Here is a 57,671-nt window from a genome sequence, read left to right on the forward strand (position 1 = left end):
ATCCGGTGCGCGATACGTTCGCGCTGGTTTCGGTCAGCGACATGAGCGGCATCAAGCTCAGCACCCCCAGCGGCCCTGTCTGGACCGACTGGCAAGGCCAGGCGGTGGTGCCCCAGGTATCCGCCTATGGCCGCAGCCCGGTGGAAGTCCAGACCCGCTCGCTGCCACGCAATGCCGATATCAACAATGGCCTGGCAATGATTTCGGTCGGGCGCGGCGCGGTGGAGCGTGTCGATTTCGGCCTGACATTGACCCGTCGGGTTTTGCTCACGGTACGCACTGAAGACGGCATGCCACTGCCCCGTGGCGCCTCCATCAGCACCGACAGCGGCGAGTTCGTGACGCTGGTCCAGGACGGCGGCCAAGTGTTTTTGCCCAACGTTCTGGAGCAACCGAAATTGTGGGTCAGTGGGCCCGGGATGGCGCGTTGCACCCTGCACTACGAGTTGCCGGCAAAGGGCGACCCAGAGGTGTACTTCGAAACCGCCCCCGCCCGTTGCACCCCATCATGAGGAAGACTGCCATGTTATTGATGCCTGCCCTACAACGGCTGACTGTGGTGTTGCTGACAATCGGGTTCGTTGGCAACAGCTACGCAGAGGACGAGTGCCAACTGAGCCTGAGCGAATCGCTGCTGGACTTCGGACAAATGAGCCGTATTGCACAGAGCGACAGCGCACCCGAGCGACTACTGGGTGAACGGCGCCTGAGCCTGAACTTCATTTGCCCGCAGACGGCCGACATGAGCCTGTTCTACCAGGCCTTGGCAGCGAGCCCACAGCGGCTGAAATTCACCGAGCACGGCAGCTACGCAATCCAGGTCAGCGACGGCGTGCTTGATGGTCAGGCCGTGGAATTGGGATTGGTGCCAGCGCTCGGCCAACCGCCGTCCACCAGCGGCGCCGTGCTGAACTGGCGCGCCGGCCATGGCATCGCGCCGGTGCAGGGAGGCTCAGTGCTTATGGGCAAAAGCCTTTCACTGCAACTGACCCTCAGCGCCTGGGCCGATATCGCCGCCACCCAGGTTCGGGATGCAACCACCTGGGAAGTGTCCGGGACACTCTACGGGCGCCAAAGCGGTCGCTACCGGGAACTGACCCTGCGCGCCCACTTCGTACCAGCAGCCTGTACACCGCAACTGTCCAACGGCGGCTTGGTGGATTACGGCACCTTGTCGGCCAAGGACCTGAGTACCGTCGACGAAACCCCGCTGCCCACCCGAACCCTGCAGTTCTCCGTCAGTTGCGATGGCCCCACGCGCTTCGCCTTGCTCATGCACGACAACCGCAACGGCTCGGCCACCGGCGGTACCGATGAAACCGCCTACGGTCTGGACCTGGACAACAGCCGGAACAAGATCGGCCGTTACTACCTGAACATCGACCCGGCGGACTTCACCGCCGATAGCTTCGGCACGCTTTTTCGCACCGACTCCACCAGTCACGGCGTGGCCTGGAGCAGCTCCAGCGCCCGGCAAATCCCCATCGCCAACAACAGCCTCATGGGCTTTACCGAGAGTGCCGGCAACACCCACGGGCCGATGGCGATCCAGAACCTGGGCGGCACCGTGCGCATCAAGGCCTACCTCGCCCCCACACAGTCCCTGGACCTGCGCAGCGTCGTGGAAATCAACGGCGCTGGCACCATAGAAATCATTTACCTGTAGGAAGGACTCCACACCATGAACACTCCGTGCATCACCCTGAGCATTCTGTTACTGGCCGGCGCCCAACATGCCCAAGCCGCGTCCACCGTCGACCTGAGCGTCAAGGGCCTGATCACACCCACCGCCTGCACGCCCCTGCTGTCCAGCGGTGGGCTGATCGATTACGGCAAGATTTCCCAACAGGACCTGAACCAGGATAAGGGCACGCGATTGCCGGTCAAACACCTGCAAGTCAGCGTTGCTTGCAATGCTCCCAGCCGCTTCGCCCTGCGCATGCGCGACAATCGCGACGGCTCGGCCATGGTCAACAGTGAGATTTACTACGGGCTCGGATTGGACACCAGCGGCAACCGCATTGGCCTTTACTCCATGACGTTTGATCCCAGGCAAACCGTGGTCGACAGCACCGCGTTGATCTACGGCACCGAGTCCACCACCGGCGGCCTGGCCTGGCGTACCGCCAACCTCAACCCCATCGACATCGGTGCCAACAGTTACCTGGGGTTTACCGACACCGAAGGCAGCACTGTCGGGCCGTCGGCGATCCAGGAGTTGATCAGTACGGTCAAGGTCGAAGCCGTGATCAATGCCAAACAGAACCTGGACCTGAGTACCGACACCCTGCTCGATGGCTCGGCGACGATGGAAGTGGTCTACCTCTAGAGCTTCTCGCTGGTGGCCTGCACGTACAGCGCACGGCCGGCGCCCAGCCCGGCGATGATCGCACCCAGGCCGATCACCGCAAAGATCCAGCCGGTGGCCGCCCAGCCGCCGGTCCGGTCATGCAGCAGGCCAACGGCGAGCGGACCGAGGGAAGCCAACGTGTAGCCAATGCCCTGGGCCATGCTCGACAGGTTGGCGGCGACATGGGAGTCGCGCGAGCGCAACACGATCAATGTCAATGCCAGGCTGAACGTACCGCCCTGCCCCAGGCCCAGCAGAATCGCCCAGCCCCACAAACCCTCCAACGGTGCATATAGGCAGCCAAACAGGCCGCCGAGGGTCAGCAACATCACCACCACAATGGCCAGGCGCTGGTCCTTACCGCGCGTGGCCAACCATGGCGCTGCCAGAGAACTGACCAGTTGCACGATCACCGAACCGGAAAGTACCAACCCTGCCTGGGTGGCCGTCAGGCCACGGCCGATCAGAATCGACGGCAGCCAACCGAACACGATGTAGGCCAGGGACGATTGCAGGCCCATGTACAAGGTCACCTGCCAGGCCAGTGGATCACGCAGCAAACCGCGCACGCGGTAGGCCACCTGATGCGCACCGTGCTTCTGGCCCACTTGAGGCAACCAGAACAGCGCTGCGACCAGCGCCGGCAGAATCCAGAAGCCCAGGCCGATATTCCAGCTGTCGCCAAAGTAGTGACTCAAAGGCACCGTCGAGCCAGCTGCCAACGCTGCGCCCAGACACAGGGCCATGGTGTAGACGCCGGTCATGGTGCCAGCCTGTTTGGAGAAATCGCGCTTGACGATACCCGGCAACAACACACCGATGATGCCAATGCTGGCGCCAGCCAGCAGGCTGCCAGCGAACAGTCCGGCCTCACCGAACGAGCTGCGCAGGATGATGCCAGCGGCCAACGTCAGCAAAATCCCCAGCACCACCCGCTCGGCACCAAAGCGCCGGGCCAGGATCGGTGCCATCGGCGCAAACAGGCCCAGGCACAGCACTGGCAAGGTGGTCAGCAAGCCGGCTTTGGCCGCCGAGAGGCCGAGACTGCTGGACACTTCGCTGAGCAACGGCGCCATGCTCGACAGCGCCGGGCGCAGGTTCAAGGCCACCAGAATCAGGCCCAGCAACAACAACCACGGGCGATTCACCACCGGATGGCTGTGCTGGACCTCGTCGTCATTGGCCTCGGCGTCGATCAGCAGTTCTTCAAGGGCGTTTTCTGAACGGGGCTGTTCTTTACGGAGCATGGTGTTCTCGGGTTCAAGGTTCATTGATCAGTTGCCGTGAAAGAGATTTGGCGCGCTCAGGGTCCTGTTGTTCCACGGCATCGAGCAGCTCAGCGTGCAGGTCGAAAACGGCCTGACGGCGAGGTTTGATGTTCAGCGTCTGGCGCAACTGCGCGCCGACAATGCTGGAGAAGTAGTGGTACAGCTCGCTCAAGGCCGGGTTGTGGGCGGCGTCCACCAAGCGCCTGTGGAACACTAGGTCGCAACTGATGTAGTGCTCCAGATCGCCGTGATAGTGCTCACCGCTGGTTTTTAACGCCTCGCGCAAGCCCTGTAAATCCTCATCGGTACGGCGCAGGGCTGCCAAGCCAATAGCCTCCGTTTCAAGAATCTGCCGCGTCTCCTGGGCCTGGGCTAGGGTGCAGTGAGACAAGGCCTTCATCGCCCCCAACGGGTCGGTCATCGAACGCAGGTAACTGCCGTCGCCCTGGCGGATTTCGATCAACCCGGAAAACGCCAACACCCGCATGGCCTCACGCACGGTATTGCGGCTGATGCCCAGCTCGGCGGACAGCTCTGGCTCGGTGGGCAGGCGTTCGCCGATGGCCCACTTACCCTCGGTGATGCGATGGCGCAATTGCTCCAGCGCCTGGTCGACGAGGGAGCGTTTGATCAGTGGGGCGATGACTGTCATGTGATTCGCACTTTCGTCCAATCATAGGATGAATTTTCCTACATGGTAGTCAGACTTGCCTACAAGAGCAACGCACTAGGGGGTTTAAGCAACAAAAAGGAGCAGGATTTTCGACCGTTAAAACTACCCTTAAAGGCAGCTCTTTCAAGGTCTTTGAAAAAACAGTCATTAGAGGCGCACATTGACCCTGTGGCGAGGGGGCTTGCCCCCGTTGGGCTGCGAAGCGGCCCCAATAGGATCGCTGAGTTTCTTCAGATAGACCGAGATGGCAGGTTTTAGGGCTGCTCCGCAGCCCAACGGGGGCAAGCCCCCTCGCCACAGGTCAGTGTTCTCTTTCCAAGTACGGCTGCGCTCTCAAAGACCATGAAAGGGCTGACCCTTAAAGGGTAATTTCAGCCTTAGGTGTCTTATGGAAAAGTACACAGGCGGTGATAAAGGCGGATGTCAGGCGGCGGGCATAACGCGTTCTCACGCTACGAGCTCGGTGAACTACTTCCACCCAAAGCGTTGATGCTGCTGATGCACCTGCTGGATCGATACCCGCACTTGCTCGCCGATGCAAAAGCCTTGGGTGAAGGTGCCGATCTGAGGGGAGCGTTCAAATACACAGAGCACAAGCAACCTGAAACCCTTACGGTTTCATAGGCCACAAAAAACAAACCCGGCACCAGGCCTAATGCCAGTCAGTTAAGGAATGGAGATCCAACAACCGAAGCAGATCCAGTGTGGGAGTTGTCGAGCCCCAGCGAGGCTGCGATGGCGTCGGCACCGTCAACATTGAGTTGCCTGACCCTCCGCTATCGCAGCCTCGCTGGGGCTCGACAACTCCCACCTTTGATCTTCTCTGTCTTGAGGTCTTGTGTTCGCTTAATTGATCGGCATTAGGCACAAGGCCGGGTTTATTTTTAAGCTTCAAGCATCAATCAATGCAAAATCTGACTCAAGAACAACTTGGTCCGATCATTCTGCGGGTTGTCGAAGAAGTCATTCGGCGCCGCCTGCTCCACAATCTCACCCTTGTCCATGAAGATCACGCGGTTGGCCACGGTCCGGGCAAAGCCCATTTCGTGGGTCACGCACAGCATGGTCATGCCGTCTTCGGCCAAGCCGATCATGGTGTCCAGAACTTCCTTCACCATCTCCGGATCGAGGGCCGAGGTCGGCTCATCGAACAGCATGATTTTCGGCTTCATGCACAGCGCCCGGGCAATCGCCACCCGCTGTTGCTGGCCGCCGGAGAGTTGGCCCGGAAACTTGTGGGCCTGCTCCGGAATGCGCACGCGTTCCAGGTAGTGCATGGCAATTTCTTCAGCCTTGCGCTTGGGCATCTTGCGTACCCACATCGGTGCCAATGTGCAGTTTTGCAGGATAGTCAGGTGCGGGAACAGGTTGAAATGCTGGAACACCATGCCGACTTCACGGCGCACACTTTCGATCTGCTTGAGGTCGTTGGTCAGTTCCACACCATCAACCACGATGCGACCCTGCTGGTGTTCTTCCAGGCGGTTGAGGCAGCGGATGGTGGTGGACTTGCCCGAACCCGACGGACCGCACAGCACGATTCGCTCGCCCTGCTTGACGTTGAGGTTGATGTCTTTCAACACGTGGAACTGGCCGTACCACTTGTTGACGCCCTGCATCTGAATAATGCCTTGCGGGCTCACAGGCTGTTTGATTGCTTCGCTCATCAAAAAATTTCCTAAATTGGGTACGGACTTAGCGCTTGTGACCTGTGTCGAGCTTACGTTCCAGATGCATGGAATAGCGCGACATACCAAAACAGAAAATCCAGAACACCAGGGCGGCGAACACATAGCCTTCGGTGGCCATGCCCAGCCATTTCGGGTCGGCGGCAGCTTGCTTGACGCTGTTGAGCAAGTCGAACAGGCCGATGATGATCACCAGACTCGTGTCCTTGAACAGCGCAATAAACGTGTTGACGATGCCCGGAATCACCATCTTCAGCGCCTGGGGCAACACCACCAGGCCCATGCTGCGCCAGTAACCCAGGCCCATCGCCGCAGCCGCTTCGTACTGCCCCTTGGGAATCGCCTGCAAACCACCGCGTACCACTTCGGCCACGTAGGCCGACTGGAACAGGATCACGCCGATCAATGCCCGCAGCAGCTTGTCGAAGTTCATGCCTTCGGGCAGGAACAGCGGCAGCATCACCGAGGACATGAACAGCACGGTGATCAACGGCACGCCGCGCCAGAACTCGATGAAGGTCACGCAGACCACTCGAATCGCCGGCATGTTCGAACGACGCCCCAAGGCCAGTACGATCCCCAGCGGCAAGGCGCCGGCGATACCGACGGTGGCGATCACCAGGGTCAGCATCAAACCGCCCCACTGGCTGGTCGCAACATTGGTCAGGCCGAAGATCCCACCGTGCAGCAGAAAGTAGGCAATGATCGGGTACAGCACCAAAAAGCTCAGGCCGTAGACCGCCTTGCGTTGAAAACGCGAGATGAACAACGGCGCCACACCGACGATGGCCAGCCACACGGTCATGTCCACGCGCCAGCGCAGGTCGCCGGGGTAGTAGCCGTACATGAACTGCCCGAAGCGCTGTTGGATAAACACCCAGCAGGCGCCTTCCTTGGTGCAATCGGCCTTGGTGGTGCCGACCCAGTTCGCATCGAGGATTGCCCAATGCAGGATCGGCGGCACGATCAGGTAGATCAGGTAGAACGCCAGCAAGGTCAGCAGGGTATTGAGCCAACTGGAAAACATGTTGGCGCGCATCCACGCCACCGGCCCGAAGACTTTGCCCGGTGGTGGCATGTCAGGTTTGAACGTATGCGTACTCATGCTTGTTTCCTCACCGCTCGATCAGCGCAATGCGCTTGTTGTACCAGTTCATCAGCAGCGAAATGCTGATGCTGATCGCCAGGTACACGCTCATGGTGATGGCAATGACTTCGATGGCCTGGCCGGTCTGGTTGAGCACCGTGCCGGCAAACAGCGAAACCATTTCCGGGTAACCGATACCGGCAGCCAGGGACGAGTTTTTCGCCAGGTTCAGGTATTGGCTGGTCAGTGGCGGAATGATCACCCGCAGAGCCTGCGGGATGATGACCTTGCGCAGCGTCGGCCCCGGGCGCAGGCCCAGGGAGCGAGCGGCTTCGGTCTGGCCGTGGCTGACGGACTTGATGCCCGAGCGTACGATCTCGGCGATAAATGCTGCGGTGTACACGGTCAAGGCCAGGGTCAACGCCAGCAGTTCGGGAATCAGTACCCAGCCGCCGACAAAGTTGAAACCTTTGAGTTCCGGCATTTCCCAGTGCACCGGCACGCCAAACACCAGCGTTGTCAGTGCAGGAATCACCAGCAGCAACGCCAGGCCCGCCCAGAATTTGTGGAACGGTACGCCGGTGGCTTCGAAACGCTTGTTGGCCCAGCGAGTCATCAGCACGATGGCACCGACTGCGACCGCAACACTAATCCAGAAAGGCCAGAAACCGTCAGCGGCAATCGCTGCCGGCATGTTCAGGCCACGGCTGCTGACAAAGAACGTATCCCCCAGGTTATGGGCCGCGCGCGGCCCCGGCATGGTCAGGAACACCGCGAAGTACCAGAACAGGATTTGCAGCAGCGGTGGAATGTTGCGGAACACTTCCACGTAGACCGTCGCCAGCTTGCTGATGATCCAGTTCGGTGACAGCCGCGCCACGCCGACGATGAAGCCGAGGATGGTCGCCAGGACCACGCCGATCACAGTCACCAGCAAGGTGTTGAGCAGGCCGATCACAAAGACCCGGGCATAACTGTCCGATTCGGTGTAGTCGATCAGATGCTGAGCGATGCCGAAACCGGCACTGCGCTCAAGGAAGTCGAAACCCGAGGTAATGCCCCGGTGTTGAAGGTTGGTTTGCGTGTTGTTGAACAGGTACCAGCCCAACGAGACCACCGCCACAATGGTGATGATCTGGAATAGCCACGCACGCACTTTTGGATCGCTGAAGCTGAGCTTCTGCTTTGGTGCGCCGATTTGAGTTTGCATGGAGTGCCCCAGAAAGAATGGTACAGAACATCACCCGGCGGTTGGCCCACCGGGTGATAGAACCATCAGCGATCAGCGCACAGGGGGTGCGTATTGAATGCCGCCGTTGTTCCACAGGGCGTTCAGGCCACGGTCGATTTCCAGCGGAGTGCTTTTGCCGAGGTTTTTCTCGAACACTTCACCGTAGTTACCGACTTGCTTGACGATCTGTACGACCCAGTCTTTGCGTACTTTCAGGTCCTTGCCGTATTCACCGTCAGCGCCCAGCAGACGAGCAACGTCCGGATTCTTGGTGGACTTGGCTTCGGCTTCAACGTTTTTCGAGGTCACGCCTGCTTCTTCAGCGTTAAGCATCGCGAACAGGGTCCACTTGACGATGCTGAACCACTCTTCGTCGCCACGGCGAACCACTGGGCCCAAGGGCTCCTTGGAAATGGTTTCCGGCAGTACGACGTAGTCTTTTGGCGAGGCCAGCTTGCTGCGCTGTGCGTAGAGCTGGGACTTGTCAGAGGTCAGCACGTCGCAACGACCGGATTCCAGCGACTTGGCGCTTTCGTCGGAAGTATCGAAGGTGATCGGGGTGTATTTCAGGTTGTTGGCGCGGAAGAAGTCGGAGACGTTCAACTCGGTGGTGGTACCGGCCTGGATGCAGATGGTTGCACCGTCCAGTTCCTTGGCACTTTTCACGCCCAGCTTGTTATTGACCAGAAAGCCAACGCCGTCGTAATAGGTCACGCCGGTGAACACCAGGCCCATGCCCGCATCGCGAGAGCTGGTCCAGGTGGAGTTACGCGACAACACGTCAACTTCGCCAGACTGAAGCGCGGTGAAACGCTCCTTGGCATTCAACTGGCTGAATTTGACCTTGGTGGCGTCGCCAAAAACGGCAGCTGCTACGGCACGGCACACATCAGCGTCGATCCCGAGGATCTTGCCGCTGGCATCCGGCACCGAGAAGCCCGGCAAACCGTCGCTCACGCCACACTGCACGAAGCCTTTCTTCTGCACGGCATCCAGGGTAGCGCCGGCTTGGGCGAAACCACTGACACCCAATACGGCGGCCGCGCAAACGATGGCCAGGGTGGATTTCAATACCTTCATTCAAACCTCCAGTTGCTCTTGTTGTGTCGGAGCTTGAGCCCTGCCGCACCCTTATGAGGCGAGATTGACCTGTGTTGGCTTTTTTTGAGGTCAAACGGCATGAGACTGTCGCTGTAAGTCCAGTTGCTATCCCTCAAGCGGCAGTCACTGATAGTGTTACCGCCTGAGGTAAGCGTTGACATCGGGGTTCTTATAGCAAGCCCCGTACCAGACTGCTGAGCGAGTCGTTTCAGCCGTAGGTCAACCAAAAAAGATTCAACCTTGCGACATCTTCTTAACAGATCATCCCGTCGCGCACCGTGCCGACGCACCCAATCAGCGCGCACGCACATTAATGGAGCAGATATGACCGACCCCTTGATTCTTCAGCCCGCCAAGCCCGCAGACGCCTGCGTTATCTGGTTGCATGGCCTGGGCGCCGATCGCTACGACTTCCTGCCGGTAGCCGAAGCCCTACAGGAAAAACTGCTGTCCACCCGCTTCGTTTTGCCCCAGGCACCGACCCGTGCGGTGACCATTAATGGCGGCTACGAGATGCCCAGCTGGTACGACATCAAGGCCATGAGCCCGGCCCGATCCATCAGCATCGAGGAACTCGAAGAGTCGGCCAAAACGGTCACTGACCTGATCGAGGAGCAAAAAAGCAGCGGAATAGACCCTTCACGGATTTTTCTCGCCGGATTCTCCCAAGGTGGCGCCGTGGTGTTTCACACCGCCTTCCTGAAATGGCAGGGACCATTGGGTGGCGTACTTGCCCTCTCCACCTACGCGCCTACTTTCGGCGATGAGTTGGAATTGTCCGCCAGCCAGCAACGCATTCCAGTGCTGTGCCTGCACGGTGTGGAGGATGAGGTGGTACTGCCTTCCATGGGTCGAAGCGCCTTTGAGCATTTAAAGACGCGCGGTGTCACCGTCACATGGCAGGAATACCCAATGGGCCACGAAGTGTTACCCCAGGAGATACGCGATATTGGCGACTGGCTGAGCAAGCGCCTGGGCTGAAAAACGGACATTGTGTAGCCGCATGACCAACGCACTACGCCGCGCCCGATTCTTGCATTACACTGGCCGGCGTACATTCCTTAACCAATTGATGAGATGACCGTGCTCAAAGCACTCAAGAAGATGTTCGGTAAAAGCGAGGCTGAGCCGCTCGCCCCTGTTCCCAGCGCTCCTGTCCACGCCCATGGCAGCCGCAATGACGGTAAACAGCCTGGCCGGACCGCACCTGTTGCCTCGCCAAAAAAGCCGCCGGAGCCTCAACCTGCACCGGTAGAAGTTGCTGAAGAACAGCCTGCAGAACCTGCGCGCCAGGAAAAACCTCGCCGCGAACGCGCACCGAAACCGGTGGTCATTCCCTGGAAACTGGAAGACTTCGCTGTCGAACCCCAGGAAGGCAAGACCCGCTTTCACGATTTCAAACTCGCCCCGGAATTGATGCACGCCATCCAGGACCTGGGTTTTCCGTACTGCACACCGATCCAGGCACAAGTGCTGGGCTTCACCCTGGCGGGCAAAGACGCCATTGGTCGCGCCCAAACCGGCACCGGCAAGACGGCCGCGTTCCTGATTTCGATCATCACCCAACTGCTGCAAACCCCGCCGCCCAAAGAGCGCTACATGGGTGAGCCACGTGCGCTGATCATCGCCCCGACCCGCGAGCTGGTAGTGCAGATTGCCAAGGACGCCGCCGACCTGACCAAGTACACCGGCCTCAACGTGATGACGTTCGTCGGTGGCATGGACTTCGACAAACAGCTCAAGCACCTGGAAGCGCGGCACTGCGACATCCTGGTCGCCACACCGGGCCGTTTGCTGGACTTCAACCAACGCGGCGACGTGCACCTGGATATGGTCGAAGTGATGGTGCTGGACGAAGCCGACCGCATGCTCGACATGGGCTTCATCCCGCAAGTGCGTCAGATCATTCGCCAGACTCCGCCGAAAAACGAACGTCAGACCCTGCTGTTCTCTGCGACCTTCACCGAAGACGTGATGAACCTCGCCAAGCAATGGACGACCGACCCATCCATCGTCGAGATCGAAGCACTGAACGTTGCAAGCGAAAACGTCGAACAACACATCTACGCCGTGGCCGGTGCCGACAAGTACAAACTGCTCTACAACCTGGTCAACGATAACGGTTGGGAGCGGGTCATGGTATTCGCCAACCGCAAGGACGAAGTGCGCCGCATCGAAGAGCGCCTGGTGCGCGATGGCGTCAACGCCGCGCAACTGTCCGGCGACGTACCGCAGCACAAACGGATCAAGACCCTGGAAGGTTTCCGCGAAGGCAAGATTCGCGTGCTGGTGGCCACCGATGTGGCCGGCCGTGGGATTCATATCGACGGCATCAGCCACGTGATCAACTTCACCCTGCCGGAAGTGCCGGACGACTACGTACACCGCATTGGCCGTACCGGCCGTGCCGGTGCTGCCGGGGTGTCCATCAGCTTTGCCGGCGAAGATGATTCGTACCAGTTGCCGTCGATCGAGACATTGCTGGGTCGCAAGATCAGTTGTGAAACCCCGCCGACGCATTTGTTGCGCCCAGTGGAGCGCAAACGCCCTTAAGTGGGAATGCAATAAGCTGTGGGAGCGGGCTTGTGTGGGAGCGGGCTTGCTCGCGAAGGCGGTGTGTCAGTTATACATGCATCAACTGACACTCTGCATTCGCGAGCAAGCCCGCTCCCACATTTGGTTTCAGTGTTCTCAAGTCTGCATTCCAGGAGGAAAGTATGAACCAGGCCGACTACATCATCATCGGTGGCGGAATCGCCGGGGCGTCTGCCGGCTACTGGCTATCCCGACACGCCCGGGTGATCGTGCTGGAGCGCGAGTCGCTGCCGGGTTATCACTCCACCGGCCGCTCCGCCGCCCTGTACATCGCCGCCTACGGCACCCCGCAAGTCCGCGCCCTGACCCTGGGCAGCCGCGCCTTCTTCGATCACCCGCCCACAGGCTTCGCCGAACACCCGTTGCTCACACCCCGCGCCGAACTGTTGGTGGATCTGATCGGCGACCCTGAAGAACTGCAGCGCCAATACTCGAGTGCCAAGGCCCTAGTGCCTGAAACCCGCCTGCTCGACGTCGATGAAGCGATGGCGATGATGCCGATCCTGCGCCGGGAAAAAGTCCATGGCGGGATCTACGATCCGACAGTTTGCGATATCGACACCGACGCGCTGTACCAAGGTTACTTGCGCGGCATTCGGCGTAATGGCGGTGAGATCCACACCGACAACGAGGTCCAGAAACTGACCCGAGATGGCGAAGGCCAGTGGCAAATACGCACTTCGCAACAACGCTTCAGCGCCCCGGTGATCATCAACGCTGCTGGCGCCTGGGCCGACTCTATCGGTGAGTTGGCCGGCGCCCGCAAAATTGGCCTGCAACCCAAACGCCGCAGCGCCTTCATCTTCGCTCCACCCGCTGACGTGAACATCCATTCCTGGCCGGAATTGGCGGCTCTCGACGGTTCGTTCTACATGAAGCCAGACGCTGGCATGTTCCTCGGCTCGCCGGCCAATGCCGACCCGGTGGAACCCCATGATGTACAGCCAGAAGAGCTGGATATTGCCACGGGCATCTATCACATCGAGGAAGCCACCACCCTGACCATCCGCCGCCCCACGCGGACTTGGGCGGGGCTGCGCAGTTTTGTCAGCGATGGGGATCTGGTGTGCGGGTTTGATCCGCAGGTGGATGGCTTTTTCTGGATCGCGGCCCAGGGCGGTTACGGGATTCAGACATCGCCGGCCATGGGCCAGGCCAGTGCGGCATTGGTGCGGGGGGAAAAGTTGCCAGAAGCATTGGTGGCGTTTGGACTGACCGAGGCGATGTTGTCGCCCAAACGCCTCGTCTGAGCCAACACATAACCCATGTGGAGCGGCGGTGCGACGATTCGACTTGCTCGCGAAAGCAGTTGTAGCCGCTGCCGAGGTACGAGGCTGCGATGCGTGTCCGTAGGACCGCCCCAGGGGCCGCTACGCAGCCCATCGCAGCCTCGTACCTCGGCAGCGGCTACAACTCCATTCGCAGGCAAGCCTGCTGCCATTTTTTGAGACGTGTGCCGAAGGGATTATTTCCAGCGATCAGCCGCCGCATGATCACTGTCCCGCCCTTCCACCCAGCGTGGCCCGTCGGTAGTGTTTTCCTTCTTCCAGAACGGCGCCCGGGTTTTCAAGTAATCCATCACAAATGCACAAGCGTCAAACGCCGCCTGACGATGGGCACTGGCTGCCGCAACGAACACGATGGGCTCGCCGGGCTCCAGGGCACCGATGCGGTGCAGCACTTCGAGCTTGAGCAACGGCCAGCGTTGCTCGGCTTCGACGGCGATCTTGGCCAGAGCCTTTTCGGTCATGCCCGGGTAATGCTCAAGAAACATCCCCGCCACATCGAGACCATCATTGAAGTCGCGCACGTAGCCGACAAAACTCACCACCGCGCCCACGCCCACATTGGCCGCATGCATGGCGTTGACTTCGGCACCGGGATCAAAGGCTTGAACCTGCACACGAATAGCCATGTTCAGCCTCCTGTCACTGGTGGAAAAAAGGCCACTTCGTCACCGTCCGTGAGCGGCTCGTCGAGGGCGCAAAGTTCCTCATTGCGGGCGCACATCAAGCCCGTTTCGTTGAGGACTTCAAAGCCGGGATCCGCCGCCAATGTCTGGCGCACAGCCTCGACCGTGGCGAAGTCGCCTTCGACCTCCAGCGAGTCCAGGTCCACGGCTTCACGGTAACGGGCAAAAAACAGCACCGTGATACTCATTGTTCATCCGCCTTGAAATGTCCGCTCTTGCCGCCCAGTTTTTCCAACAGCCGAATGTTTTCGATGGTCATGCCACGGTCCACAGCCTTGCACATGTCATAGATCGTCAGCGCGGCAACACTGGCCGCCGTCAACGCTTCCATCTCTACACCGGTCTGCCCGGAGAGCTTGCAGCGGGCGACGATATGCACGGCATCCACACCGTCCGCACTGAGCTCAACCTTGACGCCCGTTAGCATCAGCGGGTGGCACAGGGGGATCAGGTCGCTGGTCTTTTTCGCCGCCTGGATCCCGGCAATTCGGGCCACAGCAAATACGTCGCCCTTGGGATGGGCACCGTCGACAATCATTTTCAGGGTTTCGGGCAGCATGCGCACCCGCGCTTCGGCCACCGCTTCACGGAACGTCACGGCTTTTTCAGTGACGTCGACCATGTGGGCGCGACCTTGGGAATCGAGATGAGTCAGCACAGGGATACTCCTGATCAGGAGCCGCAATTGTAAACCCGTGGGTCAATTTTGCGCAGGGCTGTTTATCCAACAAAGAAAGGGGCGCACTGACCTGTAGCCGCTGCCGAGGCACAAGGCTGCGATGCGGGCCGCAGAACCGCCGCAAAGGGCCGCTACGCGATCCATCGCAGCCTCGTGCCTCGGCAGCGGCTACAGGGTTCAGCAAAGATCAGAAGCGGAAGGTGAATCCGGCATTGATCCCATTGTCGTTGCCACGGTTGGACAGCAAACCGCTGTAGTTCAAGGACACCAGGGTGTCCTTGGTCAGGGCCATTTCCGCGCTGGCCTTGATGATCGCGCCGTCGCGGGCTACTGGCACGCTATTGACCGCAAAGGCGTTGTCGCTGCCGGTGAATTTCAGCGAGGCCTCACGATCGGTATCGCCGAACTGGTGTGCCCAGCCCAACTCGCCGCGCAAGGTCACCGCCGACGTGCTGCTGACCGGCAGTTGGGTGTGAGCCCTCAGACCCAGGGTGGAGAGCGTCGCGTCCTGGCTTTGCTTGCTGGCATGCAAGGCTGCGGCGCCGCCTTTCTCCTTGAACGAGTCGCTCTGGTAGTTCAGGTAAGTCAGGTTGGCAAAGGGTTCGAACGCGGCCCATTGGGTGTAACCGATCTCGGCAAACACTTGATCGGTACGTGCGCTGTAGTCCGCTCGTTCATGGTCCGACTGGTTGGCGTAAACCACGCGCCGCGAGGTGTCCAGACGGTGCCAGGTAGTAGCGCCGCCCAAGCGCAGGGCAATTGCGTCAAAGCGTTTGCCGCCGTAGATCGACAGGTGATAGTTGTCGCTGTCCGCCGAGGCAGAGGACTCGCCATTGAGGTGGCTCTGGGTGTAACCGGTGGCTGCGCCCACGCGCCAGCCGTCGCCTACATCCGTGTCCAGGCCCAACAGCACACCGCTGGTGGACGAGGTGTAGCCGCTGGCATTGTTGTCACCACTGACGTTACTGCGCCCGCCCAGCAGTTGCACCCAACCACCGTTGTCGCGGGTATCGATCTGTGCGCTGGAATCCAGCGCCTGAGCTTGTTGCAGACGGCCGTTGACCGCTTCACGAATGTAGCGGCTGTCGGCCATTTGCGCCGCCGCCACGTCCGAGTGCAGTTGCCCCGACAGCTGCTTGAACGCGTCCCGCGCCTGGGCTGCCGAGTCAGACGCCAAAAGGCTTTCGTAAACCGGGTTGCCGGCGCCCAATGTATCGGCCACCGCCGCCACGGCACGTTCGTTACGGGTTTGCGCGACACTGGCGAACGTCGTCTGGTTGCGCGCCACCGCCAGGGTCAGCTGGTTCGGCTGGTAGTTCAGTTGGGTGCCAATGAACAGGTAGTTGGGCGAGATGGCCGCAAACTGGCCATTGATGCCCTGGCTGGCGCTGAGGATGTTGAACTGCTGCCCCAGCAGGCTGCGGGCCTCGGTGGCGGACAACAGATTGGGGCTGTTCTCCAGAGACACCGTCACGACACCGCCGTTAAGGGTAGCGACGCCCGTGCTCTGGATCTTGTCGCTTTGCCCGTTAGGACCGACTTCAACGGCATAGACTGAACCTGGATTGAAGGTGACATTGCCGGTGTTCAGCGTGCCGATCGAATGACCCGGCGCGACGCTACCTCCGCTGTTGACGGTCAAGGTGCCGACCGTACCGTTACCGGCCAGTATGCCGCCCTGAGTGGTCACTACGCCGTTATCCACGTTACGCGTGCCCACAGAGCTGCCATCCACCGTCACGGCAGAGGTCAGAGAGCCGTCCACCGACAGCTTACCGCCGCGCACCCAGGTGCTGCCCGAGTAAGTGTTCTTGCCTTCGAGGACCAATTCGCCGTCACCCGACTTGGCCAGGCTGCCGACATAGGTGCCGCCGGTGAGCAAATCCTTGCCTCGTGTCAGGGTCGCCTGCTCCCGTGCCGCACCAATCTCGTACTGGAACTGATCATCTGCCGAAGCATTGGCCGGCAAGCCATTAAGCCAACCTTTTTGCTGTTTGGTGGCGGTCCAGGTCGCCTGCTCAGTGGTGTCTTCTACACGACGGGCACGAATGGCTTCGTCGGAAATAGGGTTGGCCCAGATGTCCCGGGTGCCGGTGGGCAATGCCACAGCCACCGAGCCAAGGAATTGCCCCGGGCCCTGCATGGCTTTTTGCAGGTTGGGCAAGCCCCAGCCGCTGACCACACCCGGCACTTGCGGCGTGCCAGGCGCAGCATCGTGTACCGGTTGCAGGTTGTCATAGGTTCGGCCACCGGTCAGGTTGCCAACAGGCGTGTCCGGGCCGTCCGGTGCCTGCAGGTTGGAGGTGGTCAGCAATACATCGCGGGCCTGGGTGGCAGTCATGTAGGGGAAGCGCTGGATCACCAGGGCCAGTGCCCCGGAAACGCTTGGCGCAGCGGCTGACGTGCCGTTGGCGTTGGGGATGATCTCACCTTCGGGCCCGGTAGACGGGATACCCGAAACACCCATCACGCACCACCACTTCGACGTGCCGCAGCGGTTGTACACCTGGGCGCTGGTCTCGTCATAACCGGTGATCGACAGCCATTTGGATTCGATATCAGGCTTGAAGAACGGCAGGTTGGCGTTGGTATCTGGGTTGGCGCCGTGGCTGTCGTTACCCGCCGAGATGATCTGGATAAAGGTGTTTTGCCGCCCGGCGTCGGCCATGGCGTCCATCCAGGTCTTTTGCCCGGCGTGCGCCTTGTCCCAGAACGGGCGGTAAGCGGCCGTCATGTCGCGCAAATTATCCGCTGCGCTATCGCCGACGTTGCCGAAGTGGTTCTCCACGTCGTTGCGCGAGTTCTGCCCCCAGCTCTGGTTGACAATCGAGACGTTCTTCGCGGCCAGGGCGTTGTAGCTGGCCATGAACGCGTTGTAGTCGAGGTCGTTGGAGCCCTGGAAGCGGTTGTCATCGGTGCCGCCGGTGTTGGCGACAAATACGTTGGCGTCGAAGGCAATGCCGTGCATACCGGTGCCGTTGCGGCTGGCGCCCAACACGCCGGACATTTCCGTGCCATGCCCATCGTTGATGACCGGGTCGTATTCACCGGAAATGCTGAAGTGCTCGCCCTTCTGAAACTCGCCATCCGGAGTGTCGTGGAGGTAGCGAGGGTGGGTAGCGTAGTACTCGCCGGTGGAAGTCACCGCCTGCACACGGTCCTGGCCCTGGGCATTCTTGCCCTGGAACTCGAAGTGTTCGGTCAGGATGCCTGAGTCCAACACGCCGACGTTCACCCCCTTGCCGGTCATGCCCAGGGCATAGGCGTAATACGCGTTGGTACGATCCAGACCGGAGTTGACCTGGGCTTCCGGGGTCTTCCAGGTTTGCGCGTTGGCACTCCAGTCACGGGTGGCGGCGGCCCAGGAAAGGCCAGCGTTCAATTGCCCGTTCAGGTTGCTGCTCACACCCGGCTCCACGTAGGTGTAGGGCTTGACGGCCGGCAGGTTGGCGATGATCGCTTTGGAAAAATCGAGAATATTGGTGGTGTAGCGACCGCTGTTGCTGAATAGCCGGCTGCGGTAGTAATCCAGGCGCGATGCATAGTCCAACGGCCGCTTGGTGTCGCCGAGCATGGCGCCGATGGTCAGGTTTTCTGGCTGCAATTCGTAGTTTTGCTTGAGGGCCGAATCGAACTTGCCCGACTGGGCGGCGAAGTCCTTGGCGGCCAGATCCACGATATCTGAATAGGCAAACCGCAGGTTCTTGTAGACATCGGTGTCGGGGGCAAAGGATGAAACGGCTTTCCTGAAGGCCGACTCCAGCACCTGAGAGGTGTAAGGATTGCTGTCGTCTGCCCAGGCCATTGGCCCTTGGCCCAGCCATAAGGCCAACCCGAGTGCGATGGGGGTCAGGGGTATCGATGTGAGACGGGTAGCGCGTTTGCGTTTTTGAGACAGAGTGAAACCATTACCTGCTGCGTCCATTTTCCTTTCCCTTTGGATATGTGCGTCATCAATGAGCGATGTATCGGGCTTTTTGTAATAGGCAGGATCACGTTGAAGGCCAACGATGGGACTTCAAAACGTCGTCGAATCAGTGAGGTAGTTTTCCGACGGGGTCACGTTTGGTTTTTATTTTGGGTGCGGCTTTTTAAAGCGACAAAAAATGTAACAAAATAAATACAAAGACCACAAGCACCCGTGACCCGTAAAACACCGACAAATCTCGCGCAAAACAAAAACCCCGGACTTCGCGAGAAATCCGGGGTGTTTTGTGGCATTTAGCCACTAACTGCCGCGAGGATGGTTACAGATGCGACTCGGCGTATTCGGCCAGAATCGAACGTGGGACACCTTGCAGGGCGATGTGCACGCCGTTGGGGAAGTCCTTGAAGCGTTCCGTCAGGTAGGTCAGCCCGGAGCTGGTCGCGGACAGGTAAGGGGTGTCGATCTGTGCCAGGTTGCCCAGGCACACCACTTTGGAACCGGCGCCGGCACGGGTGATGATGGTTTTCATCTGGTGCGGTGTGAGGTTCTGGCATTCATCGATCAAAATCAGGCTTTGCTGGAAGCTGCGACCTCGAATGTAGTTGAGGGATTTGAACTGCAACGGCACTTTGCTGAGGATGTAATCGACGCTGCCATGGGTGTTTTCGTCATCCATGTGCAAGGCTTCGAGGTTGTCGGTGATCGCCCCCAGCCACGGCTCCATTTTTTCCGCTTCGGTGCCGGGCAGGAAGCCGATTTCCTGGTCCAGGCCCTGCACGCTGCGGGTGGCGATGATGCGGCGATAACGCTTGGTGACCATGGTCTGCTCGATGGCGGCAGCCAGGGCCAGGATGGTTTTCCCGGAACCGGCGGCGCCGGTCAGGTTGACCAGGTGAATGTCCGGATCCAGCAGCGCATACAGCGCCAGGCTCTGGTAAATATCACGCGGTTTCAGGCCCCAGGCTTCCTGGTGCAACAGGGGCTCTTGATGCAAGTCGAGGATCAGCAACTTGTCGACCTGGATCTCTTTGATCCAGCCGACGAAGCCCTGTTCATCGATGATGAACTCGTTGATGTGCACCGCCGGCAGGTTGTCGGTCAGTTGTACCTGGTGCCAGGTGCGGCCATGGTCCTGACGGGTTTCCACCTTGCTGACGCGATCCCAGAACGAGCCGGTCATGGTGTGATAACCACGAGACAGCATCGATACGTCGTCAACCAGTTGGTCGGTACTGTAGTCCTCGGCAGCGATCCCACACGCTCGGGCCTTGAGGCGCATATTGATGTCTTTGGTCACCAGCACCAGGCGCAGGTCCTTGTCGCGCGCGTGCAGGTCGATCAATTGGTTGATGATTTTGTTGTCGTTGAGGTTTTCCGGCAGCAGGCTGTTGGGTTCGCTGCGCTTGTTCATCAGGATCGACAGCAAACCCTTGGGTCCGCTTTTGCCACGCTGGATCGGCACGCCCTGCTCAACGTCCTCGGGAGAGGCTTCGCCCAGGGTCTTGTCGATCAGGCGGATGGCCTGACGGCACTCGGCGGCGACACTGTGGTGCCCGCTTTTGAGTTTATCGAGCTCCTCGAGCACGATCATCGGGATGGCGACGTGGTGTTCTTCGAAATTAAGCAGCGCGTTTGGATCGTGGATCAATACGTTGGTATCAAGCACATAAAGGATTGGCTGGTTGGAAGAAGGGTTACGTCCATGATCATCCATACTCGGTCACCTTTGTGGGAGCCAGTCGACGCAATACCGCGACAGTGCTGCGCCTCGATTTGACCATCGAACGCACCTGAGGGGCGTCAAGTGCGGTGCACACAAGAGGTGTCTTGGAAGACGCCACCTGTGTTGCAGGTTTCGGCGGTCTGTCTTCGTAATACCGCAAAACCCATGACAGGAAAAAGCACTTTGACGTTTTTTTGAAGTTTATTTTTCAGGATGACGAATAGCACTAGGCGAGCGCCCCAAGCACCGTTAAAGTCGGAAGTCCGCCTGTATCGAAATATCTCCCAATTTTTACCCCAAAAAACCTCAGCCCCAACAGGGCCGGGCGTTTTGTCATTTTCAGCGAAACGCTTCCCGGCAATCCTGCCAGCCAAGTCCACTTTCAGCCGTCGCCTGCAACAGCCAGGGTAATGCCACCCGTGCCTTGTCCTGGGTGTCATGAAAAACGATCACCCCACGACGCCACAACAGCATCAATGTCAGCACCCGTTGGGCGGATTCGTCGGCCTTGAGCTTCCCCGCCTCGTCCTCCGAATCGATGTCCCACAACGCCACTTGCAACCCCTGAGACTGGAAGAATCCCTGACTGTCAGCGCGGCGCTGGCCGTAAGGCGGGCGGAACAACGGCACGTAGTTCTCCGGCAACAGGTTCTGCACCAGGCTGGCGCTACGGGTGATGGAGTTCTGCCAATCCACCCAATGGCTGTGGGAGCGGTATTGCCAACCCTGGATGCCCACGCACTGCCCTTGATAAAGCCGCTGCACATCCGCTGGCGACGTCTTTTCCAGGCGTGTCTGCAGGCTGTTGCCAAGGGCAAAAAACGTGGCGTGCATTTTCTGTTTGCGCAGGTAATCGGCCAGCCAATCCGTATTGCCAGCGACCGGCGCCGGACCGCCATCGAAAGTCAGCAGGAACAGCCGGTCGTTGAGCTCATCACCATTACGTTCATGGTCGCCGAAGCGGGCAATCTCGCTGCTGATCTGCGGGAACAGCGCGGCCTTGCGCAATTGTTCATCCAGGTAGCGTTCATGGAATGCCCGGCTGGGTGCGGCCCAGCCTATATAGAAAGAGTTGTCGCTGATCACGAACTTGCCGGCCTGTTCGCGCAGGTCGTCCATGTTTTCCACCAGGTAGCAGAATGAGGCGTCCTGCTCGCAGCTTTGCTGGGCGAATGTGTAGTTCTCCAGCAGCCGCTGCCACAGCTGGCGACGCAGGTCGTCGATGGACGCCAGGTTGATATTTTTCAGGCCCAGGCGCTGTTTGAGGGCGGGTTCATCCAGGGTTTCGCTGGCCAGCAAGGCATGAGCGAACATCAGGATTTCTGCACGGGACGCGACGTCGAACAGGGCTGGGCTGCTGAGTTTTTCGGGCCAGGTGCTGCGGTCCAGGCTGGCCACGTCTACCGGTGCTGCCTGGGCGGTCAGGCAGAGCAGCCAGGCGGACAATATGAGTGCGATTCGCACGAAGGGTCTCCCTATCCAGAGTCGTCGGGCACTATAGCTGATCAGGCGGTTGGGTTGGGTTGGGTTGGTGTGCATATCCGTTGCTGCGGTTATGGCGGCTATTGGTTCCGCCCTTACGGCGGGTCACTTTCGAAAAGCGCGAAAGTAACCAAAGCGCTCTTGCCCCACCACTCGGTGCCTCGCCTAGGCTCGGCATGCCCTCACTCCGGCATTACTCCGTGGGCCGCCGCGACGGGCCATCCATGGCCCAACGCGGCTAAACCGGCGTCCTGCCGGTTTACCCACTCCGTAATGCCTGCGTTCAGCCATCGTGGTTTAACGGGGCGCCTAAGATCAAAGTCAAAAGCAGATCAAGAACACAGCGGCCTACCGGCCGGCTTGAGTGGTGTGAAGCGAAGGCAAAATCAAAAGCGGGCACGGTCTGCTGTGGGAGCTGGCTTGCCTGCGATGCAGGCAACTCGGTCTTTCAGGAACACCGAGGTGATGCCATCGCAGGCAAGCCAGCTCCCACAGAAAAGCAGATCTGCTTTCGCTCTGGCCCTTGCCTTTGCTTCCACCACTCAGGTCGGCTTTCAGGCCGCCGTGCTTTTGATTTTGATCTTAGGCGCCCCGTTAAACCACGCTGGCCGCACGCAGGTATTGCGTAGTGGGCACCCCGGCATGGATGCCGGGGTAGCCGCGCACGGCCATGGATGGCCGATCGCGGCGGGCCCACGGAGCAATGCCGGAGTGCGGGCACACCGAGCCTAGGCGAGGTGCCGAGTGGTGGGGCAAGAGCGTTTTGCTTACTTTTGCGCTGTTCAAAAGTGAGTCGCTGTAAAAGCGAAACCATAAGCCGCCATCACCAAAATAACGGATATGCACACCAACCCCAGCAAATCTCCACAGCCATCTATCACCATCATAGGTGGAGTCAAACCGCCCTACCCCCTAGAATCCCCCCACGATTACAGGAGACGACTTCATGCTGATGGTGATTTCCCCAGCCAAAACCCTCGATTTCGACACCCCGCCGGTGACCCCGCACTTTACCCAGCCGCAATACCTCGACCACTCCCAGGAGTTGATCGAACAGCTGCGCGAACTAAGCCCGGCGCAGATCAGCGAGCTGATGCATGTCTCCGACAAGATCGGCGGCCTCAACGCCGCCCGTTTCGGCAGCTGGACCCCAGCCTTCACCCAGGCCAATGCCAAGCAGGCACTGCTGGCCTTCAAGGGCGACGTCTACACCGGGATGAATGCCCAGACCTTCAAGGACGCCGACTTCACCTACGCCCAGGAACACCTGCGCATGCTCTCCGGCCTTTATGGCCTGCTGCGCCCGCTGGACCTGATGATGCCGTACCGTCTGGAGATGGGCACCAAGTTGGCCAACGCCCGTGGCAAGGACCTGTACGCCTTCTGGGGCACCCGTATCAGCGAGTGGCTCAATGAAGCGCTGGCCGAACAAGGCGATGACGTACTGCTCAACCTGGCATCCAACGAGTACTTCTCGGCGGTCAAACGCCCGGCCCTGAACGCGCGGATCATCAACACCGAGTTCAAGGACCTGAAAAACGGCCAGTACAAGATCATCAGCTTCTACGCCAAAAAGGCCCGAGGCATGATGAGCCGCTTTGTAATTGAAGAACGCATCAACAACCCCGCCCAGCTCAAGGAGTTTGACGTGCAGGGTTACCGCTTCAATGCGGAGCAGTCCAAGCCGGACAACCTGGTGTTTTTGCGCGATCACGCACCAGAATAAGGCCACAAGAGCGCCGAGAACCCAATGGTGGGAGCGGGCTTGCTCGCGAATACGGAGTGTCAGTCACCAAAGATAGCGACTGATCCAACCTATTCGCGAGCAAGCCCGCTCCCACATTTCGCTCCCCACTCCCCCAAAATCGTCATTTATTTGACGCCAAAAATTATTCCTCAAAATTCATAACGATTCTTTCACTCGACATTCGTCAGTTTTTTTCGTAGTGGCACCACTTTTTTCAAACAGTAGTGGCATAAAACTATACCCCTCACTCAGCACCCCATAACTACGCGCCAAAATAACAAGTGCCATCAATATAGTACTAGTGCCATCTTTGCTTATATTTCAAAAAATTTCGAGAAACAGGATGAGCGGCTAGGAACTATGCCCCAAAGTGCCGCTCATACCACCGGTAACGATTATCTCTGTTCTTGTACGAGATGACTTACACAGCGACCCAAGAGCAGCAACAAAGTTGTCATATCAACTTTGACTCAACGGTCGAATAATCAGTTATCTAGTTGAGGGTAGGCGATAACGATGCATTGCTATCTCCTATAAGGCCAAGGCTGAGCTCCCCTATATGGGTCAGTGATAAAACATAAGTGTTTGATATTCATAGAATTATAGTGAATACAACGCCCTTATGGCACTGGCGCCAGGCGCTTCCCCCCGGAAGACTGGCTGCATTTCAGGGCAAGCCCCAATAACAAGGACAAGTTGCGCACAACTTGAGTGCATTAGTTAGTCACTCGATTTTTAGTATGCCTGTACATGGCAGATCGGCGTCTATTCGCCGCACTTGCTAGTGCATGAGTGACGCCTAAAACATGAACTCCGGCCATCTAATGGCACGATTAAACACAGAGGTAAATGCGATGCGCATCAGCATATTTGGTTTGGGTTACGTTGGCGCAGTCTGTGCCGGTTGCCTGTCTGCACGGGGCCACGAAGTGGTTGGCGTAGACATCTCCAAGGAAAAGATCGACCTGATCAACGCGGGTAAATCACCTATCGTTGAACCGGGTCTGGGCGAGTTGTTGAGCCAGGGCATTCAAACCGGCCGACTGCGCGGCACCACTAATTTCGCCGAAGCCATCCGCGACACCGACCTGTCGATGATTTGCGTCGGTACGCCGAGCAAGAAAAACGGTGACCTCGAACTGAACTACATCGAGTCGGTGTGCCGCGAGATCGGTTTTGTCCTGCGTGACAAGACCACCCGCCACACCATCGTGGTGCGCAGTACCGTGTTACCCGGCACCGTGGCTAACGTGGTGATCCCGATTCTCGAAGACTGCTCGGGCAAGAAAGCCGGCGTAGACTTCGGTGTCGCGGTGAACCCGGAATTCCTGCGGGAAAGCACTGCCATCGCCGACTACGACCTGCCACCGATGACCGTCATCGGCGAATTCGACACCGCCTCAGGTGATGTCCTGCAGTCGCTGTACGAAGAGCTCGACGCGCCGATCATCCGCAAGGACATCGCCGTCGCCGAGATGATCAAGTACACCTGCAACGTCTGGCATGCGACCAAAGTGACCTTCGCCAACGAGATCGGCAACATCGCCAAAGCGGTGGGCGTCGATGGCCGCGAAGTGATGGAAGTGGTCTGCCAGGACAAGACCCTCAACCTGTCTCAGTACTACATGCGCCCGGGTTTCGCCTTCGGCGGCTCCTGCCTGCCCAAGGATGTGCGTGCCCTGACCTACCGCGCCAGTTCGCTGGACGTGGAAGCCCCGCTGCTCAACTCGCTGATGCGCAGCAACGAGTCCCAGGTGCAGAACGCCTTCGACATCATCTCCGGCCACGACAAACGCAAAGTTGCCCTGCTGGGCCTGAGCTTCAAGGCCGGCACCGACGACCTGCGTGAGAGCCCGTTGGTGGAGTTGGCGGAAATGCTGATCGGCAAGGGCTTCGACCTGAGCATCTACGACAGCAACGTCGAGTACGCCCGCGTCCACGGCGCCAACAAGGATTACATCGAATCGAAGATTCCGCACGTGTCGTCCCTGCTCAACTCGGACTTCGATGCGGTGATCAACAACTCCGATGTGATCATCCTCGGCAACCGCGACGAGAAGTTCCGCGCACTGGCCCAGGTTGCCCCTCACGGCAAACAAGTGGTGGACCTGGTGGGCTTCATGTCCAAGGCCACCAGCGTGAGTGGCCGTACCGAAGGTATTTGCTGGTAAGAGCAGCGCCGAGTTTCAAGCCGCAAGCGACACGTTCAAAGCGCTTGCGGCTTGCAGCTTGAAGCCTCCTTCACCTTCGGAAGACGCTTATGTCCAAGTTAAAACACGTACTACTTCAATCCGCTGGCTGGCTGTTCTTCCTGAGCCTGCTGATGTGTCTCGCCCTGGCATTGCCGGCGACCATCTTCGACTCCCAGTCCAAGGATTTCATATTCCTGATTGGCGCCGTGGGCATCTGGCGTTACTCAATGGGTGCCACGCATTTTATTCGCGGCATGCTGTTTCTCTATGTGGTCTACCCGCATCTGCGGCGCAAAGTGCGCAAGCTGGGCAAGGCCGCAGATCCGTCCCACGTATTCCTGATGGTCACCAGCTTCCGTATCGACGCGCTGACCACTGCCCAGGTCTACAGCTCGGTGATTCGTGAGGCCATCGAATGTGGCTTCCCCACCACCGTAGTCTGCTCCCTGGTGGAAATGTCCGATGAGCTGCTGGTCAAGAGCCTGTGGACCAAGATGAACCCGCCCGCCCACGTCAAGCTGGACTTCGTGCGCATCGCCGGTACCGGCAAACGTGACGGCCTGGCCTTCGGTTTCCGCGCCATCTCCCGCCACCTGCCGGACGACCGCGCCGTGGTGGCGGTGATCGACGGCGACACCGTGCTCGCCGAAGGCGTTGTGCGTAAAACCGTGCCGTGGTTCCAACTGTTCGGCAATGTCGGCGGCCTGACCACCAACGAATTCTGCGAAGTGCGCGGCGGCTACATCATGAGCGAGTGGCACAAACTGCGCTTCGCCCAACGCCACATCAACATGTGCTCCATGGCTCTGTCCAAACGCGTACTGACCATGACCGGGCGCATGTCGGTGTTCCGCGCCAGCGTGGTGACGGACCCAGGCTTTATCGCCGACGTAGAAAGCGACTCGCTGCAACACTGGCGCCTGGGCCGTTTCAAGTTTCTGACCGGCGACGACAAGTCCAGCTGGTTCAGCCTGATGCGCCTGGGCTACGACACCTTCTACGTGCCGGATGCGGCGATCAACACCGTCGAGCACCCACCGGAAAAGAGCTTTATCAAGGCCAGCCGCAAACTGATGTTCCGCTGGTACGGCAACAACCTGCGGCAGAACTCCCGAGCCCTGGGCCTGGGGGTAAAACGCCTGGGGGCATTCACCAGCGTGGTGCTGTTCGACCAGCGCGTGTCGATGTGGACGTCGTTGCTGGGCCTGACCGTAGCGATCATCGCCAGCTTCAAATACGGCGGCGTGTTCATCCTTGCCTACCTGCTGTGGATCGGCATCACCCGTCTGATTTTGACCCTGTTGCTGTCGTGCTCCGGCCACAAGATCGGCCCGGCCTATCCAGTGATTCTCTATTACAACCAGATCGTCGGCGCGCTGGTGAAAATCTACGTGTTCTTCCGCCTCGATCAACAGTCCTGGACCCGCCAGGACACCAAACTGACCCGCGATTTGGCCAGCTTTCAACGTTGGTTCAACACCTGGTCGTCTCGGACCATGACCTTCTCCGCCGGCAGCATTTTCGTCGCCGTGTTGCTGATGATGGTCTGACCCTGCCAAGCCTGAATTAACTAAGGAATTACACCGATGAACAGCCCAATGAGTTCCCCAGTCAACGCCAACGTCGTCCATGAGTCCGAAGCCCAGCGCCAACACGCCCGGGTCAAGATCCCGGCCAAGCTGCGCTTCTTCGGTGCCGACCGCACACCCATGGAAGTGCGGGTCATAGACCTGTCCGCCGGGGGCCTGGCGTTCAACGCACCCCAACAGCCGCTGAAAGTTGGCGATGTGCACAAAGGCCGCCTGCAGTTCGTCATCGACAACCTCGGCCTGGCAATGGACGTTGAGTTGTTGGTCCGTTCCTACGACCGCCAGACCGGCCGCACCGGTTGCCAATTCCAGAACCTCGACGCCCAGGACATTTCCACCCTGCGCCACCTGATCACCTCACACCTGTCCGGCGATATCGTGACCATGGGTGACGTGCTGGCGACCCTGCAGCGCGACAACTTCACCAAGGCACGCAAAATCAAGGACGGCGGCAGTGGCATGAGCGTGTTCGGTCGCCTGAAAGCGGTGACCTTCAGCCTGGCGATCTTCCTCGTGGGTCTTGCGGCTTTCGGTTTCATCTTCAAATCGGTGTATGGCATGTACTTCGTCAGCCATGCCCAGGCTGGCGTGGTCAGCGTAGCGGGGATGAACGTCACCATGCCCCGCGACGGCACCGTGCAGAGCCTGATCAAAGACAATGCGGTCGCTGCCAAGGGCGCGCCACTGGCAACCTTCAGCACCAGCATGCTTGATGTGCTCAAGGGCCATCTGGACGAAGACCAGCTGCAACCGGCCAAGGTCGAAGAGCTGTTCGGCAAGCAAATGACCGGCACCCTGACCTCGCCGTGCGACTGCGTGGTAGCCCGACAAATGGTCGCTGACGGTCAGTACGCCAGCAAAGGTGATGTGATCTTTGAACTGGTGCCGCGCGGCAGCCAGGCCAACGTCGAAGCGCGCTTCTCGTATCGCCAGTTCGCCGATGTGCGTCCGGGTACGCCTGTGAACTTCCAGGTTGCCGATGAAGAACAGATTCGCACCGGCACCATCGTCAGCAGCACCAGCCTCAACAGCACCGATCTGTCTTCCGACATCCGTGTACAGATCAAGCCCGATGCACCGCTGGACAGCACCTATGCCGGCCGCCCGGTGGAAGTGACCAGCGATCGTGGCCCGTCCCTGAACTGGCTGATCGACAAAGCCATGGCTGCCGGTCTTTAAGCGGAGGACATGCCTGTGAACACGCCTAAAACAACGCTTTCTCTGTGGGGACGGGCTTCTGTGGGAGCCGGGCTTGCCCGCGATTGCATCGACTCAGTGCTTCAGTCAGACCGAGTCGCCCGCATCGCAGGCAAGCCAGCTCCCACACAAAGCCGCTCGCATGCTGCCTCATACTGCGCACTGGCCCTCGCCATCAGTCTGGCCGGTTGCGCCGGCCTGCCCGACCAGCGCCTGGCCAACGAAGCCCTCAAGCGCGGCGACACGGTGACGGCTGCGCAGAACTATCAACAACTGGCGGACCTGGGTTACAGCGAGGCCCAAGTGGGCCTGGCGGACATCCAGGTCGGCACCCGCGACCCTGAGCAAATCAAGCAAGCCGAAGCAACTTATCGCGCGGCCGCTGACACCTCGCCGCGCGCCCAGGCTCGCCTCGGTCGCCTGCTGGTGGCCAAGCCCGGTGCAACAGCAGCCGAGCACGTCGAGGCCGAAGGCCTGCTGAAAAAAGCCTTCGCCAATGGCGAGGGCAACACCCTGATCCCGCTGGCGATGCTGTACCTGCAATACCCGCACGATTTCCCGAACGTCAACGCCCAGCAGCAGATCAGTAAGTGGCGCACCGCCGGTTACCCGGAAGCCGGCCTGGCCCAAGTGCTGCTGTACCGCACCCAGGACACTTACGACCAACACCTGGATGAAGTCGAAAGCATCTGCAAGGCCGCGCTGAACACCACCGACATCTGCTACGTCGAGCTGGCCACTGTGTACCAGAAACGCGGTCAACCAGAGCAACAAGCCGAACTGCTCAAGCAACTGGAAGCGGGTTATAGCCGTGGCACCGTCACCGCCCAACGGGTGGACAGCGTGGCCCGCGTGCTGGGCGATGCGAGCCTGGGCAAACCTGACGAAAAAACCGCCCAGGCGTTGCTGGAAAAAATCGCCCCCGGCTACCCGGCGTCATGGGTCAGCCTGGCGCAATTGCTCTACGACTTCCCAGAACTGGGCGATGTCGACCAAATGATGAAGTACCTGGACAACGGTCGCGCCGCCGACCAGCCCCGCGCCGAGTTGCTGCTGGGCAAGCTCTACTACGAAGGCAAGTGGGTGCCGGCCGATGCCAAGGCTGCCGAAGCGCACTTCCAGAAAGCCCAGGGCCGCGAAGTGGCGGCCGATTACTACCTCGGCCAGATCTACCGCCGTGGCTATCTGGGCAAGGTCTATTCGCAAAAGGCCCTGGACCATTTGCTGACCGCTGCGCGCAATGGCCAGAACAGCGCCGACTTCGCCATCGCCCAGCTGTTTTCCCAAGGCAAGGGCACCAAGCCCAACCCACTGAACGCTTATGTCTTCAGCCAACTGGCCAAGGCCCAGGACACTCCAGAGGCCACCGAACTGGCCACGCAACTTGAAGAACAGCTGCCGCCTGACCAGCGCGCCGAAGGCCAACGCCTGGTGCAACAAGAGCTGGCCACCCGTGGCGCCTTGAGCCAAAGCACGCTGCAACTGCACGCCCTGCAAGAAGAAGACGGCGAGGAATCCCTATGAAACTCAATCCATTCGTCAAGGCCGGTATTGGCCTGACCTTCGCGCTGTTGTGGTCATGCCCGACCCTGGCGGCCCTGACCGAAGAAAAGAACTTCGGCCTGGAAGTCAAAGTCACTGGCCAGTCCGAAGACGACCGCGACCTGGGTACCAAATCGGGCGGCGACGTCAACGGCATCGGCCTCGATCTGCGCCCGTGGATCTACGGTGAAAGCGGCAACTGGAGCGCCTACGCCATGGGCCAGGCGGTGGCCGCCAGCGACATCATCGAGACCGACACCCTGCAACAGGCCGACGGCACCGAGCAATCGAGCAATGACGACCGCAAGACCAAGAAAAACTACCTGGCCCTGCGCGAGTTCTGGATCGGCTACAGCGGCTTCACGCCCTACCCTGGCGAGCAATTGAAGTTCGGTCGCCAACGCCTGCACAACGACGACGGCCAATGGCGCGACACCAATATCGAGGCGCTGAACTGGACCTTCGACACCACCTTGCTCAAGGCCAATGTCGGCGCCGCCGAACGCTTCAGCGAATACCGCACCGACCTCAAGGAACTGTCGCCCAAGGACAAGGACCGTCAACACTTCTACGGTGACGTGTCCTACCAGTGGACGCCGGGCCAGTGGATCGGCCTGCGCGGTCATCACACCCATGACGACGGCAAGCTCGACTACCCGGAACCAGGCGTACCCGCCGATTCCCTGGACAAGCGCGAAAACGGCGACCTGACCTGGCTCGGCATCGAAGCCAACAGTGACGCTTACAACTGGCGCAACACCAACACCGTCAACTACTGGGCGAGCATCACTGGCATGAAGGGCGACCGCGACACCGTCAACGCCCTGAACGCTGACGGCACCCGCCCGGCCAACGCCAAGCGCAGCGACGACGTCGACGGTTGGGCCACCGACCTCGGTGTACGCCTGCGCCTCGACCCGCAGTGGCAAGTGGGTGCAGCTTATGCCCGCGCCAGCGCCGACTACGAGCAGAACGGTCTGCAAAGCAACCGCTCGAACTGGACCGGCACCCAATCGCGGGTTCACCGTTTCGGCGAGGCGTTTCGCGGCGAGATGAACAACATGCAATCCATCAGCCTGTTCGGTTCCTGGCAGTTGCGCGAGGACTACGACGCAAGCCTTGTGTACCACAAGTTCTGGCGCGTCGACGGCAACAAGCCGGTGGGCAGCAACGGCATTGATGCCGTGCAGAACAATACCGACGACGTCACCGGCGCCGTGCTTTCCAGTACCTCCCTGCCCTTGGCAGACGGTAAGAAAGACCTCGGCCAGGAGATGGACCTGGTGGTCACCAAGTACTTCAAGAAAGGCCTGTTGCCGGCCGCGCTCAGCCAGTCCATCGACGAACCGTCGGCCCTGGTGCGCTTCCGTGGTGGCGTGTTCAAACCGGGCGATGCCTATGGCAAACAAGTCGACTCGTACATGCACCGCGCCTTTGTCGACGTGGTCTGGCGATTCTGATGGGAGCCTGCGCAATGAATCCTCAAGCCCTCAAAGGCTCGGTCAGCCTGCTGGTCGCAGCCATGCTGCTGGCCAGCACTGCGGCCATGGCCGATGGCGCGGCGGCGGTCAAGGCGCCCACCATCGCCAAGGAACTGCAACAGGCCAAGACCTACACCATCAGCAGCCCGTCCACCGCGTCGCTGGAACTGGCCAAGCCTGCACTGCCAGACGTCTCGGGCTACACCGCCGAGGCCGTGGCGAAGAAGATTGTCCGTACCAAGGCGGGCAAGATCAGCATCCGTCGGATGATGCAGGAAGACGCCCTCAAGGACTTTATCGGCGGCGACAACAAGATGGCCGAATGGGTGGTGCGCCAGCACGGTATTCCCCAGGCGATCTTTGTCGATGACGGTTACATGAACCTCAAGGACCTGCTGAAAAAAGTGCCCAAGCAGTACCTGAGTGAAACCTCGCCCGGTGTGTTCCTGGCCAAGTTGCCGATCGTGGTTGGGCGTAAGGGCATCCTGGAAATCGACAAGCAGACTCAAGAGTTGCGCCTGTCCCAGGAAGCCGGTTCGTTCCTGATCAACGACGGCCAGTTGTTTGTACGCGATACCAAAATCACCGGCTGGCGCGAGAAGACCAACGGCCCGGCGACCTTCCAGTCGCCCAAGGAATTCCGCCCGTTTCTGCTGGCCTGGGGCGGCACCGAGACCTATATCGTCAACAGCCAGATGGCCAGCTTCGGCTACGCCAACAGTAAGTCCTACGGGGTGAGTATTTCCCAGTACACGCCGAACATGGCCAAGGTCCTCAAGCGCCCTGAACCGACCGGCTGGATCATCGGTTCCGAGTTCTCCGACATGTGGTACGGCTTCTACTGCTACGAGACCACAGGCTTTGTGATCAAGGGCAACACCTACAAAGACAACATCGTCTACGGCATCGACCCCCACGACCGTTCCCATGGGTTGATCATCACCGACAACACTGTCTACGGGACGAAGAAGAAGCACGGCATCATCATTTCCCGGGAAGTGAACGACAGCTTCATCTTCAACAACCGCAGCTACGACAACAAGCTTTCGGGCCTGGTGATTGACCGTAACAGCGTCAACAACCTGATCGCCGATAACGAGATCTACCGCAACCACACCGACGGCATCACCCTCTATGAGAGCGGCGACAACTTGCTGTGGGGCAACAAAGTAATCAGCAACCGTCGCCACGGCATCCGCGTGCGTAACAGTGTGAACATTCGCCTGTACGAGAACGTCGCCATGGCCAACGGATTGACCGGGGTCTACGGCCACATCAAAGACCTGACCGACACCGACCGTGACATCGCCCTCGACCCGTTCGACGCCCAGGTGTCGCTGATCGTGGTCGGCGGTGAATTGGCGGCCAACGGCAGCGGACCGCTGTCCATCGACTCGCCGTTGAGCATTGAGCTGTATCGCGTATCGATGCTCGCTCCGACCAAAACCAGCGGTATCAGCTTCTCGGGGATTCTCGGCGATCGCCAGGATGAAATTCTCGATTTGCTGGTGCGCCAGCAGAAAGCCGTGCTGATCGACCCTGTCGAACGCCAGACCCAAATGCAGGACTGAGGATGACCTTTATGCACCCACACATGATCAAACTGCTCAGCCTCTCGGGTTTGACCCTCGGCATTCTGGCCGCCAGCAGCGGCGTGCGCGCCGATGAAGCGCAGGCTCCGAAGTTCACTGCCGACCCGTGCTGCAACCTGTGCCCCGAGGCGCATGACGCGAAGAACTACACCACGCGCTACCAGCAGAACTTCACCACCCTGGTGCAAGCCCAGGGCGACTGGCTGTTCCGCACCCAGGAAGACCTGCGCACCGAATTCGACACCTCCCCCGCCGGCTACAAGCGCATGCAACAGTTGCACGATGCATTCAAGAGCAAGGGCGTAGAACTGGTGGTGGTCTACCAGCCGACCCGTGGCCTGGTGAACCGCAACAAGCTCAACCCCGAGGAGAAAGCCAAGTTCGATTTCGACAAGGCGCTGGGCAACTACAAGACCATGCTCGGCCGCTTCGCCAAGATGGGCTATGTGGTGCCGGACCTGTCCCCGTTGACCAACGAGCAATTGCCGGACGAACTGCCGGCCCATGATTTCTACTTCCGTGGCGACCAGCACTGGACGCCGTATGGCGCCCAACGCACGGCTAAAATCGTCGCCGCCAAGGTCAAGCAAATGCCGGAATTTGCCGACATTCCCAAGCGCGAATTCGAGACCAAACGGTCCGGCCGCATGGGCAAGACCGGCACCCTGCACAACATGGCCGGGCAACTGTGCGGCACCAGCTACGCGATCCAGTACATGGACCAGTTCACCACCGAGCCCAAGGGTGAGGCGGCCGACGGCGACCTGTTTGGTGATTCCGGCAACCCGCAAATCACCCTGGTGGGCACCAGCCACAGCGGCAAGAACTACAACTTTGCCGGATTCCTCGAACAGGAAATCGGTGCCGACATCCTCAACGTCGCGTTCCCCGGCGGTGGTCTGGAAGGTTCAATGCTGCAGTACCTGGGCAGCGATGAATTCCAGAAGACCCCACCGAAGATCCTGATCTGGGAGTTCTCACCGCTGTATCGCCTGGACCAGGAAACCATCTACCGCCAAATGATGTCGTTACTGGACAACGGCTGTGAAGGCAAGCCTGCACAGATGAGCGCCAGCACTACGTTGAAACCCGGCAAGAATGAGCTGATGGTCAACAGCAAGAACATGGACCTGCGCAACAGCAGCCATCAGGTCGACATCCGCTTTGCCGATCCGTCGGTGAAAACCTTGCAAGCCACCCTCTGGTACATGAACGGTCGCCACGAGGACATCAAGATCGACAAACCCTCAACATCCGATACAGACGGGCGTTTCGCCTTTGAACTGCGTACCGATGAAGACTGGGCCTCGCAGAACCTGCTGGCCGTGGAAGTGCAGGGCCCCGAGGCGGGTACTGCCGCGCAAAAAGTCGAAGCGAAAATTTGCACACGCAACGTATTCCCACGCGGCGGTCAACAGACCGCTCAGCTTGGGCAATGAGGTTACTTATGCAGAAGTTATTGATACCTACGTTACTCGGCCTAGCGATTTTCGCCGGTTCGGTCAACGCCGCCGCCCCACTGCGCCCGCCCCAGGGTTATTTCGCGCCGGTGGAAAAATTCAAGAGCGGTGACGCCAAGGACGGCTGCGATTCGATGCCGACGCCTTACACCGGCCCATTGCAATTTCGCAGCAAATACGAAGGTTCTGACAAGGCTCGTTCGACGCTGAATGTGCAGTCGGAAAAAGCCTTTCGCGACACCACTGCCGACATCACCACCCTGGAAAAAGACACCAGCAAACGGGTGATGCAGTTCATGCGCGACGGTCGTCCGGAACAGTTGGAATGCACCCTGAACTGGCTCACTGGCTGGGCCAAGGCTGACGCGTTGATGTCCAAGGACTTCAATCACACCGGCAAATCCATGCGCAAATGGGCGCTGGGCAGCATGGCTTCGGCCTATATCCGTTTGAAGTTCTCCGACTCCCACCCGTTGGCTAACCATCAGCAGGAGTCGCAGGTGATCGAAGCCTGGTTCAACCAGTTAGCTGATCAAGTCGTCAGCGACTGGGACAACCTGCCGCTGGAAAAAACCAACAACCACTCTTACTGGGCCGCCTGGTCGGTGATGGCAACCTCCATCGCCACCAACCGCCGCGACCTGTTTGATTGGGCCGTGAAGGAATATAAGGTCGGCGCCAACCAGGTCGACGACCAGGGCTTTTTGCCCAACGAATTGAAGCGTCAGCAACGGGCCTTGTCGTACCACAACTACGCCCTGCCGCCGTTGGCGATGATCGCCAGTTTTGCCTTGGTCAACGGTGTGGACCTGCGCCAGGAAAATAACGGTGCGCTCAAGCGCCTGGGCGACAAGGTGCTGGCCGGGGTTAAAGACCCGAACATCTTCGAGCAGAAGAACGGCAAAGAGCAGGACATGAAAGACCTGAAGGAAGACATGAAATTCGCCTGGCTCGAACCCTTCTGCACCCTCTACACCTGCGCGCCGGATGTGATTGAACGCAAGCATCAGATGCAGCCGTTCAAGACGTTCCGGCTTGGGGGTGACCTGACCAAGGTCTATGACCCGGCACATGAGAAAGGTAACAAAGGCAGCTGATACAAAACTTGCGGTTGGACTCGGTCCAAATGTGGGAGCTGGCTTGCCTGCGATAACGATACGACATTCAGCATTGATGTCGACTGATACACCGCCATCGCAGGCAAGCCAGCTCCCACACTGATTCGGTTCTAACCGTGAAATGTAATACCGCCCCCCGCGTATTTCCGTGGGGGGTTAGGGGGGGCCGTTGGCCCTTGACTGTTGGTTAAACATGGAGAGATCGGGATGGTTTTCTCGTCCAATGTGTTCCTGTTTCTGTTCTTGCCGATCTTCCTCGGCTTGTATTACTTGAGCGGGCAACGCTATCGCAATCTGCTGCTGCTGATTGCCAGCTACGTGTTCTACGCCTGGTGGCGGGTGGACTTCCTGGCGCTGTTCGCCGCCGTCACCCTGTGGAATTACTGGATCGGCCTCAAGGTCGGTGCGGCAGGTGTGCGCACCCAGCCGGCCCAGCGCTGGCTGTTGTTGGGCGTGGCCGTCGACCTGTGCATCCTCGGCTACTTCAAGTACGCCAACTTCGGGGTCGACAGCATCAACGTGATGATGAAGTCAGCAGGTCTTGAGCCGTTCATCCTCACCCACGTGCTGTTGCCGATCGGGATCTCGTTCTACATCTTCGAGTCCATCAGCTACATCATCGACGTCTACCGCGGCGACACTCCGGCCACCCGCAATCTCATCGACTTTGCAGCGTTCGTGGCGATCTTCCCGCACCTGATTGCCGGCCCGGTGCTGCGCTTTCGTGACCTGGCAGACCAGTTCAATAACCGCACCCACACCCTCGACAAATTCTCCGAGGGTTGCACGCGGTTCATGCAGGGTTTCATCAAGAAGGTGTTCATTGCCGACACCCTGGCGGTGGTCGCCGACCATTGCTTCGCCCTGCAAAACCCCACCACCGGCGATGCCTGGCTGGGTGCGCTGGCCTACACCGCACAGCTGTACTTCGACTTCTCCGGCTACAGCGACATGGCCATTGGTCTGGGCCTGATGATGGGTTTCCGTTTCATGGAAAACTTCAAACAGCCCTACATCAGCCAGTCGATCACCGAGTTCTGGCGGCGCTGGCACATCAGCCTGTCCACCTGGTTGCGGGACTACCTGTACATCACGCTGGGCGGTAACCGCAAAGGCACGCTCACCACTTACCGCAACCTGTTTCTGACCATGCTGTTGGGCGGTCTGTGGCATGGCGCGAATATCACCTACATCGTCTGGGGGGCCTGGCACGGCATGTGGTTGGCGATTGAAAAAGCCATCGGCCTCAACACCTCGCCACGCAGCTTCAACCCGATTCGCTGGGCCCTGACGTTCCTGTTGGTGGTGATGGGCTGGGTGATCTTCCGCGCCGAAAACCTGCACGTCGCCGGCCGTATGTACGGCGCGATGTTCAGCTTTGGCGAGTGGTCGCTGTCGGAACTCAACCGCGCCAACCTCACCGGCCTGCAAGTGGCAACCCTGGTGGTGGCGTACGCAACGTTGGCGTTCTTTGGCCTGCGGGACTTCTACAGCAACCGCCCGGCGGACAAAGCCAAGCCGGCAGACCCGAGCCTGATCAAGGCCGTACCGGGCGATAACCCCGGCAGCATCCACGAACCCGGCTTCACCGTTGGTACTGACGCCACCGTGCAACCGGCCTACTGGACAGCTGACTGGCCACGCTACGCCATGCGCGCCGTGGTGCTGCTGCTGTTCGTAGCGTCGATTCTCAAACTTTCGGCGCAGAGCTTCTCGCCGTTCCTTTACTTCCAGTTCTGAGGGAGCCGACCATGACCCGTTCATTACGCGTCCTCTATATCGCTTTGTTCCTGGCCGTGCTGCTCGCGCTGGGCGCCTGGTCGATGCGCAGTTTCTTCGGTTTCAGCACCAACGCCGATGCCACGGTGCTCAATGGTCGCTGGACCAAGGCCATCGAGACCCACTACGACGATCAGTTCCCGATCAAACGCCTGGGTACCAACCTCTGGGCGGCGCTGGACTACAAGCTGTTCAATGAAGGTCGCCCCGGTGTGGTGCTGGGCCGCGATCACTGGTTGTACAGCGACGAGGAGTTCAACCCCGCCGCCAACGAAGACCAGAACCTGCAAGGCAACTATGCCCTGGTGGAAGGTGTGCGCCAGAAGCTCCAGGCCCAGGGTATTCAGTTAGTCATGGCAATTGTGCCGGCCAAGGTGCGCCTGTACCCGGAACACCTGGGTGACGTGCAACCGGCGAGCGTCCATGCCGGTCTCTACCAGGACTTTCATGCGCGTATGGCCGCTGACAAGATCCTCGCCCCTGACCTGATAGGCCCGCTGCAACAGGCCAAACTTCACGGCCAGCAAGTGTTCCTGCGCACCGATACCCACTGGACCCCGGACGGTGCCGAAGTGGCCGCCAAGCAGTTGGCCAAGTTCATTGCTGACAAGACCCCGCTCAGTGGGGAACCCCAGCGCTTTGTCACCGAAGCCGAGACAACCTCGCCGCACAGCGGTGATTTGCGTCTGTTCCTGCCCCTGGACCCGTTGTTCGAAGACCTGATGCCGCCCAAGGAGCCTCTGCAAAAACGCGTGACCCATGCTGTGGAAAACAAGGGCGACGACGCCTTGTTCGCCGACAGTGAGGTACCTGTCGCGTTGGTCGGTACCAGCTACAGCGCCAACCCCAACTGGAACTTCGTCGGAGCCCTCAAGCAAGCCCTGGGCAGCGACGTCATCAGCTATGCCGAAGACGGCCACGGTCCGATCCTGCCGATGCTCAGCTACCTGAAAAGCGACGACTTCAAGAACAGCCCACCCCAGGTGCTGATCTGGGAGTTCCCTGAACGTTATCTGCCCATAAACAACGAAATCGGCGATGCCGACCCGCAGTGGGTCGCGCAACTTAAACAAGCCGGTACGCGCCAACAAAACATGGCACTCAACACTCAAGTAAATGCCCAGAAATCCGAGACGCCCAACCGGGCGCAAAACTGACAGAGAGGTAACTCACATGACTTTCACTACTAATGCGCGCCATCTCGCCAAGACCTTTGCACTGGTTGCCGGCATGAGCGTTGTATCAATGTCCGCCTTCGCCGGTGGCGACGCCGCCCTCTACGGCCCCGTCGCTCCGAAAGGCTCCAGCTTTGTGCGGGTCTACAACGCCAGCAATCAGGAAGTCAGCGCCACCGTTGGCAGCACCAACTTAAGCGACGTTGCACCGCTGGCCAGCAGTGACTTCAGCTTCATGCCGGGCGGCGACTACAGCGCCAAGGTCGGCAGCCAGACGTTGCCGGTCAAATTGGCCGCCGATCATTACTACACCCTGGTCAACAGTGGCAGCGGCCAACCGCAACTGATCGAAGAACCGCCGTTCAAGAACAAGCAGAAATCCCTGGTGCGGGTGCAGAACCTCAGCGACAAAGCCCTGACCCTGAAAACCGCTGACGGCAAGACCAAAGTCGTCGACACCGTGGCCGCGAAAAGCCGTGGCGAACGCGAGATCAACCCGGTGAAGGTCTCCCTGGCGCTGTATGACGGCGACAAGAAAGTCGGTGACGTGAAGCCTGTGGCGCTGGAACGTGGTGAAGCCGCGGTGCTGTACGTCACCGGCTCCGGTTCGAGCCTGTCGCCAGTCTGGGTAAAACGCCCGGTATCGACTCGCTGATGAATTCTCTTGTGGGAACCGGGCTTGCCCGCGATGCAGACGCCTCGGTGTTTCAGATATACCGAGGTGATGCTATCGCGGGCAAACCCAGCTCCCACAGGCTCTAACCCATACAGATTCAAGGAGAAACACCATGATTCCAGTCATCCTTTCCGGTGGTAGCGGCTCACGTCTTTGGCCGCTTTCGCGCAAACAGTTTCCCAAGCAATTCCTGGCGCTGACCGGCGAACACACACTGTTCCAGCAAACCTTGGAGCGCCTCGTATTCGAAGGCATGGACGCGCCCATCGTGGTCTGCAACAAGGACCACCGTTTCATCGTCAACGAGCAACTGAGCGCCCGAAAACTGGAAACCCAGCGCATCCTCATGGAACCCTTCGGCCGCAACACCGCGCCGGCCGTGGCCCTGACCGCAATGATGCTGGTCAATGAAGGCCGTGACGAGTTGATGCTGGTGCTGCCGGCTGACCATGTACTGGACGACCAGAAAGCCCTGCAACGCGCACTGGCCCTGGCCACGGTGGCGGCCGAGCGCGGCGAGATGGTGCTGTTCGGTGTACCGGCCACCCGCCCGGAAACCGGCTACGGCTACATCAAGTCCACCAACGATTCGCTGCTGCCCGAAGGCGTCAGCCGCGTGTCACAGTTCGTCGAGAAACCTGATGAAAAACGCGCGACCGAGTTCGTCAAAAGCGGTGGCTATTTCTGGAACAGCGGCATGTTCCTGTTCCGTGCCAGCCGCTTCCTCGAGGAACTGAAAAAACACGATCCGGACATCTACGACACCTGCCTGCTGACCCTGGAACGCAGCGAGCAAACCGCCGATACCGTGACCCTCGACGAAGCCACGTTTGCTTGCTGCCCGGACAACTCCATCGACTACGCCGTGATGGAAAAGACCCAACGCGCCTGCGTAGTACCGTTGAGTGCCGGTTGGAGTGATGTGGGGTGCTGGGCGTCGCTGTGGAGCGTCAATGAAAAAGACGCCAACGGCAACGTCAGCAAGGGTGACGTAGTGATTCAGGACAGCCGCAACTGCATGATCCACGGTAACGGCAAACTGGTGTCGGTGATCGGCCTGGATAACATCGTGGTGGTGGAAACCAAAGACGCGATGATGATTGCCCACAAGGACAAGGTTCAGGGCGTCAAGCAGATGGTCAGCACCCTCAACGAACAGGGCCGCAGCGAAACCCAGAACCACTGCGAAGTCTACCGCCCGTGGGGTTCCTACGACTCGGTGGACATGGGCGGCCGGTTCCAGGTCAAACACATCTCGGTCAAGCCGGGGGCGTGCCTGTCGTTGCAGATGCACCACCACCGCGCCGAACACTGGATTGTGGTCAGCGGCACCGCCGAAGTCACCTGTGACGAGAACGTGTTCCTGCTTACGGAAAACCAGTCCACCTACATCCCGATTGCCTCGGTGCACCGCCTGCGTAACCCAGGCAAGATCCCGTTGGAGATCATCGAAGTGCAGTCGGGCAGCTATCTGGGCGAAGACGATATCGAGCGGTTTGAAGATATCTACGGGCGCTCCACACCTATTGAGCGTGGGGTTTCGGTGAAAACTATCGCGCAGTAACGAGTAAAACAAAAAGCCCCCGTCCCACCGACTGCGTCCCCTATCCGCAGCCGGTTGGACGGGGGCTTTTTCTTGGGATTCTTTGGTGAATGTGAAGCCCTCATCGCAGGCAAGCCAGCTCCCACCTACAACCGCGTACATTATTTGGAATGCGGTCAAAATGTGGGAGCTGGCTTGCCTGCGATGACGCCCGAAAACACACCACAGAACCTCAGATAGTCAATCCAGCTCCCCCACAGTAGGATGGTTTATCCGTTCACGAGGTTGCCATCATGTTCTTTGGCGTTTTACTGATCATCACCTGGCTGATCCTGCTACTGCGCTATCCGGCCAAGGCGTTGCCGGTATCCCTGGCGGCCGCAGTCGGCCTGGGCTTGGTGGCGGTGTGGGTGGTCTGGCTGGATAACCGCGAGGCCCAGCAACTGGCGCGACTGGAGCTGCGTATCAGCTATGAACCGAAAGCCTGCCCGGCGGATCGCCCGCTAAAACTGACCTTGAACAACGGCAACAACGTGCCACTGACCGAACTGCGTTGGCGCGTCGCAGCCTATGCGCCGGGAGACACGGTTAACCTGGCCGATAACGTCTACGCCGCGCCACGCTATCGCGGTCCAGGCGAGTTGCAGGCCGGCGCCACCTGGGACGACTGCCTGCCAGTCCCACCGCTGCGCCCTGGCTATCGCCCGCAAACCCTGGAGTTCCGTGCCGAGCACCTGCAAGGCAGCTTCTCCGACTAATAACCACAAAGGATTGATCCATGCCCAACGTGCTCATCACCGGTTGCTCCAGCGGCATTGGCCGTGCCCTGGCCGATGCTTTCAAAACGGCCGGTTATAAGGTGTGGGCCACGGCCCGTCGCGCCGAAGATGTCACGGCGCTGGCCACGGCTGGCTTTACCGCCGTGCAACTGGACGTCAACGACGGGGCTGCGCTCAAGGCGTTGGCCGAGCAGGTGGGCGAGCTGGATGTGCTGATCAACAACGCCGGCTATGGCGCCATGGGCCCGCTGCTCGACGGCGGCACCGAAGCGATGCAACACCAATTCGAGACCAACGTATTTGCCGTGGTGGGCGTGACCCAGGCGTTTTTCCCGGCGATTCGCCGCAGCAAAGGGCTGGTGGTGAATATCGGCAGTGTTTCCGGTGTGCTGGTGACGCCATTTGCCGGTGCTTACTGCGCGTCGAAAGCGGCCGTGCATGCCTTGAGTGATGCACTGCGCATGGAATTGGCGCCGTTCGGCGTGCGGGTGATGGAAGTCCAGCCCGGCGCCATCGATACCAGCTTTGCGAAAAATGCCGGGGCCCAGGCGGAGCTGCTGATCAATGAACAATCACCTTGGTGGCCGTTGCGCGACAGCATTCGTGCGCGCGCCAAGGCGTCCCAGGACCGGCCGACACCGGCCAGTGAATTTGCGGCAGATGTGCTCAAGGCGGTGCAACAGAGCACGCCGCCACGCCTGTTGCGCTCGGGTAATGGTTGTCGAGCGTTGCCGTGGATGGCGGCGCTGTTGCCCAAGGGGTTGTTGGAGAAGGGGTTGATGAAGCGGTTTGGGTTGGGTGGGGTACTTTGATCGGCATAACGGCACGATGAACACCCAACCTGTGGCGAGGGGGCTTGTCCCCTCGCCACGGTCTTTTCGCAACTCATTGTGCCTTCATAAAATCAATAAACGCCCGCACCTTCAGTGGTAAATGCCGGGTATCCGGATACAACGCATACACCCCCTGCGATGCAAAGCGATGATCCGGTAAAAGACGCACCAGGCGCGCCGCCTCCAGATCCTCCTGCACCAACCACTGCGGCAGAATCGCCACGCCGTGTCCACGCACGGCGAAGGCCTGGAGAATGGCAGCACTGTCGGCTACCAGGGAAGTTTTGCCAGGACCCGGTCGATAAAGGTGTTCGGTCCCGTAAGGGTCGATCACCGACAAATCGGTCAACCGGCCATGCCCCAACTTCGGCAACTGCTCCAACTCATCCAGAGTGCTGACCTTGGCAAATTCCGGCGCCGCCACGGCAAACACCTGGAAGCTCGATAACTGCACGGCGCGATGATTGGAGTCGAGTATTCGCCCTAGACGGATAGCTACATCGAAGCGTTCGGAAATCAGGTCCGCATGGGTCGAGGATGTGGATAAGTGGATATTCAGCTCGGGGTGCAGCCGTCGGAAGGCCTCCAAGGCCGGCGCGACCACCGCCAAGGCATATTCCACGGTGGTGGTGACACGCAACGTGCCCTTGAGCTGCGCGTGTTCAGAACGTGCTTCCTCCACTGCCAACCGTGCTTCTTCCAGCATCCGCGTACAGCGCAGGTAGAAGCGCTCGCCGGCATCGGTCAGGGCCAATTGCCGGGTGCTGCGGGTCAGCAAAGTGACGCCCAGTTCGGCTTCCAGGCGCTTGAGGTTGAAGCTGACCACGGCTCGAGTCTGCCCCAGCCTATCGGCCGCCGCCGTCAGGGAGCCGGCTTCCACCACAGCCTTGAAGGTCTCGAATCGGTCCAGGCTAACCATCGGCAGCGCGCTCCTTTGTCAAAATATTTTTGACAAATTAACAGTCAAACCGATGTTTCCCAAGCCCTGCCAGAGGTCTACCCTGCCGGGACTTAACGCAGGAACGCCCCGATGACCTACCGTTCGAAAGTCACCTGGATCTTTTTACTGGGCTTCGCCCTGGACCTGGTGAACATGTTTGTCGCCACCATCGCCTACCCGGATATCGCCTTGGAGTTGCAGGCATCGGTTCCGCAACTGGCATGGATCAGCAATGCCTACATGCTCGGCCTGACGCTGATTATTCCGTTGAGTGTGTGGTTGGCGGCGACGTTGGGTGAACGGCGGTTGATTGCCGCGAGCCTGTTGCTGTTTGGTATCGCTTCGGTGCTGGTGGGCCAAGCCGGGTCGATTGAAGCGCTGATCGGCTGGCGCCTGCTGCAAGGCCTGGGCGGCGGGTTGCTGATTCCGGTGGGGCAAGCCTTGGCTTACCGGCACTTTCCGCCGGCCGAACGCAGCCAACTGACGGCCAAGGTCATGTCGGTGGCGCTGTTGGTTCCGGCGCTGTCGCCGGCATTGGGTGGCTTGGTGGTCGACAGCGTTTCCTGGCGCTGGATCTTTTACGCCAATGTGCCGTTGGCGCTGATCACCCTGCTGTTGACGTTGCTGTGGTTGCACGCAGACACGCCGTCCTCGGCTCGCCCGTCGCTGAACCTGCGTGGCGTGTTCGAGCAGATCAGCAGCCCGATGCTGCGGATCGCGATGCTGGTGTACCTGTTCATTCCCGGTGTATTTATCGGCACCAGCCTGATTGCCATTCTGTACCTGCGAAACCTGGGTTTTGACGCTACCCGCACTGGCGCGCTGATGCTGCCTTGGGCGCTCGCCTCGGCGGTGGCGATTGCCTTGGGCAAAAAGCTGTTTAACCGCTGTGGACCCAGGCCATTGTTGCTGGCGGGAATGGCGTTGCAGTTCATCGGTATCCTGCTGCTGATCGCCCTCCAACCGGCGCAACCGCTACTCGCCATCCTCGCTTATGCCTTGATGGGCCTCGGTGGCAGCCTGTGCAGCAGCACGGCGCAGACGTTGGCGTTTCTCGACATCCCCGCCGACCGCATGGGCCATGCCAGCGCTTTGTGGAATATCAATCGGCAATTGAGCTTTTGCCTGGGGGCCGCGCTGCTCAGTGCATTGCTGGCGGCGCTGGACTCCTTTACCGTGACCTTTGTGATGGCTGCCGCGCTGACCTTGTTTCCCCTGTTTGCCGTACTGCGCCTGGATGCGTCCAGGGTGCGGGCGCTTCTCCACCCTCAACCCGAGTACAGTTGATGATCGACTACAGCGACTTTATCGAAGAAGTGATCCAGACCCACGTCGAGATCGAACAATGGTTTGCCGGCGTCGCGCCCGAGGGGACGCTGGAGAGGCTGCTGGCGCGTTTCTCACCTGAGTTCAGCATGATCGCGCCGGCTACCGGAGCACGGGTGAATACGGCCGGGGTCAATGCCCTGTTCACTCGCTTGGGCGGCATGCGCCCCGGGCTGAAAATCACCTTGAGCGAGCTGACTGGCATTGATCGTCATGCGCGTGGTGCCACGGTGAGCTACCGCGAACACCAGGTTGATGACAGCGGCACCCAAACGGATCGCCGCGCCACGGTGGTGTTTGAAAAACAGGCCAGTGGCGCATTGCTGTGGCGCCACTTGCACGAGACCTATTGCCAGGCCTGATACCCGACTGTGCCTCGGCAGCGGCTACAGAGATGCGTTGGGTGTTTGGTTAACGATCACGGTGCACGTAATCCCCGCCGCCAACAGCACACCGTCCGGCACTTCATCAATGTGAATCCTCACCGGCACCCGCTGAGCCAGGCGCACCCAGTTGAAGGTCGGGTTCACATCGGCGATCAGTTCGCGACTCTCGGGGTTGTCGCGGTCGTAGATCCCCCGGGAAATGCTTTCCACGTGGCCCTTGAGGGTTTCGCCGCTCATCAATTGCATGTCAGCTTTATCACCGACTTTCACATGGGGCAGTTTGGTTTCTTCGAAGAAGCCATAGACCCAAAACGAGTTCATATCCACCACCGCCATCTTTGCCTCGCCGATACGCGCATAGTCGCCGCGATGCACGTTGAGGTTGGTGACATAACCGTCCACCGCCGCCACCACCTGCGTGCGCTTGAGGTTCAGTTCGGCAGCCTCCAATTGGGCCAAGGCATGTTGATAGTCGGCCAGGGCCGAGTCGGCGATGTTGCTGGCGTCGTCGCGGTTTTCCTTGGAAATCACCAGAGCGTCAAGATCCGCGCGGCGATGGGCGTTGACCTTGCGCATCTCCCACGTGGCCTTACGTGACGCCACCAGGGACTGCGCCTGTTTCACCGCGATCTGGTAATGCTCGGGGTCGATCTGCATCAGCAGGTCGCCCTTTTTCACCAACTGGTTGTCGCGCACCGGAACGTTGACCACCTCTCCGGTGACGTCGGCGGCCACGTTGATGATGTCGGCGCGCACCCGACCATCTCGGGTCCATGGGGTTTCCATGTAGTGAACCCACAACGTGCGGCCAATCCAGATCGCCAGGGCCAATACCAGCAGGGTCGCGAGTAGGCTGAAAAACTTTTTCATCGGGGCATTCTCAACGGTAGACGGTCAGCGACAAGGCGCCGAAAAGACAGGTGAACAGGCTCAGGCGCAGCAGCGCCGGGTGCCAGAAAAAGCGGTACAGATCAAAGCCGGCCAGGAAGCGATCCAGGGCCCAGGCCAGCCCCGCCGCGAGGAAAAACATCAGGGTCATGGTCGGCATGTAGATGCCGTGGAAGGCGATTTCACGTGGCATGGGCGGGTCCTTCAAGCGTGAGGGCAGCCAGGGGCGATTGCGGGTCCAACAAAGACGTACGGATAAAGTGCAGGTAGCTTTTCACCCGGCGCAAGGCCGAGGTATCGAAGTGCGGGGCGAAGGGTTCGTCGGTGGCCTGGACCCGGCTGATGGCGTGGTCCACTGCGATCAGGCCACGCTCCAGGTTGCTGGCGCTGGGTTGCAGGAACAACCGCACCAACGAACGGCCCATCACCCGAATGGCCTGGCGCCACGGCTGGGATTCGGCGTACGCCGGATGCACCGGCAAGATCGCCTGTTCCTTGCGCAGCTCGATGATGGCGTGGCCGACTTCCAGCACCACGAACATCCAGCGCAGCAAGTCGCGTTGCACGTGCGGTTGGCCGGCGGCCAGGCCGTAGGCCTGATGGAGCAAGTCGCGGGTGCGGCTTTCAAACCGTGAAGCCAGACCTTTGAGTTTGCCGCTGATGGCGTACACCACTTGCTCACGCAGGTCCTGCTCCAGCCGGCGCCACAACCAGCGGCTGTTGGGCGGCAGGATGATCGCGCCCGCCGCCGCACACACCAGCATGCCGATGATCATCGCGATGTAGTCGTTGATAAACGTGTAGGGGTTGTAGATCGTCAGGTTATCCGGCACCGAGCCGGTGCTGAAGAAGATCAGCAATCCCAGACCGACCCCCGCGTATTGCGGTCGAGAAGTGAGGAACGCCCCCAGTACGATCACCGGTGCGAGCATCACGCACAGCAACGGGAAACCGTCGATCCAGGGAAAGACGAAGAACATCTCGACAAACCCCACCAACGCGCCGATCAAGGTGCCGCAGGCCATCTGGAACGCCATGCGTTTCGGGTTCGGCGTGGCGGCGGACAAGCCCACCGTAGCGGCTGCGATCAGGGTCATGGTGGCGCCGCTGGGCCAGGCCGTTGCAACCCAATAGCTGCCCAGAATCACCAGGATGAAAGCAGCGCGGATGCCCGAGGCGGCACAGGCCAGCCCGTTGGTTTTCGGGGCAAAAGGTTCGTCCCAGTGTTCACGCTCATGGCTGTGGTCGGCCAGGGACGCGTGGGTCTGTGCATAACTGTGCAGGTCATCGACAAAGCGGTACAGCAACTCATAGGCCGTATGAAAATCCAGCTGCTCGGCGTCGCTAGGGTCGCTTTCCTGAAACTGCGTCCGCAGGCTGCGAACCTTGGCAGGCAAGTCTTGCTTGTAGGCCGTCAGTTGAGTCACGAGGCGCGCGGCATCCGGGCTCGTAAGGACGCGACTACTGAAGCCATCGAGCAACTCGGCCAGGTCTTGCAGGCCTGGTTTGATGGCGTCCACCACATGATCAGCCTCGTGGCCGCGCAGGCGTTCGAGCAACTGATGCAGCGCGTTGAAGCGCGTGGTGATGCCCATGAATTCGCTGTTCAGCCGACTCAGACGACCGTTGCGTCGACGCATGTGCGGGTCTTCAAATACGGTGACGCTGCGCAGCCCTTCCAGGCCCACGGCTTCGGCGATAAAGCGCACATTGCTGCTTTCAAAACCTTCGCGCTGGCTGCGCCCCCGCAGGCCATCGGTGACAAACAGCGCGAAGGTGCCGAAGCGCTGATACAGGGCGTTGCGCATAGCGGCGCTGGCGGTTTGCGGCAGGATCGCGGCACTGACCAGCGTGGCGCACAAAATCCCCAGGGAGATTTCCAGCACCCGCCACACTGCCGCCATAAAGGCACCGTCCGGATGGGCCAGGGCCGGCAAACCGACCATCGCTGCCGTGTAACCAGCCAGCACAAACCCATAGGCGCGAAAGTTGCGATAGCGCGCGGCCCCCGCCGTGCACAGGCCGACCCAGATCGCCAGGCAGCCGAGGAACAGTTCAGTGTTCTGCGCAAACAGGGCGATCAGCAACACCATCACTGCCGAGCCGGCCAGGGTGCCGAGGAAGCGATAGAAGCTCTTGGCAAACACCTGGCCACTTTGCGGCTGCATGACGATAAAGACAGTGATCATCGCGGTGCGTGGTTGCGGCAGCTCCAGGCGCATCGCCAACCACAGGGTCAGGAACGCGGCGATCAGCACCTTGAAGATGTAGACCCAGGTCACGCCATCACTGCGTGCCCAGTCGAAAAAACCGCGGCGCCACTCAAGGGAGTGCAACCAGCGCAGGGGTGCAGGCAAGGGAGTCATGACGTCCTACTCAGTGATCGAAGACGGCCAGGGCCGCCGGAGTCTTGCTCGGTAACGTCTTGTCGGCGGCCGGCACATCATTGCCAGCGCCCAGGCCGCCGCCCAATGCGGTCACCAATTCAGCATGGGCACTCAGACGCGCAGCCTGGACCTGTTGTTCGACCTGCTGCTGGCGGAACAACAGACTCTGGGCGTTCAGCACGTTGAGGTAATCGGTGAGGCCGCGTTGGTAGGCGATCATGGCGATGTCATAGGTTTTCTGCGCCGAGGCCACCGACTCGGCGGCGAAGGCCTGTTGCTTGTCCATGGATTCGCGGCGGATCAATTGGTCGCTGATGCCCTTGAGCGCGTTGACCAGCGTCTGGTTGTACTGGGCAACGGCGATGTCATAACCGGCGCTGGCCTCTCCCAATTGCGAGCGCAGGCGGCCACCGTCAAAGATCGGCAAGGAAATGGCCGGTCCGGCGGTGTAGTTGAGTTTCTTGCCGGTCAAAAACTCCAGCATCCCGCCGCCGGTAGCGACGTAGCCGAGGCTGCCCACCAGATCGACGTTGGGGTAAAACCCTGCGTGAGCCACATCAATGCCACGAGCCTGGGCCGCCACGCGCCAGCGACTGGCAACCACGTCCGGGCGTTGGCCGAGCAGTTCGGCGGGCAACGTCGAGGGTAACTTCAGGGGCGCGCCGAGGGACAAGGTCGGCCGCTGCAAGGTTGTACCCTCCCCCGGACCTTTACCCGCTAAAGCCGCAAGCTGGTTGCGGCTCAGGGCGATCTCTTCATCGAGGGCGTCCAGTTGCCGATGGGTTTCCGGCAACGGCGTCTCGGCCTGGCTGACTTCAAAATGGGTGCCGATGCCACCGGCCAGGCGCTTTTGCGCCAGGTCGAGGATCTGCTGTTGCTGGGCCAGGGTAGCGGCGACGATATCGCGCTGGGCGTAGTGCAAGGACAACTGGATATAGGCGCGCACCACGTTGTTCTGCAATTCCAGCTCAGCCTGACGTGCTTCTGCGGCGCTCATATGGGCCAGGTCCACGGCGCGTTCAGTGGCGTTACTTTCCCGGCCCCATAGGTCGAGGGCATAGCTGAAGCCCAGGGAGGCGTTATTGTCCCAGGTGGTGGAATTGTCCAGTTTGCCGGGGCCATAGAACGGGTCGCTGGGCCAGTTGTGGCGCTTGAGGGTCGCATCGCCATTGATCTGTACCGACTCGGCAGACTCGGCAACACCGGCCATCGCCCGTGCTTCGCGAACCCGTGCGGCGGCCATCGCCATGCTCGGGCTACCTTGTACAGCGAGGTCGATCCAATGGTTGAGTTGCGGATCGCCATAGGCTTGCCACCATTTTGCGGTGGGCCAATGGGCGTCTTGAGCGGCGCTCTTTATCGCGGCGTCGGTGGCCAGGGTATTGGCGGCGAGCGTCGTGCCTTGAGGGGCGATTCCTCCGGTTCCGATGCAGCCGCTGATTGCTAACGATAAGGCCCAAACACTGAGAGTCTTCAGCTCTCTGCTGATGCGACGCGGCACTGCTGCGAATTCCTGAGATGGTTTTTTGTAGGAGCGAGCTTGCTCGCGAAGAACCGTCAACGATGACGCGGGATGCCTGGAGAAACGCGGCGGCCTGGTGTCCTTCGCGAGCAAGCTCGCTCCTACAGAGGGAAGGTGGCGCAATTCTAGGGGGCCGTTCAAGCGGCGATAAGGTGGGATTCCTGTGAATCTTTATTACCGTTCAGACGATAATCCGGAAGGAGCTTGAATTTTTTCTAAACAATTACCCGCAGCGCTTGGTACATGCCCTACAACGCCCCATGCTGATTGCCGGCAAAATGGCTCACCTGACTGTTTCTACCCCACGCCAGCAGGAGAGTTTTCATGCCTTTAGCACTCAGCGCTATCTCCCCCATCGCGCCCGCCCTGGGCCCTGCCCAAGAGACGGCCAGTGCCCTGAACCGGCAGTTAAAGGCCACCACGTGTAGCCCTTGCACAGGCGAACTTCCACTTCAACGCGACGCTCGATGGATCGCCGATACCGTTAAGGAAAAGCTCGAAACGCTGCCCACGACAACTCGCGACAAGCAAGAAATAAGAGCACTTCATCAAACGCTATCCATCGGTGAACAGCGCTTGGAAGTATCACCCGAAGAGCTGCCGGACTTTTATGCATTCTTTAAGAAAGCCGAGCATATCTTTGACGGTCATCGTTCATCCAAAAAACCCAGTATTGCTGAAGACTACACATTCTGCCGCGCGCTCAAATGGCAGTTTCGCGCAGCAGTCAGCGAGCAGGAACACCTGCGCCTGACGCAGAACCTGCTCTCATCACTGAAGTACATCGACGCCGGTGGCGAACGCATCAATCACCGCCATACCGGTTATAACTTCCCATTAGACCCAACGAGACTGCTCAGTGCAGGGCCACACTTCGCAGTCGATTCGCACCTTGCCTACACCACCGACAAGCGTCTGAAAGACACGCGGGCAATGGGTCTGCTAGGCAAACTGCAGTCGCGCGCAACAGACCTGGGGCAGACTGAAAGTCGCCTCGGCGCCAGCTATTTATCGTCACGGGAATACGAGAATCTGGAAGACTACGCCAATGCCAATGGCCACTCTCTGCGCGCCTCACTCAATGAAAATCGGTGGGGCACCACAACGAAACTGCGCAGCCTGATAAAAGACTCGTACAACCTCGAAAGAAACAGGGCTTACTCAACGTTGAGCCATCCGTTTGTCAGGGAGAGTTTGGCCGCGAACGGGCTCGGCAGTGTTGAGCTCCCGCCCCTGCACAGCAAACCCGCCACCGTGATAAAAGAAAAAGGTATCGACTTGAGTCTGGGGAATCAGGTATCCATTGATTTTTTCAGTTATCTGAACTTCAACACGACTATCCAGCTCAACGCGCAATGGACTCAAAAACATAAAGCATTGGATATCCTTGGTCTGTCTGACACGGCCCCAAGCAGTGCGCTGAAGAAGCTCAATACACTGAAGTACCCAGATGACGACCCCGTGAGCCTTTTAAATGACATGAAATATCATGTCATCTCCAGTAGCCGACGCTTCAGCCACCAAGCCAGCACACCTGTATTGGCGTCAGCGTTGAACACAACACTGCATGCAAATAACCAGCAAGCCAGAACACTCCTTGAGCGCTATGTCCTGCTCAAGGCACAGCACGGTGTCGAGAAGACTGTCGATCACGAAATACGCATGCTGATCCGTCAGCACAGCACTCAACTTCGTCCTGAGGCCTTGAAGAAATACTCGATGACATCTCCTGCCCACACGGTAAGAGGGACCGTCAGTGCCAACTTTTCCACAACGACTGATAGCGCCAAAGGCAAGGGCGTGACCGTGGAACTAATACACAGGAAAGAAGATGACCCTCATCTGAGCGGCGACTACTTGGAGTTCAAAATCGCCCAGTTCAAATCCATCGACGTTGTAAGAAAAACTTTGCGCGAACTGCTTTCATCCATTGGAAAACAGGACTTCAGTTGGGATGACGTCATTCACTCTATAAGCCAATCGCTGCTGGATCATCCCAAGCGCTCATTCAGCAACGTGCTGGTAAAAGTCAAAGACCATCAACCGGTGGTTCTACTGACAACCCATACGGTCAACAAGGATTCAGCACTTAAGCTGCCTGACTTCGCCAGCATTGCCAGCGGTTTTGAAGCGCAGTCCCTGCGCACAAAGCAATATTTGCACAAAGAGCAGATAGGACCCGACTCGCTTGATTACCTTTTGCCGATTGCCCGCCGCTATTTAACGAGCCTTGAAGGCAGCCATAGCTGGGACAACTACGTCGATGCCCACGCCAGCGACTTCCAGGCCCTACTCGACAACATCGCCCGACAAGCACCCGGCTCCGTTCTGGCCGCCGAGCTCGGCGCACTCACACGCTCCAGTCCGACGCTCGCCCGAACGGTTGACACATTGATTGAACATGCACAAACGGCCCTTGACGCCCCGACACCCGCAAACAGAGCACTCGCCAAGGCCGCGCTCAAAAACCTGCTCGAGGAATACCTCCCGCCCTACAACGCTAAAGTCAGCGAGGCTTGGACGTTGTCCTGAACCGTTCACACAGAGGGCCAATGGCGACCAGCGCCCAGTGGATACACACCTGCGCGCAACTTCATGTCACAATTTGCCATCTCCCTTGAGAGCACCCCATGGACACTTTGCAAAACATGCGCGCCTTCAGTTGCGTCGCCGAAGCCGGCAGCTTCACCGCCGCCGCCGTGCAACTGGATACCACCACCGCCAACGTCTCGCGCGCGGTCTCCAATCTGGAAGCCCATCTGCAAACCCGCTTGCTCAACCGCACCACCCGCCGGATCGCCTTGACCGAGGCCGGCAAGCGCTATTTATTGCGCTGCGAGCAGATCCTGGCCTATGTCGAAGAAGCCGAAGCCGAGGCCAGCGACGCCCATGCGCGGCCTGCCGGGCAGTTGAAAGTGCACACCATGACCGGTATCGGCCAGCATTTTGTGATCGACGCCATTGCCCGCTATCGCCGTACCCATCCGGACGTGACCTTCGACCTGACCCTGGCCAACCGTGTGCCGGACCTGCTCGACGAGGGCTACGACGTGTCCATCGTGCTCGCCAGCGAACTGCCGGATTCGGGGTTTGTGTCCCAACGCCTGGGGATCACCTACAGCATCGTCTGTGCCTCGCCCGCCTACGTCAAAGCCAACGGCTGCGCGCAACGGCCCAGTGATTTACTCAACCACGCCTGCCTGCGCCTGGTGAGCCCGGTGATTCAGTTGGACAAATGGTCGTTCAACGGCCCGGAGGGCCAGGAAAGCGTGGCGATCAACACCTCACCGTTCCTGGTGAACTCGGCCGATGCGATGAAAACCGCGATCATCAGCGGCATGGGCGTCGGCCTGTTGCCGGTGTACGCAGCCATCGAAGGCCTGCGCAATGGTTCGCTGGTGCGTCTGATGCCCACTTATCGCTCTCAGGAGCTGAACCTGTACGCCATCTACCCATCGCGCCAGTACCTGGACGCGAAGATCAAGACCTGGGTGGAGTACTTGCGTGGCTCATTGCCGGAGATTCTGGCGGCCCATCAGGCGGAACTGGCGGCGTATGAGTTGAGCAGCAGCCTGGGTGTGGCACGGCCGGGCAACTGACAATTGCCATCAGGAATGTTAGCTTGCTTGGCATTCTCAGCCGTGTCGATGAGCCTTCCCTGCGATGAAAAAGACCGTCCTTGCCTTCAGCCGCGTCACCCCGGAAATGATCGAACGCCTGCAACAGGATTTCGAGGTCATTGCTCCCAACCCCAAGCTTGGCGATATCAACGCCCAGTTCAATGAAGCCCTGCCCCACGCCCACGGGCTGATTGGGGTCGGGCGCAAGTTGGGCCGGGCGCAACTGGAAGGCGCGAGCAAGCTGGAAGTGGTCTCCAGTGTCTCGGTTGGCTACGACAACTATGACCTGGCGTACTTCAACGAACGCGGGATCATGCTGACCAACACCCCGGATGTGCTGACCGAAAGCACCGCCGACCTGGCCTTCGCCCTGCTGATGAGCAGCGCCCGTCGCGTCGCCGAGCTGGACGCCTGGACCAAGGCCGGGCAGTGGAAAGCCAGCATTGGCGCACCGTTGTTTGGCTGTGACGTGCATGGCAAGACGCTCGGTATCGTCGGCATGGGCAATATCGGCGCGGCCATCGCTCGCCGGGGCCGCCTGGGTTTCAATATGCCGATCCTCTACAGCGGCAACAGCCGCAAGACCGCGTTGGAACAAGAGCTGGGCGCACAATTTCGCAGCCTGGACCAATTGCTGGCCGAGGCGGATTTCGTCTGCCTGGTAGTGCCATTGAGCGAGAAGACCAGACACCTGATCAGCCACCGCGAGCTGGGCTTGATGAAATCCAGCGCCATCCTGGTGAACATCTCCCGAGGCCCGGTGGTGGACGAGCCCGCCCTGATCGAAGCCCTGCAAAACCAGCGAATTCGCGGTGCCGGGTTGGATGTGTACGAGCAGGAGCCACTGGCCGAATCGCCGTTGTTTCAACTGAGCAATGCGGTGACCTTGCCGCACATCGGCTCGGCCACCCATGAAACCCGCGAAGCCATGGCCAACCGCGCCCTGGACAACCTGCGCAGCGCGCTGTTGGGCGAGCGGCCGCAGGATCTGGTCAACCCACAGGTGTGGAAGGGCTAGACTCCCAGGGCATGACTCGCCGAAATTCCTGTAGCCGCTGCCGAGGTACGAGGCTGCGATGCGGTCCGCAGGACCGCCGTAGGGGGCCGCTGCGTCGGAATGCCGCACCAAACCCATCGCAGCCTCGTACCTCGTCAGCGGCTACAGAAACCTGGCCTTCGGCGCTGATTGACGCTAAAGCCTGGGGCACTCAAGTCGATAACCCGCTATAGATTGTCATCCGTGATCCACAGAAGGTTTTTATGTCCGTCAACAAAGCCCGCGCAGACTCGCTCTCGCTCCTGCTCTTTACCTTGCGTAGCGGCAAGCTGATGGCGATCAATCTGCTGAAAGTCAGTGAAATCATTCCCTGCCCGCCGCTGACCAAGCTGCCGGAGTCCCACCCACACGTCAAAGGCATCGCCACCTTGCGAGGCGCGGCGCTGTCAGTGATCGACCTGAGCCGGGCACTGGGGGAAATGCCCCTGAAAGACCCGGATGGCGGCTGCCTGATTGTCACCGATGTCAGCCGGTCCAAGCAGGGCCTGCATGTGCAAGCGGTGAGCAAGATCGTCCACTGCCTGACCACCGACATCCGCCCACCGCCTTTTGGTTCCGGTGGCAATCGCTCGTTCATCACCGGTGTGACCCAAGTCGATGGCGTATTGGTACAGGTGCTGGACATCGAAAAAGTCATCCACGGTATCGCCCCGGCACAAATTGAAGCAGCGCCTACCGACCTGACCATGGAAGAGGCCGAAGTGCTCGGCAACGCCCGAATCCTGGTGGTGGACGACAGTCAGGTCGCCCTGCAGCAATCGGTGCACACCCTGCGCAACCTCGGCCTGCAATGTCACACCGCACGCAGCGCCAAGGAAGCCATTGACCGCCTGCTGGAACTGCAAGGCACCGCTGAGCAGATCAACGTGGTGGTCTCGGACATCGAAATGTCCGAAATGGACGGCTACGCCTTTACCCGTACCCTGCGGGAAACCCCGGACTTCCAGGACCTGTACGTGCTGCTGCACACCTCCCTGGACAGCGCAATGAACAGCGAAAAAGCCCGCCTGGCCGGTGCCAACGCAGTGCTGACCAAGTTTTCCTCGCCGGAACTGACCAAGTGCCTGGTGGTGGCGGCCCAAACTGTGGCTCAACAAGGCATCTAACGCGTGGGTGAGTATTTTCAGCTGCTGCGCCGCGACCTCACCCGCCCCCTTCCCTCCCCGCAGTGGCCGGCAGGTATTCGCCTGGATCACTACCGCGACGAACTCGCCCCGGCGATTCATGCCGTGTTGCGCCTGGCCCAGGACCAAGGCGGCGGTCGTGTAGGCGGCCTTGACCGATGGCGCCAACAGTTCGTCACTGACGCCGAGTTCGACCCGACCCTATGCCTGGTCGCCAGTGACGCCAACGGAATCCTCGGCGTCGCGCAATGCTGGACCAGCGCCTTCATCAAGAACCTGGCCATCCACCCCGCAGCCCAAGGCCAGGGTTTGGGCCGGGCGTTGTTGTTGCACACCTTCCAGATGTTTCAGCAGCGTAACGAGGCATTTATCGACCTCAAGGTGCGCGAATCCAACCTGCGCGCCCGCCAGCTGTATGAAAGTGCCGGCATGGTGTTTGTACTCAGGGATCTTGTACCCGAGGAATAAAGCACTGGCGCATAACTTGCTTTGCACAGAGCCAGCGCGATGGAAAGAGGTGTAAACCCGTCACCGCACGTGAGCCCTCTGACCTTGCCTGGTGACAGATCCTCCATGAACACCCACTTTTCCTGCGTAGGCTGCGGCAAATGCTGCACCGATCATCATGTGCCCCTGACCCTCGACGAGGCCCGGCAGTGGGCGGCGGACGGCGGCAATGTCATCGTCCTGGTGGAGGGTTTCCTGGGCAGCGGGCTGGGTCTGCCTGCGCTGCAGCGCGAGCACGCTGAGCGGCGCTCCGCCATCGTGCCAAGCGGTAATACCGAGGCGTATGTGGCAATCACCTTTGCCGCCTATAACGCCGGGCCCTGCCGGAATCTTGACGAAAACAAGTTATGCCGCATCTACGAGCGCCGACCGCTGGTCTGCCGGATCTACCCCATGGAGATCAACCCGCATATCCCACTGAACCCCAGCGCCAAAGACTGCCCGCCGGAATCCTGGGAGCAGGGGCCTGCGCTGATTGTCGGTGGTGAGTTGGTGGACCAGGAGTTGGCCGAGCTGATTCGCCGTTCACGGCAAGCCGACCGCGATGACATCCAGACCAAGGAAGCAGTCTGTGGGCTGCTGGGGATTCATACCACCGCCCTCAAGGGTGACGGGTTTACGGCATACCTGCCGGACATGAACGCCTTTGCGGCGGCGATCGAACAGGCCACGGAACTGCCGTCGATCGCCAATGAATGGGTGTTTCATGTGTCTGGGCTGGATATCGCCGAGCAGCTGCTGGATGCCGGGGCGCGGATTGCGACCGAGGTGCCGGCCAACTATGCGTTTATTTCGTTGCGGGCGGCTTAGTTCCTTATTCAGGGACTATCACGGGGCTCATCGTTCATCGGTTACCGCAATGCACTCAATCGCGACCGAGGCCCTGCGTGGCAGTCGACGCACCGAAAGGACGCTGCGGGCGGGCAGGCGATCCGACGGAAAATAGCTCAGATACACTTCACTGACTTGGCTCAGGTCATCCAGGTCCGTCAGGAACAGTGTGCATTTGACGACATGCCGTAGAGAAGACTGATGACGCTCAAGCGTTTCACGCAAGATGTTCATCGCTTGCTTCATCTGCGCCGGCGCACCGCCCTTCACCGGGTTGCGGCGGGCATCAAGTCCCAGCACATCCGAGAGGTAAAGGGTGTTACCAACTCTGACCACCTCGGAAAACGGCAATCCCGAAGCACTGGGATAGAACGGCGGACCATCGATTGTGCCTAGCGTTACCGAACGTTCCTCCTCCAGCAGGTACCCCTGTGTAATTCGCGTGGACTCACCGTTTTGCTTGAGCTGCTCAAGCGCGCGGTTGAGCTCATCGCGCAAGGCCGTGTCAGCCTTGCGCAAGCCGATAGACACGCCTTTGCCCAATTGCTCGCCCACCACGGCAGGTCCGGAGAACGTGAAGTCCTGCCCGTAAGGGGTATCAAG

General features: G+C 59.7%; 48 protein-coding genes and 1 pseudogene (2 of these 49 running past the window's edge). 30 read left to right on the forward strand and 19 right to left on the reverse strand.

Going from position 1 to position 57,671, the window contains the following annotated elements; translation table 11 throughout:
* The 3 genes in view from HKK55_RS19880 to HKK55_RS19890 are tightly spaced (at most 20 nt apart) and all read left to right on the forward strand, a layout consistent with a single transcriptional unit that may run on beyond the window.
* A protein-coding gene (locus HKK55_RS19880) for a fimbria/pilus outer membrane usher protein (protein WP_178128854.1) crosses the window boundary here: on the forward strand, positions 1–512 show its 3' end. The gene continues 1,927 nt to the left of window position 1, outside the view; only the last 512 of its 2,439 coding nucleotides appear in the window; its start codon lies off the left edge, out of view; the stop codon is at positions 510–512.
* 20 nt (positions 513–532) lie between these two features.
* Positions 533–1,666 (forward strand): DUF1120 domain-containing protein, encoded by a 1,134-nt coding sequence (locus HKK55_RS19885; RefSeq protein ID WP_237151380.1) that lies wholly within the window; start codon positions 533–535, stop codon positions 1,664–1,666.
* A 15-nt stretch (positions 1,667–1,681) separates the two neighbouring features.
* Complete coding sequence (locus tag HKK55_RS19890) at positions 1,682–2,329, forward strand: DUF1120 domain-containing protein (RefSeq protein ID WP_169356234.1); 648 nt, start codon at positions 1,682–1,684, stop codon at positions 2,327–2,329.
* On the opposite strand, the gene HKK55_RS19895 is transcribed toward HKK55_RS19890, so the two are convergent.
* Positions 2,326–3,621, reverse strand: coding sequence for a CynX/NimT family MFS transporter (locus HKK55_RS19895; RefSeq protein ID WP_169356235.1), 1,296 nt, complete (start codon positions 3,619–3,621; stop codon positions 2,326–2,328). The two genes, HKK55_RS19890 and HKK55_RS19895, sit on opposite strands and share 4 nt — an antisense overlap.
* The gene (locus HKK55_RS19900; protein WP_169356236.1) at positions 3,611–4,270 is read right to left on the reverse strand and encodes a FadR/GntR family transcriptional regulator; all 660 of its coding nucleotides are present in this window, start codon (positions 4,268–4,270) and stop codon (positions 3,611–3,613) included. The genes HKK55_RS19895 and HKK55_RS19900 overlap by 11 nt, the downstream gene beginning before the upstream one ends.
* Before the next feature lie 441 nt (positions 4,271–4,711).
* Here HKK55_RS19900 and HKK55_RS19905 point away from each other — a divergent pair.
* Positions 4,712–4,915 (forward strand): annotated as a pseudogene (locus tag HKK55_RS19905) (type II toxin-antitoxin system MqsA family antitoxin); the annotation flags it as partial.
* A gap of 278 nt (positions 4,916–5,193) precedes the next feature.
* On the opposite strand, the gene HKK55_RS19910 reads toward HKK55_RS19905, so the two are convergent.
* The 4 genes from HKK55_RS19910 to HKK55_RS19925 all read right to left on the reverse strand — a co-directional run bounded on the left by HKK55_RS19910 (position 5,194) and on the right by HKK55_RS19925 (position 9,377).
* Positions 5,194–5,958, reverse strand: a complete 765-nt coding sequence (locus HKK55_RS19910; RefSeq protein ID WP_169356237.1) for an amino acid ABC transporter ATP-binding protein — start codon at positions 5,956–5,958, stop codon at positions 5,194–5,196.
* Positions 5,959–5,986: 28 nt separating this feature from the next.
* The gene (locus HKK55_RS19915; protein WP_169356238.1) at positions 5,987–7,084 is read right to left on the reverse strand and encodes an amino acid ABC transporter permease; all 1,098 of its coding nucleotides are present in this window, start codon (positions 7,082–7,084) and stop codon (positions 5,987–5,989) included.
* Between the two features lie 10 nt (positions 7,085–7,094).
* Complete coding sequence (locus HKK55_RS19920; RefSeq protein ID WP_169356239.1) at positions 7,095–8,276, reverse strand: amino acid ABC transporter permease; 1,182 nt, start codon at positions 8,274–8,276, stop codon at positions 7,095–7,097.
* Positions 8,277–8,348: 72 nt separating this feature from the next.
* The gene (locus tag HKK55_RS19925; protein ID WP_155581161.1) at positions 8,349–9,377 is read right to left on the reverse strand and encodes an amino acid ABC transporter substrate-binding protein; all 1,029 of its coding nucleotides are present in this window, start codon (positions 9,375–9,377) and stop codon (positions 8,349–8,351) included.
* Between the two features lie 345 nt (positions 9,378–9,722).
* Between HKK55_RS19925 and HKK55_RS19930 the strand changes: the two genes are divergently transcribed.
* From HKK55_RS19930 to HKK55_RS19940, 3 genes are all read left to right on the forward strand, one after another.
* Entirely contained in the window at positions 9,723–10,379 is a 657-nt protein-coding gene (locus HKK55_RS19930) for an alpha/beta hydrolase (protein WP_169356240.1), read from the forward strand.
* Between the two features lie 96 nt (positions 10,380–10,475).
* Positions 10,476–11,951, forward strand: a complete 1,476-nt coding sequence (gene rhlB, locus HKK55_RS19935; protein WP_169356241.1) for an ATP-dependent RNA helicase RhlB — start codon at positions 10,476–10,478, stop codon at positions 11,949–11,951.
* Positions 11,952–12,115: 164 nt separating this feature from the next.
* On the forward strand, positions 12,116–13,243 hold the full coding sequence (locus HKK55_RS19940) for an FAD-binding oxidoreductase (RefSeq protein ID WP_169356242.1): 1,128 nt from the start codon (positions 12,116–12,118) through the stop codon (positions 13,241–13,243).
* A 215-nt stretch (positions 13,244–13,458) separates the two neighbouring features.
* Here HKK55_RS19940 and moaE read toward each other — a convergent pair whose 3' ends face one another.
* The 7 genes from moaE to HKK55_RS19975 all read right to left on the reverse strand — a co-directional run bounded on the left by moaE (position 13,459) and on the right by HKK55_RS19975 (position 22,533).
* On the reverse strand, positions 13,459–13,908 hold the full coding sequence (moaE, locus tag HKK55_RS19945; protein ID WP_169356243.1) for a molybdopterin synthase catalytic subunit MoaE: 450 nt from the start codon (positions 13,906–13,908) through the stop codon (positions 13,459–13,461).
* A 2-nt stretch (positions 13,909–13,910) separates the two neighbouring features.
* Positions 13,911–14,153, reverse strand: coding sequence for a molybdopterin converting factor subunit 1 (moaD, locus tag HKK55_RS19950; RefSeq protein ID WP_169356244.1), 243 nt, complete (start codon positions 14,151–14,153; stop codon positions 13,911–13,913).
* A complete protein-coding gene (gene moaC, locus HKK55_RS19955) occupies positions 14,150–14,623 on the reverse strand; it encodes a cyclic pyranopterin monophosphate synthase MoaC (RefSeq protein ID WP_169356245.1) in 474 nt (157 codons plus the stop codon). The genes moaD and moaC overlap by 4 nt, the downstream gene beginning before the upstream one ends.
* Positions 14,624–14,831: 208 nt before the next feature.
* Entirely contained in the window at positions 14,832–18,569 is a 3,738-nt protein-coding gene (locus HKK55_RS19960; RefSeq protein WP_169356246.1) for an autotransporter domain-containing protein, read from the reverse strand.
* Positions 18,570–18,891: 322 nt separating this feature from the next.
* Entirely contained in the window at positions 18,892–20,286 is a 1,395-nt protein-coding gene (locus HKK55_RS19965) for a PhoH family protein (RefSeq protein ID WP_169356247.1), read from the reverse strand.
* Between the two features lie 348 nt (positions 20,287–20,634).
* A complete protein-coding gene (locus HKK55_RS19970) occupies positions 20,635–21,759 on the reverse strand; it encodes a polysaccharide deacetylase family protein (RefSeq protein WP_169356248.1) in 1,125 nt (374 codons plus the stop codon).
* Positions 21,760–22,371: 612 nt separating this feature from the next.
* Complete coding sequence (locus HKK55_RS19975; protein WP_169352808.1) at positions 22,372–22,533, reverse strand: nucleoid-structuring protein H-NS; 162 nt, start codon at positions 22,531–22,533, stop codon at positions 22,372–22,374.
* A 190-nt stretch (positions 22,534–22,723) separates the two neighbouring features.
* On the opposite strand from HKK55_RS19975, the gene yaaA reads away from it, so the two are divergent.
* The 15 genes from yaaA to HKK55_RS20050 all read left to right on the forward strand — a co-directional run bounded on the left by yaaA (position 22,724) and on the right by HKK55_RS20050 (position 42,459).
* Positions 22,724–23,503, forward strand: a complete 780-nt coding sequence (yaaA, locus tag HKK55_RS19980; RefSeq protein WP_169356249.1) for a peroxide stress protein YaaA — start codon at positions 22,724–22,726, stop codon at positions 23,501–23,503.
* An 875-nt stretch (positions 23,504–24,378) separates the two neighbouring features.
* Entirely contained in the window at positions 24,379–25,695 is a 1,317-nt protein-coding gene (locus HKK55_RS19985) for a nucleotide sugar dehydrogenase (RefSeq protein WP_169356250.1), read from the forward strand.
* 89 nt (positions 25,696–25,784) lie between these two features.
* Positions 25,785–27,266: a mannuronan synthase gene (gene alg8 / locus HKK55_RS19990; protein WP_169356251.1), complete on the forward strand. Its 1,482-nt coding sequence runs from the start codon at positions 25,785–25,787 to the stop codon at positions 27,264–27,266.
* A gap of 48 nt (positions 27,267–27,314) precedes the next feature.
* On the forward strand, positions 27,315–28,484 hold the full coding sequence (locus HKK55_RS19995; RefSeq protein WP_169356252.1) for an alginate biosynthesis protein Alg44: 1,170 nt from the start codon (positions 27,315–27,317) through the stop codon (positions 28,482–28,484).
* Positions 28,485–28,493: 9 nt separating this feature from the next.
* Positions 28,494–30,026, forward strand: a complete 1,533-nt coding sequence (algK, locus tag HKK55_RS20000) for an alginate biosynthesis TPR repeat lipoprotein AlgK (RefSeq protein ID WP_237151277.1) — start codon at positions 28,494–28,496, stop codon at positions 30,024–30,026.
* Positions 30,023–31,504 (forward strand): alginate export family protein, encoded by a 1,482-nt coding sequence (locus HKK55_RS20005; RefSeq protein WP_169356253.1) that lies wholly within the window; start codon positions 30,023–30,025, stop codon positions 31,502–31,504. Before algK ends, HKK55_RS20005 begins: the two co-directional genes overlap by 4 nt.
* Positions 31,504–33,096: a mannuronan 5-epimerase AlgG gene (gene algG, locus HKK55_RS20010; RefSeq protein WP_169356254.1), complete on the forward strand. Its 1,593-nt coding sequence runs from the start codon at positions 31,504–31,506 to the stop codon at positions 33,094–33,096. Before HKK55_RS20005 ends, algG begins: the two co-directional genes overlap by 1 nt.
* A gap of 11 nt (positions 33,097–33,107) precedes the next feature.
* Complete coding sequence (locus tag HKK55_RS20015; RefSeq protein ID WP_169357910.1) at positions 33,108–34,556, forward strand: alginate O-acetyltransferase; 1,449 nt, start codon at positions 33,108–33,110, stop codon at positions 34,554–34,556.
* 8 nt (positions 34,557–34,564) lie between these two features.
* Positions 34,565–35,674, forward strand: coding sequence for a mannuronate-specific alginate lyase (locus HKK55_RS20020; protein ID WP_169356255.1), 1,110 nt, complete (start codon positions 34,565–34,567; stop codon positions 35,672–35,674).
* Between the two features lie 228 nt (positions 35,675–35,902).
* Complete coding sequence (locus tag HKK55_RS20025) at positions 35,903–37,435, forward strand: MBOAT family protein (RefSeq protein ID WP_169356256.1); 1,533 nt, start codon at positions 35,903–35,905, stop codon at positions 37,433–37,435.
* 11 nt (positions 37,436–37,446) lie between these two features.
* Complete coding sequence (locus HKK55_RS20030; RefSeq protein ID WP_169356257.1) at positions 37,447–38,631, forward strand: alginate O-acetyltransferase; 1,185 nt, start codon at positions 37,447–37,449, stop codon at positions 38,629–38,631.
* A gap of 16 nt (positions 38,632–38,647) precedes the next feature.
* The gene (locus tag HKK55_RS20035; RefSeq protein ID WP_169356258.1) at positions 38,648–39,304 is read left to right on the forward strand and encodes an alginate O-acetyltransferase AlgF; all 657 of its coding nucleotides are present in this window, start codon (positions 38,648–38,650) and stop codon (positions 39,302–39,304) included.
* 133 nt (positions 39,305–39,437) lie between these two features.
* On the forward strand, positions 39,438–40,889 hold the full coding sequence (locus tag HKK55_RS20040) for a mannose-1-phosphate guanylyltransferase/mannose-6-phosphate isomerase (RefSeq protein WP_169356259.1): 1,452 nt from the start codon (positions 39,438–39,440) through the stop codon (positions 40,887–40,889).
* A gap of 272 nt (positions 40,890–41,161) precedes the next feature.
* A complete protein-coding gene (locus HKK55_RS20045; RefSeq protein ID WP_169356260.1) occupies positions 41,162–41,626 on the forward strand; it encodes a multidrug transporter in 465 nt (154 codons plus the stop codon).
* A gap of 20 nt (positions 41,627–41,646) precedes the next feature.
* The gene (locus HKK55_RS20050) at positions 41,647–42,459 is read left to right on the forward strand and encodes an SDR family oxidoreductase (protein ID WP_169356261.1); all 813 of its coding nucleotides are present in this window, start codon (positions 41,647–41,649) and stop codon (positions 42,457–42,459) included.
* A 73-nt stretch (positions 42,460–42,532) separates the two neighbouring features.
* Here HKK55_RS20050 and HKK55_RS20055 read toward each other — a convergent pair whose 3' ends face one another.
* Positions 42,533–43,399 carry a LysR family transcriptional regulator gene (locus HKK55_RS20055; protein WP_169356262.1) on the reverse strand — a complete coding sequence of 289 codons (867 nt, stop codon included), beginning with the start codon at positions 43,397–43,399 and terminating at the stop codon, positions 42,533–42,535.
* Between the two features lie 111 nt (positions 43,400–43,510).
* On the opposite strand from HKK55_RS20055, the gene HKK55_RS20060 reads away from it, so the two are divergent.
* Both HKK55_RS20060 and HKK55_RS20065 read left to right on the forward strand, forming a co-directional pair.
* Positions 43,511–44,707 carry an MFS transporter gene (locus tag HKK55_RS20060; protein WP_169356263.1) on the forward strand — a complete coding sequence of 399 codons (1,197 nt, stop codon included), beginning with the start codon at positions 43,511–43,513 and terminating at the stop codon, positions 44,705–44,707.
* Positions 44,707–45,108 (forward strand): DUF4440 domain-containing protein, encoded by a 402-nt coding sequence (locus HKK55_RS20065; RefSeq protein ID WP_169356264.1) that lies wholly within the window; start codon positions 44,707–44,709, stop codon positions 45,106–45,108. The genes HKK55_RS20060 and HKK55_RS20065 overlap by 1 nt, the downstream gene beginning before the upstream one ends.
* Before the next feature lie 24 nt (positions 45,109–45,132).
* Here the strand turns inward: HKK55_RS20065 and HKK55_RS20070 are convergent, their stop codons facing one another.
* Genes HKK55_RS20070 through HKK55_RS20085 form a run of 4 tightly spaced genes read right to left on the reverse strand, consistent with a single transcriptional unit; the run spans position 45,133 to position 49,908 of the window.
* Positions 45,133–46,002, reverse strand: coding sequence for an HlyD family secretion protein (locus HKK55_RS20070; protein ID WP_169356265.1), 870 nt, complete (start codon positions 46,000–46,002; stop codon positions 45,133–45,135).
* Between the two features lie 10 nt (positions 46,003–46,012).
* Positions 46,013–46,213 (reverse strand): DUF1656 domain-containing protein, encoded by a 201-nt coding sequence (locus HKK55_RS20075; protein ID WP_169356266.1) that lies wholly within the window; start codon positions 46,211–46,213, stop codon positions 46,013–46,015.
* Positions 46,203–48,386 (reverse strand): FUSC family protein, encoded by a 2,184-nt coding sequence (locus tag HKK55_RS20080; RefSeq protein ID WP_169356267.1) that lies wholly within the window; start codon positions 48,384–48,386, stop codon positions 46,203–46,205. Before HKK55_RS20080 ends, HKK55_RS20075 begins: the two co-directional genes overlap by 11 nt.
* Positions 48,387–48,396: 10 nt before the next feature.
* Positions 48,397–49,908 (reverse strand): efflux transporter outer membrane subunit, encoded by a 1,512-nt coding sequence (locus tag HKK55_RS20085; RefSeq protein WP_169356268.1) that lies wholly within the window; start codon positions 49,906–49,908, stop codon positions 48,397–48,399.
* 345 nt (positions 49,909–50,253) lie between these two features.
* Between HKK55_RS20085 and HKK55_RS20090 the strand changes: the two genes are divergently transcribed.
* The 6 genes from HKK55_RS20090 to HKK55_RS20115 all read left to right on the forward strand — a co-directional run bounded on the left by HKK55_RS20090 (position 50,254) and on the right by HKK55_RS20115 (position 57,047).
* Positions 50,254–52,461: a hypothetical protein gene (locus HKK55_RS20090; protein ID WP_169356269.1), complete on the forward strand. Its 2,208-nt coding sequence runs from the start codon at positions 50,254–50,256 to the stop codon at positions 52,459–52,461.
* 98 nt (positions 52,462–52,559) lie between these two features.
* Entirely contained in the window at positions 52,560–53,528 is a 969-nt protein-coding gene (locus tag HKK55_RS20095) for a LysR family transcriptional regulator (RefSeq protein WP_155583432.1), read from the forward strand.
* A 64-nt stretch (positions 53,529–53,592) separates the two neighbouring features.
* Positions 53,593–54,567, forward strand: coding sequence for a D-glycerate dehydrogenase (locus HKK55_RS20100; RefSeq protein ID WP_169356270.1), 975 nt, complete (start codon positions 53,593–53,595; stop codon positions 54,565–54,567).
* A 242-nt stretch (positions 54,568–54,809) separates the two neighbouring features.
* On the forward strand, positions 54,810–55,712 hold the full coding sequence (locus HKK55_RS20105; protein WP_169356271.1) for a chemotaxis protein CheV: 903 nt from the start codon (positions 54,810–54,812) through the stop codon (positions 55,710–55,712).
* A 3-nt stretch (positions 55,713–55,715) separates the two neighbouring features.
* Positions 55,716–56,198: an N-acetyltransferase gene (locus HKK55_RS20110; RefSeq protein ID WP_169356272.1), complete on the forward strand. Its 483-nt coding sequence runs from the start codon at positions 55,716–55,718 to the stop codon at positions 56,196–56,198.
* Positions 56,199–56,303: 105 nt separating this feature from the next.
* Positions 56,304–57,047 (forward strand): YkgJ family cysteine cluster protein, encoded by a 744-nt coding sequence (locus HKK55_RS20115; RefSeq protein ID WP_169356273.1) that lies wholly within the window; start codon positions 56,304–56,306, stop codon positions 57,045–57,047.
* Between the two features lie 27 nt (positions 57,048–57,074).
* On the opposite strand, the gene HKK55_RS20120 is transcribed toward HKK55_RS20115, so the two are convergent.
* On the reverse strand, positions 57,075–57,671 hold the 3' portion of the coding sequence (locus tag HKK55_RS20120; RefSeq protein ID WP_169356274.1) for a transporter substrate-binding domain-containing protein. It continues 582 nt past the right edge of the window; only the last 597 of its 1,179 coding nucleotides appear in the window; its start codon lies off the right edge, out of view; the stop codon is at positions 57,075–57,077.

It is taken from the genome of Pseudomonas sp. ADAK18 (assembly GCF_012935695.1).
Taxonomy (GTDB): domain Bacteria; phylum Pseudomonadota; class Gammaproteobacteria; order Pseudomonadales; family Pseudomonadaceae; genus Aquipseudomonas.

Bases quoted from the DNA above. Each gene is read 5' to 3' on its own strand.
- HKK55_RS19885 (WP_237151380.1), top strand. From the start codon at position 533: ATGCCTGCCCTACAACGGCTGACTGTGGTGTTGCTGACAATCGGGTTC.
- HKK55_RS19890 (WP_169356234.1), top strand. From the start codon at position 1,682: ATGAACACTCCGTGCATCACCCTGAGCATTCTGTTACTGGCCGGCGCC.
- HKK55_RS19895 (WP_169356235.1), bottom strand. From the start codon at position 3,621: ATGAACCTTGAACCCGAGAACACCATGCTCCGTAAAGAACAGCCCCGT.
- HKK55_RS19900 (WP_169356236.1), bottom strand. From the start codon at position 4,270: ATGACAGTCATCGCCCCACTGATCAAACGCTCCCTCGTCGACCAGGCG.
- HKK55_RS19910 (WP_169356237.1), bottom strand. From the start codon at position 5,958: ATGAGCGAAGCAATCAAACAGCCTGTGAGCCCGCAAGGCATTATTCAG.
- HKK55_RS19915 (WP_169356238.1), bottom strand. From the start codon at position 7,084: ATGAGTACGCATACGTTCAAACCTGACATGCCACCACCGGGCAAAGTC.
- HKK55_RS19920 (WP_169356239.1), bottom strand. From the start codon at position 8,276: ATGCAAACTCAAATCGGCGCACCAAAGCAGAAGCTCAGCTTCAGCGAT.
- HKK55_RS19925 (WP_155581161.1), bottom strand. From the start codon at position 9,377: ATGAAGGTATTGAAATCCACCCTGGCCATCGTTTGCGCGGCCGCCGTA.
- HKK55_RS19930 (WP_169356240.1), top strand. From the start codon at position 9,723: ATGACCGACCCCTTGATTCTTCAGCCCGCCAAGCCCGCAGACGCCTGC.
- rhlB (WP_169356241.1), top strand. From the start codon at position 10,476: ATGACCGTGCTCAAAGCACTCAAGAAGATGTTCGGTAAAAGCGAGGCT.
- HKK55_RS19940 (WP_169356242.1), top strand. From the start codon at position 12,116: ATGAACCAGGCCGACTACATCATCATCGGTGGCGGAATCGCCGGGGCG.
- moaE (WP_169356243.1), bottom strand. From the start codon at position 13,908: ATGGCTATTCGTGTGCAGGTTCAAGCCTTTGATCCCGGTGCCGAAGTC.
- moaD (WP_169356244.1), bottom strand. From the start codon at position 14,153: ATGAGTATCACGGTGCTGTTTTTTGCCCGTTACCGTGAAGCCGTGGAC.
- HKK55_RS19960 (WP_169356246.1), bottom strand. From the start codon at position 18,569: ATGGACGCAGCAGGTAATGGTTTCACTCTGTCTCAAAAACGCAAACGC.
- HKK55_RS19965 (WP_169356247.1), bottom strand. From the start codon at position 20,286: ATGGATGATCATGGACGTAACCCTTCTTCCAACCAGCCAATCCTTTAT.
- yaaA (WP_169356249.1), top strand. From the start codon at position 22,724: ATGCTGATGGTGATTTCCCCAGCCAAAACCCTCGATTTCGACACCCCG.
- HKK55_RS19985 (WP_169356250.1), top strand. From the start codon at position 24,379: ATGCGCATCAGCATATTTGGTTTGGGTTACGTTGGCGCAGTCTGTGCC.
- alg8 (WP_169356251.1), top strand. From the start codon at position 25,785: ATGTCCAAGTTAAAACACGTACTACTTCAATCCGCTGGCTGGCTGTTC.
- HKK55_RS19995 (WP_169356252.1), top strand. From the start codon at position 27,315: ATGAGTTCCCCAGTCAACGCCAACGTCGTCCATGAGTCCGAAGCCCAG.
- algK (WP_237151277.1), top strand. From the start codon at position 28,494: ATGCCTGTGAACACGCCTAAAACAACGCTTTCTCTGTGGGGACGGGCT.
- HKK55_RS20005 (WP_169356253.1), top strand. From the start codon at position 30,023: ATGAAACTCAATCCATTCGTCAAGGCCGGTATTGGCCTGACCTTCGCG.
- algG (WP_169356254.1), top strand. From the start codon at position 31,504: ATGGGAGCCTGCGCAATGAATCCTCAAGCCCTCAAAGGCTCGGTCAGC.
- HKK55_RS20015 (WP_169357910.1), top strand. From the start codon at position 33,108: ATGCACCCACACATGATCAAACTGCTCAGCCTCTCGGGTTTGACCCTC.
- HKK55_RS20020 (WP_169356255.1), top strand. From the start codon at position 34,565: ATGCAGAAGTTATTGATACCTACGTTACTCGGCCTAGCGATTTTCGCC.
- HKK55_RS20025 (WP_169356256.1), top strand. From the start codon at position 35,903: ATGGTTTTCTCGTCCAATGTGTTCCTGTTTCTGTTCTTGCCGATCTTC.
- HKK55_RS20030 (WP_169356257.1), top strand. From the start codon at position 37,447: ATGACCCGTTCATTACGCGTCCTCTATATCGCTTTGTTCCTGGCCGTG.
- HKK55_RS20035 (WP_169356258.1), top strand. From the start codon at position 38,648: ATGACTTTCACTACTAATGCGCGCCATCTCGCCAAGACCTTTGCACTG.
- HKK55_RS20040 (WP_169356259.1), top strand. From the start codon at position 39,438: ATGATTCCAGTCATCCTTTCCGGTGGTAGCGGCTCACGTCTTTGGCCG.
- HKK55_RS20045 (WP_169356260.1), top strand. From the start codon at position 41,162: ATGTTCTTTGGCGTTTTACTGATCATCACCTGGCTGATCCTGCTACTG.
- HKK55_RS20050 (WP_169356261.1), top strand. From the start codon at position 41,647: ATGCCCAACGTGCTCATCACCGGTTGCTCCAGCGGCATTGGCCGTGCC.
- HKK55_RS20055 (WP_169356262.1), bottom strand. From the start codon at position 43,399: ATGGTTAGCCTGGACCGATTCGAGACCTTCAAGGCTGTGGTGGAAGCC.
- HKK55_RS20060 (WP_169356263.1), top strand. From the start codon at position 43,511: ATGACCTACCGTTCGAAAGTCACCTGGATCTTTTTACTGGGCTTCGCC.
- HKK55_RS20065 (WP_169356264.1), top strand. From the start codon at position 44,707: ATGATCGACTACAGCGACTTTATCGAAGAAGTGATCCAGACCCACGTC.
- HKK55_RS20070 (WP_169356265.1), bottom strand. From the start codon at position 46,002: ATGAAAAAGTTTTTCAGCCTACTCGCGACCCTGCTGGTATTGGCCCTG.
- HKK55_RS20075 (WP_169356266.1), bottom strand. From the start codon at position 46,213: ATGCCACGTGAAATCGCCTTCCACGGCATCTACATGCCGACCATGACC.
- HKK55_RS20080 (WP_169356267.1), bottom strand. From the start codon at position 48,386: ATGACTCCCTTGCCTGCACCCCTGCGCTGGTTGCACTCCCTTGAGTGG.
- HKK55_RS20090 (WP_169356269.1), top strand. From the start codon at position 50,254: ATGCCTTTAGCACTCAGCGCTATCTCCCCCATCGCGCCCGCCCTGGGC.
- HKK55_RS20095 (WP_155583432.1), top strand. From the start codon at position 52,560: ATGGACACTTTGCAAAACATGCGCGCCTTCAGTTGCGTCGCCGAAGCC.
- HKK55_RS20100 (WP_169356270.1), top strand. From the start codon at position 53,593: ATGAAAAAGACCGTCCTTGCCTTCAGCCGCGTCACCCCGGAAATGATC.
- HKK55_RS20105 (WP_169356271.1), top strand. From the start codon at position 54,810: ATGTCCGTCAACAAAGCCCGCGCAGACTCGCTCTCGCTCCTGCTCTTT.
- HKK55_RS20115 (WP_169356273.1), top strand. From the start codon at position 56,304: ATGAACACCCACTTTTCCTGCGTAGGCTGCGGCAAATGCTGCACCGAT.